Origin of the sequence: Pseudoprimorskyibacter insulae (assembly GCF_900302505.1) — a bacterium.
GTDB classification, from domain to species: domain Bacteria; phylum Pseudomonadota; class Alphaproteobacteria; order Rhodobacterales; family Rhodobacteraceae; genus Pseudoprimorskyibacter; species Pseudoprimorskyibacter insulae.
The window spans coordinates 512065-568820 of the sequence record NZ_OMOJ01000002.1; the positions used below are offsets into that span (position 1 = coordinate 512065).

The window sequence follows — 56756 nt, forward strand, 5'->3', positions numbered from 1 at the left end:
CTGCGCCTGACATGGGCCGGGCTTTGGGCCGAACGCATTGTGCGTGGGTTCTGGCCGCTGTGGTCGGTTGTGATGGCGGCTGTGGCGGCAGTGCTGCTTGGCCTGCACGATGTGGCGGGGCCTGCGGCGACCATGGCGATTGGCGCGGTTGCTGTGCTTGGCGCTGTGGCGGCGTTGATCTTTGGCCTGCGCCGTTTCGCGATCCCGCGCCGGGGCGATGCGCTGGCCCGGCTTGATGCGTCGATGCCGGGGCGGCCCATTCAGGCGGTTCTGGATCATCAGGCCATCGGGCAGGGCGATCCGGCCTCCGCCGCCGTTTGGCAGGCCCACCAACAACGGATGCAAGCGCGCCTGAATGATGCCCGCGCGGTCGAACCTGATTTGCGTGTGGCCAAGGCGGACCCCTTCGCGCTGCGCTATGTGGCGGCGCTGGTGCTGCTGGTGGCGCTGTTGTTCGGGTCGGTGCAGCGGGTGCAGACCCTTGGCACCGTGCCGACGGGATCGGCCGCGCTGGCCTCAGGGCCTGCATGGGAAGGCTGGATCGAACCGCCCGCCTATACGCGCTTGCCGTCGCTTTATTTGGCGGATTTGAATGGCGAGGTGCTGGAAATCCCCAAGGGCAGCCGCGTGACCCTGCGCCTTTATGGTGATCCGGGCGTTTTGACCGTGGATCAGTCGATTTCGCCGCCCACCCCCGAAGGCGCCGAACAAGCCACCGTCGCGTTTGAGGTGCAGCGGTCTGGAAAATTGGCGATCAATGGGCCGGGCGGGCGGTCTTGGGATGTGGCGATGTTGCCCGATGACGCGCCGATGGTGCGGCGCGATGGCGATATCGAAGTGACCTACGAAGGTCAGGCCTCTATCCCGTTTACCGCGTTGGATGATTTCGGCGTTGTGTCTGGCCGGGCGGTGATTGGCCTTGATCTGGCGGCGATTGATCGGCGCTACGGGCTGCGGCGCGATCCTGAACCGCGTGATGCGATCACCGTGCCACTGCCCATGCCGATTGCTGGGGATCGGTCTGAGTTTACCGAAAACCTGATTGAAGATTTCGCCCAACACGCATGGGCCAATCTGCCTGTGACGATTGAATATCAGGTCATGGATGCCGCAGGGCAAGACAGCGCGCCCTTTGTCGAAGCGCTTTCGCTTCCGGGGCGGAATTTCTTTGATCCGATGGCGGCCGCCGTGATCGAACAGCGTCAGGCGATCCTGTGGAACCGCGACAATGCCGCCGATACAGCGATGATCCTGCGGGCGGTGTCGAACCGGCCCGATGACATTTTCCGCGGGGCGGGCACCTATCTGCGGTTCAAGACCGTGCTGACCCGGTTGGAGGATCTGTCGTCTGACGGGCTGACGGATGAAGAACGCGATGAGATCGAAACCGCCATGTGGGATCTGGCGCTGGTTCTGGAAGAGGGCGATCTGAACGACGCGATCGAACGGCTGCAACGGGCGCAGGACCGCTTGGCCGAGGCAATGAAGAACGGCGCGTCCGATCAGGAAATCGCCGAGTTGATGCAGGAATTGCGTCAAGCCACAGATGATTACCTGCGCCACCTCAGTCGCCAAGCCCAGCAAGAGGCCGAGCGGAATCCGAACGATCAGATGGCGCAGCAGAACCAAAACAGCATGGAGATGAGCCAGGACGATCTTCAGCGCATGATGGACCGCATTCAGGAATTGATGGAGCAGGGCCGCATGGCCGAGGCGCAGGAAGCCTTGGATCAACTGCGCGAGATGATGGAAAACATGCAGGTCACAGAAGGCCAGCAGGGTCAGGGCCAGCCGTCGCCCGGTGAACAAGCGATGGAAGGCTTGGCCGATACGCTTCGTCAACAGCAGGGCCTGTCGGATGAGGCGTTCCGCGATCTGCAAGAACAGTTCAACCCGAATGCGCAGGCCGGGCAAGGCCAGCAGAATCAGGGCCGGAACGGGTCAGACGGGCAGGGCCAACAGCATGACGGTCAGGGGACCGAAGGCAGCCAATCCGGCGAATCGGGTCAGGGGCAAGAACAAAGCCTTGCCGAGCGGCAGCGGGCTTTGCGCGATGGGTTGAACCAACAGCGCCGCAACTTGCCGGGGTCCGATTCTGAGGCCGGGGACCGTGCCGAACAATCGCTGGAACGTGCCGAAGGGGCCATGGACCGGGCCGAGGATGCGTTGCGCGATGGTGATCTGGCGCAGGCATTGGACAATCAGGCGCAGGCCATGGAGGCCCTACGCGAAGGTTTGCGCGACCTGGGCGAGGCGATGGCCGAACAATCACAGCAGACGCAATCGCAACAGGGCATGGCGCAGGGCAACCAATCGGGCCAACAGCGCGATCCATTGGGCCGCAATTCCGGTGCGGAAGGGCAGGTTGGTTCGGATGACGGGCTTTTGCAGGGCGAAGACGTCTATCGCCGTGCCCGCGAATTGCTGGATGAGATTCGCCGCCGGACCGGCGAGGGCGACCGCCCAGAGGTCGAATTGGAGTATCTGGAACGTCTGTTGGATCGGTTCTGATCTCAACGCCTTCCCCAAAACGACAATGAGGCCGCCCCTCGGGGCGACCTCATTGAAACACGTGCCGAGGCGATCTTAGACGTAGAATACGTCGCGGAACACGTGGCGTGCGATGTCTTCGCGCTTGATGCCGCGAGCAGCCAGTTCAGCGTCGGACAGCGACGTCAGGTACTGGATTTTTTGCATGCGGTGGTTCGATTCCGCTGCGTGAACAAAGGCGCGGCCGATTGCTGCGAAGATATTCGAAAAGATGTTGCCGTGCGAAACGGCATGCGTGTCGGTAAGAGCCATTTGAGCTACCTCTATATATGCGTTTCTCCCTTGCAGACACAGATAACGCTAATGCTGCGGTGCAGCTAGAACCAAGTCCGAATACCGGCCTCCACAAAAATGCATGGCTTTCAATGCTTAACCAAAAAAGGCGACCCGAAGGCCGCCCGTTTGGTCATGAAATTTCTGATGAAAACCGCTAGGATAAAGTGCAGTCAGATTGGAATATCTGACGCCCGTATAGGCAATGCAGTTTACAGATTTGTGACGATCCGCAGATTGATTATTCGGCGGCCAAATGTTGAACCTTGATTGCCCGCTGAAACCGACGTTGGGCGATCCCGGTCAGATAGGTGAGCCGCCCACCGCAGATCGTGCCTTCGACTTGCAGGGACTCGGGGTTGACGATCACCAGATCGGCGCGTTTGCCATAGTCGATGGTGCCACGGTCGGCCATGCGCATGATCTCGGTTGGGCCAGTGGTCACCAATCCCCAGGCGCGCGGCAGATCCCATCTGGGCTGCGCTGCCAGTTGGTACAATGCCGAAACAAGCCCGCGCTGGCCCGCCACGCCCGAGGCGACCGCATCGGCCAGTTGCGGCGGCAGGGCCTCGCATCCGCCATGCGGGGCAATTTGATCGACAGTCAGCACAACAGGATCGCTGACCGCCCGGGCCAGTGCGGCCGCACTTCGGCGTTGCGGACGCTCACAGAGCTTGGCCCCGATCATCGAATAGGTTTCACGGGTTTCCCCGTCAGGGTCTGCTATGCTGCCATAGCTGACGCCCAGACCGTCAAAGGCTTCGGCCATACGGCACAGAAACCGGGGAACAGATTTGGTTCGCTGCGCCGCCTCGCTGGCCTTCAGGCGCAGAAGGTCTGGCGGCAGGCCGCATCCGGCGGGAACCATGCCGGGGTTTTTGACCGACCAAGCCACGGTATTGGCAAAGGTTACGGACTTGACCGAATGACGCTGGATCAGGGCCAGTAGGCGGTCGGCATAGTCCGACATATGCGTTTCGCACACGATCTTGGCCCGCAAATCGACCTGGTCCGCATGGCCATTCAGGGCCGGTGCGGTCAAGATCTGTTCGACCCATGCCGGGTCTTTTGCGCCGCCTTCCCAGCTCCAACCAATGGCCGCCCAGAGCGTTGTTACCCCATTGGCGGCTGCATTGGCCTGCAATTGCCGGACCGTTTCCTCAATCCTGTCAGGCTCGTTCGCCCGTAGCCTTTGGGTCAAAAGCGTCGTTTCGTGCAGATCCACGATACCCGGCAGAATATGTAGGCCGCGCAGGTCGACTTCTGGCAGGGGCCCACGGGTGATCCGGCCGGCCTCAATCGCAACAGACCGCTGCTGCATTGCGCCGTCGCGCAAAACGCTCGCTCCTGTTAGGCGAATGGAAAGTGGGCCGGGTGTCATGTTCTGCTCGGAATTGGTTTTGAAAACTCCTAAGCATTCAATGTATCGAACCCGTGACAAAATCTGCGATTCTTCTGAACAAATCCCGGATTTTTGCCCCAAATCGCCCCAGAAAAAGGGCGTCTTTGATGTCTATTTTGACCCTAGGTAATCCGTTAGCGCTTTGGGCGGATTTTGCATCAGGGTTTTGATGTTTTCGGGCGGCGATGCCACGCCGTCGGCCACCACAATCGCCTTGGTGGCAAAGCGTTCGGCCTCTGCCGGGTCATGGGTCACCAAGAGGGCAGTCGCCGCAACGCGGGTCGCAAGGTCGATCACCAGATCCTGCATTTCGGCCCGCATCGCCGGTCCCAGGGCTGAAAACGGCTCATCCAGTAGCAGGCAGGGCCGGTCTTGCAGAAGGGCGCGGGCCAAACCGGCGCGGCTTTGTTGCCCGCCGGACAGGGTGCCCGGCTTGCGGTCCTCATATCCGGCCAGCCCAACTTGCGCCAAGGCGTCGATCAATGCGCGGCGCTGGTCGGCTGTCAGGTGGCGACCATCTGGCCGCAGCGCCAAGGATAGGTTCTGGCGCAGGGTTAGGTGCGGGAACAGGTTGTTGTCCTGGAACAACAGAGCCACCGGGCGCGCGCCGGGGGCGTGGGCGGTAATGTCGGTCCCATTCCAAAGGATGTGGCCAGTGGTCGGGGCACGAAACCCGGCGATCAGATCCAGAAGCGTGCTTTTGCCCGCCCCGGACGGCCCGATAATGGCCACGCGGTCACCTGTCTGAACCGAGAAATCCGCCGATAGCGCGAAGCCCCCGGTGTCATAGGTCAACTTGTCAAAGATCAGCATTGACCCGGCCTCCTTTATCCAAGACCCAGAATAGCCCAAGGCTCAGGACCAAAAGCAACAGGGCGGCGGCGGCGGCTTGCTCTATCCGGTAGGCGCCCATCAATCGGTAAATCTGCAAGGGCAGGGTGGCCCGGTCTGGGTTGGCGAACAGCGCGATCACCCCCAGATCCCCCATCGATAGCGCCGCCGTCAGCCCGGCGGCAAAGCCTGCAGGGCGGCGCAGGCGCGGCAGATAGACGAACCGAACCCATGCAAGGCCGGTTAGGCCAAGGCTTGCGCTCAGCCGGTCATAGTCATGGCGGATCGCTTCGGCCTCGGGGCGAAGGATGCGCAGGGCAAAGGGCAGGGCGACCGCGGCGTTGACGATGGCGGTTACGGGCAAGGCCACCGAAAACGGGTTCACGAAAGGCCGCACGATCAGGAACAACCCGATCCCCAGCACCAAGGGCGACACGGCAATCGCCGCCAAAGACAGCCATTCGCCCCACCGATTGGCCAGCGCCAGCGCGAGGGTCATCGACAGCGCGGTCGAAGCTGCGGCGATCGTGATCGAATGCCAAGCCGCGCGCCAGACCCCGGCGTCCAGACTGGTCAGGTCAAACACCCCGCGCCATAGCACCATGGTCATCGGCGTCAGCAGAAACAGCGCGGCCAGCAGGATCGCGGCAGTGTCGGTCAGGCGCGGCGCAAGGCCAGAGGTGTCCCAGCGCTGCACCACGCGGTCCAGCCCGGTGCCAAGGCTGCGCGGCGCGGCCACCGCCAGCGCAAGCGCCCCGGCCCCCATGGCCAGCCCCAGTTGCAGCAGTGCCAAAGTGGCGGCATGGCCCACGTTGAAATCAAAGCGCAGCGCCTGATAGATCGCCAATTCCACCGTCGTTGCCTTCGGCCCGCCACCAAGCGTCAGGGCGATGGCGAAACTTGACAGGCAAATCACAAAGATCACCGCAAAGGCCCCCGGCGCGATACGTGTCAGCATGGGCAGATCCAGCGTGCGGAATACGCTTCTGGGGCCAAGGTTCAGCGTTGCCGCCAGCCGATACTGTTCTGCCGGGATCGACAGCCAACCCTGTAGAAACAGGCGGGTGGCCAGCGGCAGGTTAAAGAACACATGCGCAATGACGACCCCGTGAAAGCCGTAGATCGAAAAGCTGGGCAATCCGGCCCAAGCCAGCAGCGCATTGACCAGACCCTTTTGCCCAAAGACGGCGATCAGCCCCAAAGCCGCAACGATGGTCGGTAAAACAAAAGGCGCGCCGAGAAGCGTCACCAGAAGCGCCCGCCCCGGAAACTGCCGCCGGGCCAGCGCCCGTGCCACGGGGATAGCCAGCAAAGTGCTGAACAGCGCCGATAGGAAAGCCTGCGACACGGTGAACCGCAAGGCTTGCCAATCGGCGGCGGTCAGGCCGGGCAACCGGCCTGACAACAGCAACACGGCGATGATCGGGCCAAAGATCAGCCCGATCACCAGCGCGGCTGCGCTTATTGCGACAAGGCGCGACGCCATTCCTCGACCGCTTCATCCCGCAGGGCTGCGGCTTCGTCTTCGGAATAGTACAGCGCCTTTTCCGGCAGGTTCAGTTCCTTGAACCCTTCGGGCCATTTGCTGCTGTCCAGCTTGGCCGGGAAGGACCAGTTGCCGGTGGCGATCATGGTCTGGAACTCCTCGCTGAGGATATAGGCCATGAAAGCATCGGCCAGTTCCGGCTGATCGGTCCCGGCGATCTTGGCGGCCAGTTCGACCATGAAATAGTGACCTTCGGGGAAGATGGCCGCCTTCTTGGTGCGGTCTTCTTCGGCGATGATGTGATAGGCGGGTGAGGTGGTGTAGCTCAGGACCATGTCGGCCTCACCATCGGTGAACAGGCCATAGCTTTCCGACCAACCCTTGGTCACGGTCAGGATCTTCGGCGCCAGTTTGGTCCAGGCCTCTTCGGCCTTGTCGCCGTAAACGGCCTTTACCCACAGAACCAGCGCCAGACCCGAGATCGAGCTGCGCGGGTCTTGGATGACGATTTTCAGATCGTCCGGCGCGTTCAGCAGCGCGTCAAAGCTGGCAGGCGCGTCGGCCATGCGTTCGGTGTTGTAGATGAACGCCGTGTGGCCGTAGTTGAACGGCAGGAACACCTCATCCGTCCATGCGATGGGCAGGGTCAGATCGCTGGTGTCTTGACCATGCGGGGCAAACAGGCCGCTTTCGCGCGCTTGCTTGGTGACATCGGTGTTCAGGCCGATCACTGCGTCGGCATCGGTCTGCTGGCCTTCCAGCAGCAGGCGCGGCAGCAGATCGCCCGGCTTGAATTGCAGGTCGCAGCCGCACTGCGCCTCAAAGCCGGTTTCAATCGCGGGGCCGGGGCCCCATTCCGAGGTAAAATAGTCCGGTGCATAGACCGTCAGTACGGGCGTTTCGGCCAGCGCGGCGCTGGCTGTCATCAATCCCGCTGCAAATGCAAGAGCCTTCATGGCGTCCTCCAAAATTGCGGCGAGAGGGCAAGATCGGAGTCGCAATGCGCGTTGTCTCAACCTTCCCTCCGCCGGTGTTAACCGGTTCAGGTTCAACGGGTTCGCTTGCGCATCTCAGCCCAGTTACGGGCACCCCGAGGTGCGGCGGAAGCTAGTGCGACATTCGGTCAAAGGCAAGTGGTCCTGTCTTCTTCTCTTTCCCAAATACGCAAATGCACGGCCCGCCACGTGCAAAACGGCTTGAGGCAAGGCGCTGGCTGCCCTAATCACGGCCCAAAGGAGACATCTCATGAGCCTGAATACCTTCGGTCATCTGTTCCGCGTCACCACTTGGGGCGAAAGCCACGGGCCTGCATTGGGCGCGACGGTCGATGGATGCCCTCCGGGGGTTGAGATCAATGAGGCGATGATCCAGCAGTGGTTGGATAAGCGCAAACCGGGTCAGAACAAGTTCACCACCCAGCGCCGCGAACCCGATGAGGTGAAAATCCTGTCGGGTGTCTTCGAGGGCCAAACCACCGGAACCCCGGTGCAGCTGATGATCGAAAACACGGATCAGCGGTCGAAGGACTACGGCGATATCGTTGAAAAGTTTCGCCCCGGTCACGCCGATATCACCTATTGGCAGAAATACGGCATCCGCGATTATCGCGGTGGCGGGCGCTCGTCCGCGCGGGAAACGGCGGCGCGGGTTGCGGCGGGCGGTTTGGCCCGTGCGGCTTTGGGCGTGCTGGCCCCGCAGATCGAAATCAAAGGCTACATGACCCAGATGGGGCCGCGCGGCATTGATCGGGCCAATTTCGACTGGGATCAGATCGATCAGAACCCGTTCTGGACGCCCGATGCTGTCGCTGCCGACGATTGGGCCGAGTACCTGAACGGGCTGCGCAAGTCCGGCGACTCGGTCGGGGCGATCATCGAAGTTGTGGCGCGGGGCGTTCCGGCGGGTCTGGGGGCACCGGTATATGGCAAGCTGGACACTGACCTATCCGCCGCGATGATGAGCATCAACGCCGTGAAGGCGGTTGAGATTGGCGACGGTATGGCCGCCGCCATGCTGACCGGCACTGAAAACGCCGATGAGATTCGCATGGGGCCGAACGGGCCGGAATATACCTCGAACCACGCGGGCGGCATTCTGGGCGGGATTTCCACAGGGCAGGATGTGGTGGTGCGATTTGCGGTCAAGCCGACGTCGTCGATCCTGACGACGCGCAAGACGATCACCAAGTCGGGCGAAGATACCGAGATTATCACCAAAGGCCGCCACGACCCCTGCGTCGGCATTCGCGCCGTACCGGTGGGCGAGGCGATGATGGCTTGTGTGATCTTGGATCACCTGCTGTTGCATCGTGGTCAGATCGGTGAAAACCGGGGCAAGATCGGTTGATCGAAACGCTTCGCGCCGGGTTTCGCGCAGTGGCCGGGGCGGCCATGGCGCAGGACAGTGCGCATGATCTGGCGCATCTTGATCGGGTTTGGACCAGTTGCCAGACCATTGCGGCCCAAGATGGCGGGGATCTGCGCGTCCTTGTGGCTGCGGCCTACCTGCATGATCTGGTGAACCTGCCCAAAGACGCCCCGAACCGGGCCGAGGCGTCGCGGCTGGCGGCCCATCAGGCGCTGCCCTATCTAGCGCAGGCTGGGTATTCCGAGGCCGAACAGACCGCCACCGCCCACGCGATTGAGGCGCACAGTTTTTCCGCCGATATCACGTCCCAGACGCCCGAGGCGCGTATTCTGCGCGATGCGGACAGGTTGGATGCCATTGGCCCTATCGGGGTGGCGCGGGTTTTTGCGGTCTCGGGCGGGCTTGGGCGTGCGCTGTATCATCCCGATGATCCGTTCGCCCTGTGCCGGGATCTGGACGATACCCGCTATGCGATTGACCATTTCGCAGTCAAATTGCTGCGCCTTGAGGCCGATATGCTGACCGATACGGGCAAGCGATTGGCGCAGGACCGGACCGCGCATATGGTCGATTTCCTGAATTCACTGGCGATGGACATCGGCCATCCCGCACCAACCCATTGGCACCCTGAGGCATTGAATGCTTGATTTTCTGACGATCACCTTTCCGATTTTCGCGCTTGTGGTGCTTGGGTATGCCTCGATCAAAATGGGGCTGTTCAAAAGCTCGGACATGGGGGTTTTGGGCAAGTTTGTCCTGAACATCGCCCTGCCGGGGCTGCTGTTTAACGCCGTGTCGCAGCGCAGTCTGGCTGATGTGATCGTGCCTGCCTACCTGATGGTTTATCTGGCCGCGGGGATCGCGACGGGGGTCATCATCTATCTTGTGACCAGCGCGCAAGGCACTGGCCCTGCACGTAAGGCCATCGCGGTCATGGGCGCGACTTGCCCGAATTCAGGATATGTTGGCTATCCGATCATTCTGATGTTGTTCCCCGAACTGGCGACCAGCGTTCTGGCGATGAACATGGTGGTTGAGAACTTTATTTTTGTTCCGATCAGCTATGCCATGCTGGCCTTGTCCCGCCCGCGGGAGGGCGTGTCGTTCATCGGCAGCCTGTGGCACACGCTGGTGGATGTGTTGCGCCGCCCGATGATTGTCGCGCTTCTGGCCGGGATGGCGGTGTCTTTGCTGCAAATTCCGATGCCGCTGATTGTCACGCGGACAACCGGCCTGTTGGCCAGCGCCACCGCGCCGTTGGCGCTGGTGTTCATCGGTGGCATTCTGGCGGGCTTGCCCATGGCAGGGAACCGGCTTCTGGCGTCGCAGATCGTCTTTGCCAAGTTGATCCTGTCGCCCGCCTTGGCGGTTCTTGCGATCTTGGCCTTGCCGATGATCGGCTTGCCCACCCTGACCGGCGATTTGCGCACGGCGGCCATTTTGTCGACGGCCGTGCCGATGATGGGGATCTACGCGGTTCTGTCGGCGGAATACGGGCATGAGGGGCTGGCCTCGATCGCCTTGTTGGGCGCGACGATCGTGGCCTTTTTCACCCTGAACGGGCTGCTGTTCTATCTGGTTTAAGCTGCGTTCAGCGCCGTATCCATCAGGGCTTTGATCACCTTCGGGTCGGTCTGCGCGACGATGCGGCCCAGTTCCTTGTCGCCTTTCAGAACGACCAAGGTCGACCGGCGCGGGATCTTCAGGCCCTTGGTCAACGCGTCTGACCGGTATTCATCCCAATCGACGTTGATGAAGGTGATCTTGGATTCGTAAGCCGGGTTGTCGGCCTTCAGCTTGTTCAGCACGCGTTCCTGCGCGGCGCAGGTGCTGCACCAGCTGGCTTTGAAATCCAGAAACACGGTGTCGCCCTTGGCCAGATGGGTCTGAACCAATCCGGGCGTGTAGTCGATGGCAGCGGCCCAGACACGCAGGGGCAGGGCGGCGGCAAGGCCAGAGGCAAGGAACAGGCGACGGTGCATTGTGTTCTCCTTTACAGTTTGACGGACAGGTCAATCAGCCAAGCGGGCAGATGTTCGATCAGCCAGCCTTCGATGATGTGATGCCATTGGAACAAGATCCCCAGACCGACCAATAGGAAGGCCGCGCCCAGCAGCTTGCGCAACGGGCCAGAGGCCGCGCGCAGTTTGGCATTGTAGCGCCCCAGCGCGCCGCGCGTGCCATAGGCCAGCCCCAGGATCAGGGTGGACACGCCTAGCGCAAAGGCGGCCATGATCGCGGTGACGCGCAGCAGCCCTTCGCCCTGACTGGCCAGCGCAATCGCGCCTCCAAGCGTCGGGCCGATGCACGGGCTCCAAACCAGTCCGAGCAGAAGGCCGCCCGCGAATTGCCCGCCAAGATCGCGGCTCAGGCCGTTCATCCGGGCATCGGCGCGGAAGGACAGGCCCTCGGTCGCGCGGGACAAAAGCCGTGCGCCTTGCGGGATCAACAGCGCCGCGCCGAACAGCACCATCATGCCTGCGCCAATGCGGGACAGGGTATCGACATCCAGCCCGATCAGGTGGCCAAAGGCCGTGACGGTGACGCCCATGACGACAAAGCTCAGGCTCATCCCGGCGGCAAGGGCGATGGGGCCGCGCGGGCTGGCTTGTAGGGCGGTGGCCAAGACAATCGGCAACACCGGCACCACGCAGGGGTTGATGAGGGTCAGAAGCCCCGCGCCATATGCAAAGATCAGTTCCATATGCCAGATTTAGGCTGTTCGGGCATCCGCTGTCACCAAACGTTCTGGTGACGCCCCTTCACGAGCTTGTGGGTTTTGTGACGGCCGGTGCTGCGGGCTGTTTGGATAGCTGCACCGCCAGAATGCCCGCCGTGATGATGACCACGCCGATCACATCCGTCAGCCCCAGAGATTCGCGCAGGATGATTGCCGCGATGGCCACGCCGAAAAACGGGTTGAGGAAGTGGAAGGTGGCGGCCTTAACCGTGCCGATCCGGTCGACCAGCAGGAACCAGACAAAGGTTGCGGCCAATCCCGGCACCAGCGTGGTGTAGGCAAAGGCGATACCCAGCTTGACGGACCAGTCGATTGTCAGGGTCTCAAACGCCAGTGCCGGACCGGCCAGCGCCGCGCTGCCGACCAGCATTTGCAAGCCGACGATCATCATGAAATTCCCGCCCGAACTGGCCCCGCGCATCGACAGGGTCGCGATGGCCAGCGATATGACGCCCAGAATGCACAGGCCAATCCCGATCAGGTCGGCCCCGCCCTGAAGGCGCGCGCCCATAATCAGCGCAACGCCCGCCACCCCCGCCAGAAGCCCGGCAATGCCCAAGGGGCGGATTTTGTCGGAAAACACCAGCCAACCGGCCAGCGCAACGATCAGCGGCATGGTTGATGCGATGATGGCGGCCAAGGATGCCTCAACCCATTGCATGGCGACGAAGTTCAGACCGAGGTAGAGCGCGTTTTGGCAGATGCCGAAAATGATCGTTGCCCGCCATTGGGCGCGGGTCAGACGCCATGTCTGCCCCATGATCCGCGCCAACCCAACGGCCAGAAGCCCCGAGATCAGAAACCGCAGCGACAGGGCGCTGATGGGCGGCGCGGCCTCGACGATCACGCGGGCCGAGGTAAAGGCCGAAGACCACATCACCGCAAAGGCAAGGCCCATCAAGATCGCGCGGACATCCATGTATCGCTCCTTTCGGTCTGGTGGCGGCACCCTGTCACCCTTGGCGGCGCTTGAAAAGGGGGCGAAGCATCGGAAATCGCTCGACCTTGTGGCGGATGCGCGGCACGGTGGCCGAACCATCCATCAGGCGAGGGAGGCGCAGGATGACTCATCAGACAAATTCGCGGATCGAAGCGTTGCGCGACATGGCCCCAGAGGCGCGGCTTGATCGTGTGGCCGATGCGGCCGGGCTATCGCTTCATGACAAGCTGGCCTTGGCCGGGCAGGGGGCGCTGCCGCTGGATCTGGCCAATGGCATGATCGAAAACGTCGTGGGCCTGTTCGATATGCCGTTGGGCGTGGCCGCGAATTTTACGGTGAACGGCAAGGACTATCTTGTGCCTATGGCGGTTGAGGAACCGTCCGTTGTGGCGGCGGCATCCTACATGGCGCGGCTGGCGCGGCCCTACGGCGGCTTTCAGGCGTCTTCGACCCTGCCGCTGATGCGGGCGCAGGTGCAGGTGCTTGGCGTGGCCGATCCCGAAGGCGCGCGGCACCGGCTATTGGCCGCTGCGGATGAGTTGATGGCGCTGGCCAATTCCCGCGACAAGGTGCTGGTCGGGCTTGGGGGTGGCTGCAAAGACATCGAAGTGCACCTGTTCCGCGACACGCCCGTTGGGCCGATGGTGGTGCTACATCTGATCGTTGATGTGCGCGATGCCATGGGGGCGAACACCGTCAACACCATGGCCGAGTTGATCGCGCCCAAGGTGGAACAGATCGCGAGCGGAACGGTGCGGCTGCGCATTTTGTCAAACCTTGCGGATCGCCGCCTGACCCGTGCCCGCGTGGAACTGCCCGCCGAGGCGCTTAGCCTAGATGGGCTGAACGGCGCGGATGTGGCCCGCGGCGTGGTCGAGGCCTGCGCCTTGGCCATCGTGGACCCCTATCGCGCGGCGACCCATAACAAGGGCATCATGAACGGCATCGACCCCGTGGTGATCGCCACAGGCAACGACTGGCGCGCGATTGAGGCCGGGGCCCATGCCTTTGCCGCGCGCGATGGGCGCTATACCGCGCTGACGCGGTGGGAAATCGGCGCTGGCGGGGCCTTGGTCGGGACGATCGAACTGCCGCTGGCGCTCGGGCTGGTGGGGGGCGCGACCCGCACGCATCCGGCTGCGCAGGCGGCGCTAAAGCTGCTGAACGTCGAGACCGCGAATGAGCTTTGCCAAGTCGTGGCCTCGGTCGGGTTGGCACAAAACTTGGCCGCGCTTAGGGCTTTGGCGACGGATGGCATTCAGAAAGGCCATATGAAGTTGCACGCCCGCAATATCGCGATTTTGGCCGGGGCAACCGGGCCAGATATCGACCGCGTCGCCCGCGAAATCGTGGCGCAAGGTGATATCAGCGTCGATACTGCCAAGGCCGTCTTAAGCGGAGCTTAAACAAAATCGCTTGGTCAATCCGGCCATCGGGGTCTAGACTCGGGCCGGATTGATATTTGAGGCGGCTATGCTGCACGAATTTGCGCACGACATTTGGTTGGCCGACGGTCCTGAGATCATCGGCGCAGTTGGTTTTGCTTTTCCCACGCGAATGGCGGTTATTCGAACTGATCGCGGCCTGCTGATCTGGTCGCCCATCGCGCCGGATGATGCCCTGATGGCGCAGATCGCCGAACTGGGTGAGGTGGGTTTCCTGCTGGCGCCGAACACGCTTCACGTCACCTATCTGGCGCAATGGGCCGCCGCCTACCCCAAAGCGCAGATCGTCGGCGCGCCGGGTGTTGCCGCCAAATGCCCCGACCTGCCGGTTACCGAATTGTCTGGTGCCAGCTTTGGCGGATGGGGTCCGTGCCTGTCGCATCAATTGATCCACGGCAATGCCATTGTCCTGGAGGCGGTGCTGTTTCATCACGCCAGCGGCACGGTTATCTTTACCGATCTTCTGCAAAACATGCCAAAGGGGTGGTACAAAGGCTGGCGCGCGGTGGTGGCCCGGCTGGATAAAATGGTCGGGATGGAGCCGGCGGTGCCGCGCAAATTCCGCATGGCGTTCACGGATCGCAATGTCGCCCGCTGCGATATGTCTGCGGTTCTAAGTTGGCCCATTCAGCGCGTGGTGATGGCCCATGGCACCCCAGTCGAAGCGGATGGCGGCGCGTTTCTGAGGCGGGCCTTTTCTTGGTTGCTGCGATAAAAAAAGCCCCGCCAAAAAAGGCGGGGCCAGTCAGCGCCTGTGGGTCGGCCACAGGCACCGGCGGTACAACTGAATTTTGAAAGTACGAGGTGGGTCTTAGTTGTTTTCCATTTCGGCGCGGATCTGCTGACGCAGAACGTCGATCGGCACCTGTTTCCCGTCGCGCTTGAAGCACCAGTAGGTCCAGCCGTTGCAGCTGGGCGCGCCTTCCAGATGGGCACCAACCTGATGGATCGATCCTTTGATGTCATCGCCGATCAGCGTGCCATCGGCGCGAACCTTGGCCTTGTGACGGCCATTCATGCTCCAAAGCTCTTCGCCCGGGCGCAGCATGCCGCGTTCGACCACTTGGCCGAAGGGAACACGCGGCTGGGCGCGTTTCGAGGTGGACACCTCTAGCGCCGATTTGTCGAACTTGCGAACGGCGTCGATGCGCTTTTGGGCAACCTTGCGGTAGGCCTCTTCGCGTTCGATGCCGATCCAGTCGCGGCCCAGCATCTTGGCCACAGCGCCGGTGGTGCCCGTGCCAAAGAATGGGTCGAGTACAACATCGCCGGGCTTGGTCGCGCCAACCAGCACGCGATGCAGCAGCGATTCAGGCTTTTGCGTCGGATGGGCCTTGTCGCCGTTTTCATCCTTCAGGCGTTCATGGCCGTTGCAGATAGGCAGAACCCAGTCCGAGCGCATCTGAATGCCTTCGTTCAGCGCCTTCAGCGCCTCATAGTTGAAGGTGTATTTCGCGCCTTCTGACTTCGACGCCCAGATCATCGTCTCATGGGCGTTGGTCAGGCGTTTGCCGCGGAAGTTCGGCATCGGGTTGGACTTGCGCCACACCACGTCGTTCAGAATCCAATAGCCTTCGTTCTGAAGCGTTGCGCCAACGCGGAAGATGTTGTGGTACGAGCCGATGACCCAAATCGCGCCATTCGGTTTCAACAGGCGCTTGGCCGCTTTCAGCCAGTCCTGCGTGAACTTGTCATAGACGGCGAAGCTGGAAAACTGATCCCAATGGTCATCGACCGCATCCACCTTGCTGTTGTCGGGGCGATGCAGGTCGCCGCGCAGCTGTAGATTATAGGGGGGGTCGGCAAAAATCAGGTCGACCGACTCCGCCGGCAGACTGTTCATCTGCTCGATGCAGTCCCCTGCTAGAATCGTGTTTAAAGGAAGCGCGTCTGCGCTTTTGATCTTGGTCATCTTTGTCATGCTCTGCCTCTGTCCCCGGCGCTTTTGCGCTCTGTGGTTGGGGATAAGCATGAGTCAAAGCTGATTCGGCGTCAATTTCTTTTTTGAATCAAAGTGTTATGATTTACTCTTGATACAAGATATTGTGGACAGGTTTGAACGAACGTCTATGGTGTGGGGTGACCCCCAAATCTATCAGCGCCTGTTTGTGTCTTTTCGACGGGTAGCCCGCGTTGGTTTCCCAGCCATATCCGGGAAACTGTTGCGCCAAATCCCACATCAGCTGATCACGCGCTATTTTGGCAACAATCGACGCAGCGGCAATGGACACTGATTTGGTATCGCCCTTCACGATTGTCTGGTGCGGCAGGTTCAGCCCGCGCGGCACACGGTTGCCGTCGATCAGCACATAGTCGGGGCGTTCGGGCAGCGCCTCGATCGCACGCATCATTGCGATGTGGCTGGCTTGCAAGATGTTGTGTTCGTCGATCTCTTCGACCGAGGCAGATCCGATCCCGATCTGCGCACAGTCCTGCAAAATCTCGGCAAGGGCCACACGGCGCTTGTGGCTGAGTTGTTTTGAATCGTTCAAGCCGGGGGGAATTCGGGACGGGTCCAGAATCACTGCGGCGGCCATCACCGGGCCTGCCAGCGGGCCGCGCCCGACCTCATCGACGCCCGCAATGCGCAGGGCTCCGGCGGCGCGGGCGGCTTGTTCGAATGTATCGTCTGGGGTGCTCATGCGCCCTTTCAAACCGAAGCCGCCGGGGCGGGGCAAGCAAAATACGCACGCAGGCCATGTCCAGTAACCTGCGTGCGCCGGTCGGAAGCGGCTCATGGGGATAAGGCCCGCTTCGCTGCTCGACATTAGTTAAACGTTAGCGACGTGCCATTTGGTCGGTGCGATAGCCCTTTTGTTTGAGGCAGGTCAGACCGTAGGCCGGGCGCATGCCGCCGCGATTGCCTTCAACCCATGTCTTGCACGATTGGGGCAGGGGGCGGGCGCTTTGGTAGTTGCGGCTGAGGCAGCGTTCGCTGAGCGTATAGCGTTCATTCCCACCATAGCTGCGCTGGATACAGGCCGACGGCAGGGGTGCGTTGCCACGGTTTCCGTTCGGGCGGTCCCAGTGGTCTTTGTTGCCCCACTTGGGTTTATCGTGTCCTTGGTATTTCTGCTGCGGTTTGCCGTGATCCTTGGGCTGTTTGTAGCCTTGCGCCGGGGCATGGGCCTTTTGCTGTGGCTTGTCATTATGCGCCTCAATCGCCTTGCCAATGATAAATAGCGCGGCGGCGGCGCCAAGGAAGGTGGCGATATCGTCATTCTGATCTGCCCGGACCGGGGCGCCGATGGCGGTGATCGCAAGCGAGCTGGCAAGAACGAGGCCGATGAATTTGCGAGACATGGTGTTTCCTCCGATTGGATGCGGTGTGCTGCGGGCAGTGCCGCGGTGGTAGGAGGACGATGGGGGCGGCCGTTCGAGACAGGCAATAACGCCCCCCTGTTATCGGATATCAGCGCCGCGAAACGCCTGTTGTTATTGAATATCCGCACGGGCTGGCGCATCGTTCGGGCCATGAAACATCTCATCGTGATCCTGGCGCTTTTGGCGCCGATGGCGGCCAACGCCGCCTGTTACGCCGACTACAAGGCCAAGCAGGATGACCCGCTTCGGCTGCATTACGGCGTGGCTGAACTTGGCGCGGGCTGTACGCTTGATGCGGCCCGCGACGAACTGAACGCGCGGCTGGCCGAAAAGGGCTGGACCTTGCTGACCGTGGTTTCGGTTTTTGACGACGCAGGCCTTGTAGCACGGGGGTCGGATGCAGACTTCACGCTCCTCGGTCGCTGAGAGCCGCCTGACCGGCACCCGCGTCGTCGGGCTGGGAATTGCCGCGATTGTTGGCATTCTTGGCTTGGCGGCGGCGGTGTTGTTTCTGACCTTGCCCGATGCCAACGCGTTCAATGCGCGGGTCGAACGGCTGTTTATCGAAAACAACGATCTGACCAGTCAGGCCGAAATCAAATTGCTTGAGATTCTGGCCCAATCAGGCACTGCCTTTTCCGACACGCTGGCCAGCTATCGGACAATCATCTTTGTGCTGCTGGTCTTTGCGGCGGCGATGCTGATCGCAGCGCTGGTGTTTCTGGTGATGCTGGTGGTTCTGAACCGCCGCATGGCCCATATCGAACGGTCCGGTATTCAGGTCAGTTCGCTGATCATCAGCCGTGAAGAAAAGACCGTTTACCTGAACACCATGGGCTTCAAGCTGACCGATGCGGCGATTGAAACGCTATCCGTTCTGGCCGAGGCGCGGCTGGATGACGATATCCTGACCGGCGCGCAGATTGAGGCGGTGATCTCAGGCCGGGTCGAATCCGACTGCGAAGAGGCGGCGGGCGCCACCCGGATCAAGCGGCTGCGCGACGCCCTTGGCAATCAGTTGGTGTCGGAACTTCTGGTCAAGAACATCGCCCGCAAGGGCTATGTCCTGTCGATCGACAAGGATGTGATTGAAATGGTCTGAGGCGCGGTGTGCCCCGAATCACATCATCAGATCGAACTTTTCAGCCCCGGAGGTGACGATCAATTGTTCGTTCACCGCCCCATCAACCAGCGCCCATAACAGGTTGCCGGTTGGAATATGGGTGATGAAAAGCTCTGGCACATCCGGGCTTCCGGCGAAGGGGGTGAAGGCTTTTTGCACAAGGAAATCCTTGCCCGAGGCTTTGCCGCCATACATCAGAATGTCTTCGGCCCCGTTGAAGTCCTGAATCCAGTCTGACCCGTGTCCGGCATTGCCAAGGTGATAGAACTTATCCGCCCCGCCGCCGCCGTTGACCCGATCATAGCCAAAGCCGCCGTTGATGAAGTCCGACCCGTCACCGCCGAAGAGCACATCGCCAAAGGCCGCGCCGGTCAGAACGTCGTCGCCTTTGCCGCCCAACACCGTGTCAGCCCCAAAGCCGCCCGCCAGATTGTCGTTGCCGTCATCGCCGCGCAATTCGTCATTGCCGTAGCCGCCGTCAATCGTGTCGTCACCGTCGCCGCCGTAGATCACATCACGCAGGTCAAACCCGTCCGCGCCGCCGGTGATGCTATCGTTGCCGCCGCCGCCGATGATTGTGTCTTTGCCGTTGCCGCCAATGATCGTGTCATTGCCCAGACCGCCGTTCAGCAGATCGTCGCCTGCAAGGCCGTCAATCGAATCGTGGCCCGCGCTGCCCGTCAGCGTATCGGCTGCCGCCGTGCCGATCAGGGTCAGAGCATCGGTGACGACCGGGTCCGTCGGTTGGCTGCTGGCGGTTTGGGGCTGGCCTGCTGCGTTGGAAAAGCCGACCGTAACGCTGATGGTGTGGCCCAGATCGTCTTGGCCCAGTTGGTAGCTGGGGGTGGTTGACCCGATCACCGGCGACCCATCACGCATCCACTGATACCCAAACGGACCTTTGCCGCCTGCCGCTTCGATGCTGTCGACGTTGATCGTCAGAACCTCGCCCGCTTTGGCCGTGCCCAGGATCTTGGGCGCGATGGTGTTGCCCATGCCAAGGGCATCGCTGTAGGCCAGTGTCTGATCCGAGAATTGGAGGAATTCGATATCATCCTCGACGATGTTCGTATGTCCGCCGAAATTCACCGCCAACTGCCCGCTGCGCATGAAGATCAGCACATCGTTCAAGGCGCTGTCAAATTGGGCTGTGTCGCTGCCAAGCCCGCCGATCAGCGTGTCATTGCCCGCCTTGCCGTTCAGAATGTCATCGCCCAAGGCACCGTTCAGCACGTTGCTTTGTTCGTCGCCGGTGATCGTGTCATTGCCGAGCGAGCCTGTGACGTTTTCGACCTGTTCAATCGTGCCAATCTCAAAGGTGATGGGCACGCCGCCAACCGCGCCGACCCGATGCATGGATTGACTGCTAAGGTTGATTTTATGCGCGCTGAAGGATTGCGAGAAGGTGGCAAGGTCGATCCCGCCACCACCGTTGATCGCCTCGCCAATGCCGCCGCCGCCGATTGACAGGGTGTCATCGCCGCCACCGCCGAACAGCTGGTCCACGCCATCCACGCCAAGGATCATGTCATTGCCCAGCCCGCCGTAGATCGTGTCGTTCCCGTCACGCCCGATCAGGGTGTCGTTGCCATCGCCGCCGCTAAGGCGCGATCCGTTGACCGCTGCCATCAGGCTGTCATCGTTGGCGGTGCCTTCGACAGCTTCGATGCTGAAGAACTTTTCAATTAGCGAGAAACCGAATGAATTCGGCCCCGTGGTCAGCGTTTGGGCATCCAGATCGACGGTCAAATTGGTGAAGGTTAGGTCCGACAGATCGAGCATATCCGTCCCATCGCCGCCGTCGATGGCCTTGGTGGTCAGCGCACCTGTGCCGCGCATGATGCGGTCGTCGCCCGCCCCGCCCAGCAGCGTGTCGCGCCCTGCGCCGCCAATCAGTGTATCGGCCCCGTCGCCGCCCAGCAGGCTGTCGTTGCCGTCGCCGCCGTCGATCTTGTCATTGCCGCCCAGCCCGTCGATGCGGTCGGCCATACTGGTGCCTGTGATCGTTTCGCGCGATGCGTTGCCGATGACGACCACCTTGTCGGTGCCGTCTTCCCAATTGTCGAAGGTCAGGGCGCTTAGATCGACGGCATTGCGGTTCATGTAGATGGTCAGCGTGTCAATCGCATTGCCAAAGGCCCCGCGGATCTGAACGCCGTTGGCAAAGGCAAAGTCCAAAAGCAGGCCAGTGCCGCTAAAGGCCTCAGAGTCGAACTTGGCGTTGGTGCCTGCGCGGTTGGTGAATTCCAGCACCTCAATCTCAGACACAAAGGCCCCGCGCATGTCCATTGTGCCGTAATTGACGCCGCCGGTCAGGCGCAGCGTGTCCACACCGTCGCCGCCAAAGAAGAAATCGCCGTCCCAAGTGCCTTCGGACAACAGCGCGGTCAGCACATCGTCACCGTCTTCGCCGGACACGACGTCAACGCCTTTACCGCCGTTCAAAGTGTCATTGCCCGCGCCGCCGGCAACCACGTCGTCGCCGTCGCCCCCGGCCAGATTGTCGTCACCGTCGCCGCCGTTAACGATGTCCTGCCCGCTGCCAGTTGCGACCAAGTCATTGTCCGCGCCGCCATCGACCACATCATCACCGTTGCCCGTCATGATGAAGTCTTTGCCCGTGCCGCCGATGACAAAATCGTCGCCATCGCCGCTATCGACGCTGTCATCACCATCATTCATCGTGAGGCTGTCGTTGCCGTCACTGCCGTGGACCAAATCACCCGAGTACGAGCCGACGACCTCAATGACTTCGCCTTGGTTGCCCCAGTCGATCAGCGTCCAGTCCGACATGATCAGGCGGTTGGCGGTATAGCCGAGGGTGATTTTTAGATGCTCCACAAGGCCCGGCGTATTTCGCCCAATCAAGGTGTCGACATCGGCCAAGCCTTCGTTGTGCAACGCCAGCGAAACCGTGCCCGTCCCGGTGCCGCCAAAACGGATGGCTTCAATGCTGTTGAGTCGGGCCAAATACAGGTTGATGTCGGTGGGTGTTGACCAATCGCCCAGAACCTCCAGCACGTCGGACCCATCGCCGCCGTCCAGATCGCTGCCGCCCGAGGTGCCGCTGTTGTAAAGCGAGATCGTGTCGTCGCCCTCTTCGCCGAACAACATGTCGACGCCGTCAATCGCATCGACGAGGATCAAATCATTGCCGGTGCCGCCATAGGCGCGGTCATTGCCTTCGCCGATGATCAGCTTGTCGTTGCCGTCGTGACCGTTCAACGTGTCGCTGTCGTTGCCACCGTTTAGCGTGTCATCGCCGTCATTGCCGTTCAGCAGGTCTGCGCCGCTATCGCCTGCGATGCTGTCGTTGCCACTGCCGCCATGGATCGTGTCAGCGCCGTCATCGCCGTGGATGGTGTCATTATGGGAGCCGCCATTGATACTATCGCGGCCCGCGCCGCCGCTGATCTGGTCTGCGCCTTCCTGCCCGCTGATCGAATCCTCGCCCTCGCCGCCGAACAGGTAGTCTTGTCCGAACCCACCATACAATGTGTCGTCGCCCGCATCGCCGCCCAGCCAATTGCCATTCGAGCCGCTGGCATAGAGCTTGTCATTGCCGGTGCCGCCTTCCAGCTGATCGTTTGCACCGACGGCATGGATCGTATCGTCGCCCGCCCCGCCAATTAGGGCGTTTCGGGCATCATTGCCGGTGATGACATCGTTGCCACTGCCGCCGGTGGCGTTTTCGATCACCGTGCCGCTGGCGATATAAAGGTTGCTTTTGCCACCCTGGATCGATGAGGCCGAAAGCTCGCTCAGATTGATCACCTGATCGGCGCTGAAGCCTGACATATCCAGGGTATCAATCCCGCCGCGATCATAGAGCGTCAGGGCTACGGGCCGTGTCCAAAGCGTGGTGTCATAGACCGTGCCGGGCAGCGTGGTGTTGAACCCGTATGTGTCATTGCCGGTGCGCGTGGTTGTGTTGACGCCGTATTTTTCCTGAACCGCTGCGATGTCGGCCAGCATCGGGGTAAGGACGGTATAGGAAAAAACGCCGCCGATCCTTGAGTTCGGGGACAGGTTCAAACTCGTGTTCTCGCTCGGGTCCATATAGGACATGATCGTGTTGAGTCTGATATCATTGCGGTGATTGTTGTTCACGCCGTATAGCGCGGCACCATCATAAGGGCCGGCGTGCCCAAGGCCCAATAGATGCCCAAATTCATGCACATAGGTTCCGCTAAGCGTATTGCCCGCACCCCCGACGACTTGGATAATATAGCCTGTTCTGACGTTCATTACGCCGGATTCGATAATCTCATCCGCTTGGAAATTGGACGGTGCCAATTTTGTTTCGGCCTGCGCATTTGCGCTATCTCCTGTTTCGTGCGTCAAGGTGATGTCGCCGCTGTTGCTGACTTCGGTCAGGGTCAGGTTGCCCATGACATCGTTCCACAACGCCATAGCGCGTCGTGCATCGTCGACGATTGCGATGACGTTGCCGGTCGCATCGGAGGTGTTCACCATGGCGCTGGTGTCTACCGTCACGACCGTCTGGTTCCACGACCGTTCTTCGCGCTCTGACTCCTGCCAATATCCGCGCTGCAAATAGTCCGAAATTTGCGCCGTGGTCCAAACGGGCAGGGCGATGCCATTGCTAAGCGTGATCGAGTAGTCTCGGCTGGTCGCGTCGGTCGTGCGGCCTTCATCTGTGACGCGCAAATAGAACGTGCCCGGATCGTCGAACGTGACAGTAAAGCTATTGGTGCCGCCTGGAATGGCATTGCCTTTGCTGTCTGTGTTGAAGGGCGTGCGGGTTGGCCACAAATTTCCGTCTACCAGTCTGGCGGTGCTAATAAGGCCAGGACTGTTGGTGAAGGTCACCGTGATGGTCTGGCCGGCGCTGGCGGTGAAAGAGATAAAATCGACATCAAAACTGCCATCCAAAGCGCGCTGATTCAGCGTGCCGTTGAACGTGTCGCCAACCGACATGGAATGTGTGGTCGACGCTGACCCAAGCGCGTCGCCGTTTTCATTGATCTGGGCGTGGTCACCCAAGCTGGCAGACAGCAGGGCAACCGCCGCGGGGTCGGTTTCAACCGGGCAAAAGGACGGAACAATCTGATCGCAGCAGACAAAGCACATTGGAAAATTTCCTCGTAGAATGGCCTTAGAGGAAAAAATCTTAGCAATCACGTCAAGTAAGGAATGCCGGAAAATATGGTGAAATCAACGACCCGGCCCCAGTATCGCCAAGTTTGGCCCGGCTATTCGTAGGTCGGGTGGGCTAGGTATTTCTGTGCGCCGTTCTTGCCGATATTTCGGTTGCGCCAGACCCGGAAGAACAGGCCTTTGCCCGCGCTGTCGGCCCAAGTTTTTCCCCGGCTTTGCCAGTCAAAGGGCGATGGCGTGCCCAGCCCCGCCAACCGGCGCAGCATATGGGCGGCCAGAACGCAAAACCCCGAACGGCGCCCGGTTTGCGTGTCGACCATGAACAGACGTTCCGAAAATGCCAGCGAATAAAGATCGGTCAGCATGTCCAGATTGGCGGCCTCGATCCCTTCGGTGCGCCCCAGATGCAAGGGCGAGCCGTCGGTTGATCGGGCCGACCCGGACAGATGGACCTTACAGTGATCGGAATAAGCGGCGCTGAAATACTGGGCGACCGCCTCATCGTCCGAACAGAGCAAAACAGTCTTGCCCTTCAGATAGGGGCGCAGACGGGCCAAAGCCGTTTGATAATCGGTGGCCATATCGGTGTTGCGGATGTGAACCGACAGGTAGCCGCGTTCGTTGATCGGCAAATGGGTCAAGATATGGTCCTGCACCGCGGGCTTGGGATGCATATGCGCCAGTGCTTTGATCCCGTCATCGCCCCCGCCATAGGCAAAATGCGTGATAATGGTCGCTTCACCCGGTGCGTCGATCTGATCTTTGATCTGGTGTGTGGCGTCCAAGGGCAGGGCCAAGATTTCGCGCCCGGTCACATATAGAACGCCGTCACGCAGGTCGGCCTCGATCCCGTGTTGCGCGGGATGCGCAGTTTCGCAGGCAAAGGATGTGTCGAAATAATCGAACAGATTGGCCGACAATCCTGAATACCGGGTGTCTAGCAGCAGCGTTCGCCCGGTCTTGCGCGCGCATTCCGCAGCGCGCCAAATCTGGCAAAGCGTGTCATTGAACCCACCTTGGGGCAGGCAAAGAACGTATTTTGTCTCAGGTCTCATGGGGTTGGCCGCAAAGGTCCGAATGGCAAAGCATATAATCTGGGTCTGGTATACCCAGCACCCGCCGCCGCCACTAGAAGGAATCGCGTGTGTTGATGCGGGCGCGCGGACGCACCGACTGCAATTGCCGATCATTCGATCGGCATTTCGGATCACTTTCGCGATTTGGATGCAGTGGTGAGCCGTGCAGGATTCGAACCTGCGACCCACTGATTAAAAGTCAGTTGCTCTACCAACTGAGCTAACGGCCCACTGTGTGTGCGGGCTTCTAGTGGTGTGGGGCGGGGGGGTCAAGCCAATAATGTCACAAAAATCGTAAAATATCTAAAAATGCGAAAAATCAGTGTGTTACTTGGGAAAATCGGCTGCGCGGCTGGAACAGGCCTGTTTGGTCCGGGCGTGCCCGGCGGCCAAGACGCGATGGATCGGGGGCAGAGAATCTGAATTGCGAGGTTTCGGCCACCCGCCGCCGAACCGCGCACTCCGGCCACTGTCGGCCTGGGCAGGCCACCCAGACGGGCAGGGTAGGCTGGCTCTGGAAAAGGGGGGCGAAGGGGCGTATATCGGCGCGATGGAAAACCGCATTCCCTTCATGAAGATGCACGGCCTCGGCAATGATTTTGTCGTGGTTGATGCGCGTGCCCAAGCTGTTCCTTTGTCGCCTGCGTTGATCGTGGCGATTGCCGACCGGCATATGGGCGTTGGCTATGACCAGCTTGCCGTGATCGAACGCGGCAAGGGCGATGCGCATTTGGAGTTCTATAATGCGGATGGGTCGACCTCGGCGGCCTGCGGGAATGCGACGCGCTGCATCGCGCGGCATCTGATGGATGAAACCGGCCTGACCGAACTGCACCTGACAACGGATCGCGGCGACCTGTTCGCGCGGGATGCGGGGGATGGGCTGACCTCGGTTAATATGGGCCAACCGCAGCTGCGCTGGGATGAGATTCCGCTGGCGCATGAGATGGACACGCTGGAACTGCCGATGGACGGTGCACCCACCGCGACCGGTATGGGCAATCCGCATTGCACCTTCTTTGTCGATGACGCCGATGCGGTTGATCTGGAAGGGCGCGGGGCAGCGGTTGAGCATCATCCGCTATATCCGCAGCGCACCAATGTGCAGTTCGCATCGGTCATCGGGCCGGACCATCTGCGCATGCGTGTGTGGGAACGGGGTGTGGGTGTGACCATGGCGTCTGGTTCGTCGTCTTGTGCGACGGCGGTGGCGGCGGCGCGGCGCGGGCTGACCGGGCGAAAGGTGCGCATTGATCTGGACGGCGGCACGCTGCATATCGACTGGCGCGACGATGGCGTCTGGATGACCGGGCCGACAATGCATGTCTTTACTGCCGAACTGACCCGCGCATTCATCGAGGCGGCGCAATGACCACGCCGCCCAAGTTTACCACGCTTGGTTGCCGCCTGAACGCCTATGAGACCGAGGCGATGAAGGATCTGGCCCAGCGGGCCGGTGTCGATAACGCGGTGATCGTGAACACCTGCGCTGTGACTGCCGAAGCAGTGCGCAAGGCGCGTCAGGAAATCCGCAAGCTGCGCCGCGAAAACCCGGATGCGAAGCTGATCGTGACGGGCTGCGCCGCACAGATCGAACCCGAACGCTTTGCCGCGATGGACGAGGTGGATATCGTCATCGGCAATACCGAAAAGATGAAGCCGGAAACCTGGGCCTCGATGGGGCCGAATTTCATTGGCCAGACTGAGGCGGTGCAGGTGGATGACATCATGTCTGTCACCGAAACGGCGGGCCATTTGATTGATGGGTTCGGCACGCGCAGCCGCGCCTATGTGCAGGTGCAAAACGGCTGCGACCATCGCTGTACCTTCTGCATTATCCCCTATGGCAGGGGCAATTCGCGGTCCGTTCCGGCGGGTGTGGTCGTGGACCAGATCAAGCGCTTGGTGGACAAGGGCTATAACGAGGTCGTTCTGACCGGCGTTGATCTGACGTCTTGGGGGGCGGACCTGCCCGCAGCGCCCAAGCTGGGCGATCTGGTGATGCGTATTCTCAAACTGGTGCCGGATCTGCCGCGCCTGCGTATTTCGTCCATCGACTCGATTGAGGTGGATGAAAACCTAATGCAGGCCATCGCGACCGAACCGCGATTGATGCCGCATTTGCACCTGAGCCTTCAGCACGGCGACGATCTGATCCTGAAGCGGATGAAGCGCCGCCATCTGCGGGACGACGCCATTCGGTTCGCCGAAGAGGCACGGAAACTGCGCCCTGATATGACCTTTGGCGCCGATATCATCGCCGGGTTCCCGACCGAGACTGAGGAGCATTTCCTCAACTCGATGAAGCTGGTGGAAGAGTGTGATCTGACATGGCTGCACGTCTTCCCGTACTCCAAGCGTGAAGGCACGCCTGCGGCCAAGATCCCGAACCAAGTCAATGGCTCGGTCATCAAGGAACGCGCCGCGCGGCTGCGGGCCGTGGGGGATGCGCAGGTGCTGCGCCATCTGGCGGCGCAGGTTGGCAAGACCCATCACATCTTGATGGAGAACCCGACGATGGGCCGGACCGAACAGTTTACCGAAGTGCTGTTCGACGCTCCCCAAACCGAAGGGGCGATTGTCGCCGCCACCATTTCAGGCGTTCGGGGCACGCAACTGGTCGTTTAGTGCCACGGTTGGCGCGGGGCAGGCGGTGCGGCGGTCGGCTTTTGCGCCTTGGGCGTGGTGATCGATACGATTCCCGCGCCAACGATCAAAGCCATGCCGACCAAGCTCATCCAATCGGGCAATAGGCCGAACAGGATCACGTCAAAGCCCAAGGCCCAGATCATGCCGGTGTAGTCAAATGGCGCCAGTTGCGACACGGGCACCCGCGCGGCGGCTTCGGTCGCCAGAATTTGGCCAACCCCGCCCAGAAGGCCCGCAAAGATCAAGATGCCAAGCGTGCTGTTCGTTAGTGGCACCCAGCCCAGATAGATGCTGGCCGCGCCGAATATGGTGCAGGTGACCGAGAAATAGAGCGAGATCGTCGCCGCGCTTTCGGTGCGGGTCAGATCGCGGATTTGCACCCGGACAAAGCCCATGGTTGCCGCAAAGCCAAGCCCGGCGGCAATGCCGATCAACTGCTTTGGATCGCCGCTTGGGTGGACCAAGGTGCCTGCAAGCATCGCAAGCACACCGCCAAACCCGATCAGCGCGGCCATCGCAATACGCCGGGTGATCTGTTCTTTCAGCATGACGCCCGCAACGGGCAGCGAAATCAGCGGCCCCAGAAACGCCAACGCGGTGGCATTGGCCACGGGCAGATAGGCCAGCGACAGAAAGGACATGGTCATCGAGGCACAGCCAAACAGGCCCCGCACCAGATGCCCCCAAGGGCGCGATGTGCGCAAAGCGGCAGGGAACTTGCCTTGGATCAGCATGTAGATCAGCACGGGGATCAACGCGACGGCAGAGCGCCAAAAGATGATCTGCCCGGTCGGCACCGTCGCCGAAAGCTGATGCACTGTCGCCGACATGGATGCGAAACAGCCGACTGAGGCCAAGCGCAGCATGACGCCGTTCAGCATGTTGAATATCCTTCTGAAAGTCCCGTGCACCTTGCGCGGGTTTGCGCAAACAGGCAAGCGCGTTGACCTATCTTGTCATTGCCCTTGTCCCAAGATGCGGCGCGTCTTAATCGACAGATTGCCCTGTGTGGCTGTTTCGTGCATGAGTGAGCCATGACTATCAAACACCGCGCGTTATTCGTTCATCTGCTGACCGGAACAGGGGCCGTATTTGCCATGCTGGCGCTTTTGGCGGCGGTGCAGGGCAATTGGTCGATCATGACCCTTTGGCTGGTTGTGGCCTTTGCCGTGGACGGGGTCGATGGGCCGCTTGCGCGCAAATATGATGTCAAAACCAATGCGCCGCGATTTGACGGGGCGCTTCTGGATCTGATCATCGACTATCTGACCTATGTGTTCATTCCCGCCTATGCGCTATTCGCGTCGCATCTGTTGCCGGGCTGGACGGGGTGGTTTGCGATCCTGATCATCACCTATGCGTCGGGGCTGTATTTTGCCGACACGCGGATGAAGACCGCCGACAATTCCTTTCACGGGTTTCCGGGCTGTTGGAATATGGTGGTGTTCGTCTTTCTGGCCGCGCCGCCGCCGGTTTGGATGATCCTTGTGATCGTCGTTGTGCTGTCGGTGGCGATGTTCTTGCCGCTGAAATTCATCCACCCCGTACGCACCGCGCGTTGGCGCAAAGTGTCTTTGCCGATGGCATTTATCTGGACCGGCCTTGCAGGGGTTGCCGCCTGGCACAACTTTGTTCTTCCCGGATGGGTCGAGGCATTGTTTTACTTGGTATCGCTCTATTTGCTGTTCGCTGGCATTGCCCAGCAGGTTATCGCGCCGCGCAAATAAGCGCTGGCGCCTAGGGGGTTAGATGCGTTCGCATGTTATGCCGAACCCGCCACGGGCTGCGGGGCTGACGTTATTGGCTTCGGCCTTTGTGGCCGGGACAACGCTGTTGGCGAAGTCGCTGGGCACCGATGCGCTGGGCGATCCGCTGCACCCCCTTCAGATCAGCAACGGGCGGTTCATTTTTGCCTTTATCGCCATTTCATCCGTGGTTCTGGCCCGGCGCGTGCGGTTTGAAAACCCAGACCTGAAAACCCATGTCAAACGGTCTGCCTTTGGCTGGCTGGGGGTGTCGCTGATGTTTGCGGCGGCGGCGTTTATCCCGCTGTCCGACGCGACAGCGATCAGCTTTCTGAACCCGGTCTTTGCGATGATGCTGGCCATTCCGCTGCTGGGTGAAAAGGTCGGCCCCATTCGTTGGAGCGCGGCCATCATCGCCCTGATCGGCGCGGTGATCTTGCTTCGCCCTTCGCCCGATAGCTTTCAGCCCGCCGCGCTATTGGCGTTGGCGGCGGCGCTTGCGCTTGGGACTGAGGTGATTTTCATCAAGCGCCTGTCGGGGCGCGAGGCACCGCTGCAGATCTTGTGGTTCAACAACCTGTTCGGTCTGGGCATCAGCACGCTGGCCATGTTGGCCTTTTGGCAGCCCCCCACCGGGGCGCAGTGGCTGGCCTTGGCGGCCTTGGGCGGGCTGATGGCCTTGGCGCAGACCTGTTTCATCAACGCGATTTCCCGCGCCGATGCGTCTTTCGTGTCGCCATTTTGGTATGCGACCCTGATCTTCGCCGCCTTCTATGACTTCAACGTCTATGGCGTCGTGCCGGATTGGGTGTCTGTCGTTGGGGCGCTGGTGATCCTGTCAGGCGCCGCGCTTTTGGCATGGCGCGAGGCACGGCTTAAGCCTTCAGGCGATACCCCTGTTTGAACAGCACCCAAGCGGCGAAAGCGACTGCCGACACGGCCAGTGCCGACACCCCAAGGCCCAGCAAGGGCGCGCTGTCTGACACGCCGATCACGCCATAGCGCACGCCGTCGATCAGGTAGAACACCGGGTTGATATGGGTGATTTCATACAGAACGGGCGGCAAAGCCTCGACCGAATAGAAGGTGCCCGACAAAAAGGCCAAGGGGGTCACGATAAAGTTGGTGATCGCGGCCATCTGGTCGAACTTCTGGGCGTAGACCCCTGCGATGATCCCCAGCCCCGACAAAAAGGCCGAGCCGAGAATCACAAAGCACAGCAGCAACAACGGATGTTGCGGCACCAGACCCAGCGTCAGCATCAGCGCGACCGAAATCGCAACCGCCACCAAAAGGCCCCGCGCGATGCCACCAGCGAAATAGCCCACGACCAATTCCCCGGCAGACAGGGGCGGCATCAGCGTATCAACGATATTGCCCTGCACCTTGGAAATCATGATCGAGGACGAGGTATTGGCAAAAGCGTTCTGAATAACCGTCATCATCAGGATGCCCGGCGCGATGAAATGCGTGAAGGGAACGCCCATCACATCGCCCCGGCGGGGGCCAATCGCGATGGAAAAGATCAGCAGGAACAACCCCGCCGTGACCAAGGGCGCCAGCAAGGTCTGCGTCCAGACCACGACAAAGCGCATGACCTCGCGCATGGCCAAGGTATAGAGGCCAAGCCAGTTTACACGCCCAAATCGGCGTGTGCCTTGCGAATATCGTGTCTCTGCGCTCATTTAGATGCTCCCCGTGTCGGTGTGCCGCTTGTAACTCAGGCTTCAGTGATTAGAATAGGGGGCCACGAGAGATTTTCAGGCGGCCCCGCGCGTGTGGCCGCTTTTTGCGTAAAGGAATCCGCATGTCCTGGACCGACGAGCGCGTTGAACTGCTGAAGAAGATGTGGGGCGAAGGCCAATCCGCAAGCCAGATCGCCAAGGAACTGGGCGGGGTGACCCGCAACGCCGTGATCGGCAAGGTGCACCGCCTTGGCCTGTCGAACCGTACCACTGCGTCCAGCGCCAAGCCCGAAGCCAAGCCTGCCCCTGCGGCCGCGGCCCCCGCGCCGAAACCGGCAGAGCCTAAGGCCCGGCCTGAACCCAAAACCGAACCTGCGCGCGAAGCCATCAAGGAAGAGCCGGCCGCCGAGGCCAAGCCGATTCCGGCGCGCAAGCAGATTATCCCGGCGGGCCAACCCCTGCCGCCGCAGCCATCTGCCAATGAAATCAGCCCCGAAGCGTTGGCCAAGGTCAATGAGATCGAAAAGAAGGCCAAAAAGCTGACGCTGATGGAACTGACAGAACGCACCTGCAAATGGCCGGTCGGCGATCCGGCGACCCCGGATTTCTGGTTCTGCGGTCTGCCCGTCCAGCAGGGCAAACCCTATTGCGAGGCGCATGTCGGCGTGGCGTTCCAGCCGATGTCATCGCGCCGCGACCGCCGCCGCTAAGGCCGGTTCCCAGACAAACAAAAGGCGGGCATCTGGCCCGCCTTTTTCATTTTCAGATCAGCGTTTCAGAAGTTCGAAGATCTTCTTGGTCGCCTCTTCTTCCAGTTTTTGTTTCAGAACGTCTTCGGGCTTTTGGCCCTCTTCGACCCGAATGCCCAAGGTTTCCTGCAATTTGTCGTTCACCTTGTCGCGGACTTCCGATTCGATCTTCTTTTTCTCTTCCTGGAAGTTCTGGTTGATCAGCTCTCCGGCGTCGGCGCGGATGGTGGGGCCAGACCACGGGCCCTTGATCCGCAGCGGGATGGCAAAGCCGCGCCCGTCGCGGGCTTGTGGGTCCATCGCGGTGAACAGATAGTCCAGCCGCCGGTTGCCCAGATCGATCACCCCTTCGCCCTTGGCTTTGATCCGGGGCAGGGACATGGCCAGATCCGAATTGCGGGCCACGCCGCCCGACATGGTCAAGCTGGCGTTCAGCGTGTCGAATACGGTTGTTCCACCACTGCCTGTGCCACCGCTGAACAGCTGGTCAAGATCAATGCCCGAGATCACGCCCGGACCGGCCAGAATGGTCGCATCGCCCGACAGCGACCGCATGATCGCATCGACGGATTGGCCGACGCCAAGGAACTTCAGCCGCAGATTGCCCATGCCCGAAAACCGGCTGACATCCAGCGTTTCGGTCAGCAGGGGGCGCAGCGCGACCTCGGCCACGGTCAGATCTCCGCCCACAGACAGCCCGTTGCGATTGTTGGCCACGAACTGGCCGGTGATCTTGCCTTGATAGGCTTGCATGTCCTCAATCGTGAAGACCGCACGGGATTGGTCAATGCTGAGGACGGTCTTGGTGGCCCCAAGCGACATGCCCGGAAGTTTCAGCGCCGAGGCAGCCAGCGATAGGGTGCCGTCAATCAGCCCCAGGGCTGAGGCATCAATGGGTGCACGCGACCAACCGTCCTGCGATGCGCCGCCCGCTGCGGCCCCGCCGCTGCCCGCATCGCCGCCCAGCAGGGTGGACAGGTCCAGCGTGCCCGCGGTGATCTTGGCGGTGACATGTGGTTTGGCGGCCAGTTTGACATCGGCGTCCACTTGCAACGCGTTGGCATCCACCGTCAGGGCCACGCCGCGCAGCGCTGCCTCGCCGGTTTTGGTCAGCGTCGCATTGCCCTTGGCAGTGATCTTGCGGCCTGCGCCTTGCGGCAGGTCCAGCCCTTCGACGCCAAGTGCGGCGGCAAAGGCGGAGGTGTCGGACAGGTTCAGATCAAAGGCCCCCGCCAATTCGGGGGCGGTGCCAGCCCGGCCTTGGAACGAAGCTTTGCCGCCGCTGGTGGCCAGCGACAGAGTTACGGGGCTGACGTCGCTAGCGGCCAGCGCCAGCGGGTCTGAGATATTGGCGTCAAAGGTGATCGGCCCGGTGTAGGGGGTCAGCTTGCCTTCGATCTGGGCTGGGCCTTGCGGATCGGGCCAGTCCAGCCGCAGATCAACGGCCCGCAGCAGGATCGGTTTTTCGCCGGGCTGTTCATAGCGAATCTGGGCATCCTTCACCGCCAGCCGTTCCAGCGTGATTGCGCCGATTGAGCCTGAGGCGGCAGGGCTGTCGCTTGGTGCGCTCTGGCTGGCCTCCGCCTCGCCAAATTGCCAGTTCGCGCGACCGTCTGCCTTGGCCTCAAGCAGGATATGCGGCGCGTCGATTTCGATCGCGCGGATCAGGATTTCCTTTTGCAGCGCGGCCATCAGATCGACCTGAACCAAGGCGCGGTCGGCCTCTAGCATGGGGCCTTTGTCCGACCAATCGGCATTGGCGATTTTCAGGTTGCGCACCTCAACCCCCGGAGCGGGCAGGATCGAAAGCGACACCTCGCCCAAGGCGACATCACGGCCCAATTGCCGGGTCAGTTGCGACGAGATGACAGCGCCCAGCCGGTCGGCGGGCAACATCAGAATGCCAATCACCACCAGAATTGATGTGACGATCAGAACGCCAAACAGCTTAAACAAGAATTTCATGTGTCGCCTCCACCAAGGATACCTTGTTTTACGGTGCATTCGGGCGGGTTGGAACGCTCACTTGGGCATTTATCTGTGATCCGGCAAAGTATATGAAGCGCCATGACCCAGAATCCGCCAAACCTCCGCCCTGACCTTGCCCCACGCGCCCGGATTTCCGAGACGCCCCGTTCCGGGCAGCCCACCATCGGCATGGTATCCCTTGGATGCCCCAAAGCTCTTGTCGATAGTGAACGCATCCTGACGCGGCTGCGGGCCGAAGGCTATGGGATTTCGGCCGACTACTCGGGTGCGGATGCGGTGATCGTGAACACCTGCGGGTTTCTGGATTCGGCCAAGGCCGAAAGCCTTGAGGCGATTGGCGAAGCGCTGGCTGAAAATGGCCGGGTGATCGTGACCGGCTGTCTGGGGGCCGAGCCTGAATATATCACAGGCGCGCACCCCAAGGTTCTGGCCGTGACTGGCCCGCATCAATACGAACAGGTGCTGGACGCGGTGCATCTGGCCGTGCCGCCCGATCCCGATCCGTTCGTGGATCTGCTGCCTGCCGCCGGGATCAAGCTGACGCCGCGCCATTTCAGCTATCTGAAGATCTCGGAAGGCTGCAATCACAAGTGTAAGTTCTGCATCATCCCCGATATGCGTGGCCGTCTGGCCTCGCGCCCGGCGCATGCGATCGTGCGCGAGGCGGAAAAGCTGGTGGAAAGCGGTGTCAAAGAACTGTTGGTCATCAGTCAGGACACCTCGGCCTATGGGGTTGACCTGAAACATGCCGAAGATCGCGGGCATCGCGCCCATATCACCGATTTGGCACGTGATCTTGGCTCGCTCGGGGCGTGGGTGCGGTTGCACTACGTCTACCCCTATCCGCATGTGCGCCAGTTGATCCCGCTGATGGCGGATGGGTTGATCCTGCCATATTTGGATATCCCGTTCCAGCACGCCCACCCCGATACGCTCAAACGCATGGCCCGCCCGGCGGCAGCGGCCAAAACGCTGGATGAAATCGCGGCATGGCGTGCTGCCTGCCCGGACATCACCCTGCGGTCGACCTTCATCGTTGGCTACCCCGGAGAGACCGAGGCTGAGTTCCAGACATTGCTTGACTGGATGGACGAAGCGCAGCTCGATCGGGTGGGTTGTTTTCAATATGAGAATGTTGAGGGGGCCCGGTCCAATGACCTGCCCGATCACGTCCCCGCAGAGGTCAAGCAAGAGCGTTGGGACCGCTTCATGGAAAAGGCTCAGGCGATCTCTGAGGCGAAGCTGGAAGCCAAGGTCGGTAAGCGCTTGGAGGTGATCGTAGATCTGGTTGAAGACGATGCCGCCACGTGCCGGACCATGGCGGATGCGCCGGAAATCGACGGTAACCTGTTTATCGACGAAGGGCATGAAGGCCTAAAGGCCGGCGATATCGTGACAGTCGAGGTGGATGAGGCCGGGGAATATGACCTTTGGGGGCGTTTGGTCTGATTCGATTGAGTCGTCACGCCGCATCTCTGTAAAATCAAAGGATAATGCCGGAACCTGTAAGTATTAACAGGGTGTATGCATTGGGCTGGCATTATTTACATGGCAGATTCACCGAATCTATACTTTTGATAGTGTTTACCCTTTGGCGACCTAGGGTAAACTAAAGCCATCTGCTCGGTATGCTTTTTAAGGCGCTCATCCGACAGTGTTTATCGGGGGCTGGGGTGATCTGCCTGTCTCGCTCTGTCTGGCCCCTAATTTCAGTATGTGGTGTTCGTCTGTCGCGACGGTCGCTGTTTTATAAATAATTTTAGTCTCTCGGGTGTCCTGTTCGCAGGGCACCCTTTTCCTTTTGGGGCGTCATTCTTCTGGAATGTCCGCCTCAACCAATGTTTCCGACGGCGCATCCGGGCGGTGGAACGGATCTGGCAGAATGCCAATCGACATGGCCAATGCCGCCAATTCGGCCCGCGATTGCAGACCAGTGTTTTGAAACAAGGCGTTCATGCGTTGGCGGATGGCGGACACCGATACGCCCAATCGGTCGGCAATGGCCTTGTCCTGCAGGCCCAACCCGATCAGCTCAATCAGTTCTTTTTGCTTGTCGGTGATGTGGTTGCGTTCGGTGAATTCGCGGTTGAACAGTTGGACATACCGCTGATGCGCCATAAGCGCGGCCACGTTTAGCGTCCAGCCATGTTGGTCCAGAATGGCCTGCATCCCTGCTTTGTCGTGATTGCCGATAAATGAAAGCAGCGCGGCCTGTGGCGGTGCATTCTGCCGCAATGGAAACGAAATGCCCGCCCGCATCCCGCGATCGGCGGCCATCTTCAAAACCTCGATCCGCCGCTGCGGAAGGTGCCGGTATTCATCGGCATATTCCAGCCCGACCATCAGCGGGGTCAGGTAGTGCATGGCATGGCTGCGGAAATAGGACCACCGCGACACATCCGGGTCGGCGTTTTGGACTTGTAGCCAGTCGGATTGATAGCTGGTGCGGATGAACAGGGTCTTCCGCCAATCCTTAAAGCTGCTGGCGGAAATGAAGTCGATGTAGGGAAGGCCGACTTCGCGCCCCAATCCGACGATCAGGGCCCAAACTTCGCGCGAATGGGTGGCGTTTTCCAGTCCGATGATAACCCGGCGCAGCAGCGCTGGCGTGTAAGTCTCGGCGGTAACGAGATCCGCCATGCCCGAACGCGGTGGGTTAGACGGTTTCATCCTCTAGGTGCAGTTTCATGTCGATCAGCACTTGTTGCAGCGCGACGGTTTCCTTGAGCAGGCGCTTGGCCTCATTCGCGGTGATGATGCCGTCTTCTATGGATTGCTGATATTCGGCCATCAATATGGCGAACCGCTGGCTTAGGGCGATCACATCGGCATTCACTCCGCCCGAAGGCTTGGAGTTGCGGCGTTCACGGTCGAAAGACAGGGTGATGCCCTTCAGTTCGGCCAGTGCAGCGGTGACATGCGGGTAAGACGAGGCCTCTTCCAGACGGGCGACGGAATCGATCGGCATAAAGCGATCCGCATGTTCGTCATGATCCGAATAATAGCGGCCCAAGGTCGCCTTGGACTTACCTGTCAGTTCACACGCTGGCTCAATCCCTACGTCCTTGACGAGAGCCTCAGTGTGCTTTTTCAGATAACTACCAATCGTTGCCATAACCGTCCTTGCTCAACTTAAAGCGCAATGGGAAATCTAGACCCTACTTCCCATTACTGAATTTCCGTGCACAGTCATAGCGAATCCAGTTACCTGTTGCGAAGAAATCTCAAATTTAAAGGCGCTACTGCGCTATTTTTGCCGCGAAATTGCATGCCCCAACGGAAATAATGTTTGAATGCGCGGGCGCGAATTTGGCTTGAAACCGGGCGCGAAGCTGCGGCATAGGGCGGATATGGCCAAGCTGTATTTCCAGTATTCCACAATGAACGCGGGCAAATCGACCCTGCTGTTGCAGGCGTCGTATAACTACCGCGAACGTGGCATGAACACCTATCTGATGACCGCCAATCTTGATGATCGAGCGGGCAAAGGGCGAATTGGGTCGCGCATCGGCATTGAAGCCGAGGCGACGGGGTTTGACGATAGCACTGACCTGTTTGAGCATCTGTCAGATGTGAACGACAAAGGGCCGTTGCATTGCATCTTTATCGACGAGGCACAGTTTCTGACCAAAGATCAGGTCTGGCAACTGGCCCGCGTGGTCGATGATCTGCGCATTCCGGTCATGTGTTATGGGTTGCGCGTTGATTTCCGGGGCGACCTGTTTCCCGGCTCGGCGGCGCTGCTGGCCTTGGCCGATGAGATGCGCGAAGTGCGCACCATCTGCCATTGCGGCAAAAAGGCCACCATGGTTGTGCGCCAAGGCCCCGAAGGCAAAGCCCTGACCGAAGGCGCGCAGGTGCAGATCGGCGGGAATGAGACCTACGTCAGCCTCTGCCGCCGCCATTGGCGCGAAGCCGTCGGTCAGTAGACATGGGCGGCATTCAGGCGCTGGCCACGGGCATCGTTGTTGCCATCGTCGGCTTCTTTTCCTCTTTCCCGATCTTTCTGGCCGGGGTCGAGGCGATGGGCGCAACCGAGGCGCAGGCCGCATCGGCCTTGATGGCGGGGGCCATTGCCATGGGTGTTGCGGGCATTGGTCTGGCGCTGTGGCGCAAGATCCCCGCAAGCTGCGCCTGGTCCACGCCGGGGGCGGCGCTGTTGGCAGCCTCGGTGCCGGATCAGCACGGGTTCGCCGGGGCGGTTGGCGCCTTTCTGGTCGCGGGCGCTTTGGTGGTGCTGTCCGGGCTGTGGCGGCCCTTGGTGCGGCTGGCCCAAGCGGTGCCCGGCCCGATCACCCAAGCCATGTTGGCCGGTGTTCTGCTGCCCATCTGTTTGGCCCCGTTCAGGTTTTTGCCGGAAACGCCCGTTGTGGCTTTGGTCATTCTGCTCACGTGGTTCATCGTTGGCCGCTTTTCACGCCTGTTTGCCGTGCCTGCCGCTGTGCTGGCGACGCTGGCCCTGACATATCTTGAGCTTGGCCACATCCCCGTGCCGGATCACGCGTTGACGGCCCCTGTATGGGTCACGCCTGCGATCTCGCTTTCCGGCCTGATTTCACTCGCACTGCCGCTGTTCATCGTGACGATGGCCACCCAGAACATGCCCGGAATTTCGGTGCTGAAGTCCAACGGCTATGCGCCATCGACTGGGCCGTTCTTTGTCACCGTTGGCGCGATCTCGATCCTGTCGGCCCCGTTTGGCGCGATCCAAACGAATCTTGCCGCGATCACCGCCGCGATGTGTGCGGGTGACAGCGCCCATCCCGACAAGGCGCAGCGCTATTGGGCCGCTGTGTGGGCGGGCATCCTTTATGTGCTGTTCGGCATCTTTGCCGCTGTGGTGACCTATGTCGCCTCGCAAGCGCCGCTGCACGCGATGGAGATCCTTGCAGGCGTTGCCCTGATTGGCGTCTTCACCAATTCGGCGGCGGCGGCATGGAAAGAGGACGCTACGCGCGAAGCGGCGGCGCTGACCTTTGTCATCACCGCCTCTGGCCTGACGCTTTGGGGGATTGGCGGTGCGGTTTGGGGCCTGTTGGCCGGTTGCCTGATGGCGGCGCTGCGCCGTTAAGCGCGCTCTACCAGAACCGAACCCACCGAGTAGCCCGCGCCGAAGGAACAGATGATCCCTTTGTCGCCGCTCTTCATATCCTCAGAATATTTGGCAAAGGCGATGATCGACCCGGCAGAGGACGTGTTGGCGTAGTCCTGAAGGATGTTCGGCTGCTCGCCCTCCTCAGGTACGCGGCCCAGAACCTTGCGGCCAATGAAATCATTCATCGCCTTGTTGGCCTGATGAAGCCACAGGCGCTTCAGATCATCAGCCTGCCAGCCTTCGACCTCCATATGTCCGGCGATATGCGCCGAGACCAGCGGCAGCACCTCTTTGAACACCTTCCGACCGTTTTGCATGAACTGCATATCGCGGCGGTCGTTCATCGCGTCGCGCGTGCGGCGCAGGAAGCCGTTGTTGTTGCGGATGTTGTTCGAAAACTGCGTCGCGCAGCGGGTTGAGCGGATCAGGAAATGCGGCCCTTTCGCCTCTTCCGCGCGTTCGATCACCACGGCGGTGCAGACGTCGCCAAAGATGAAGTGGCAATCGCGGTCGCGCCATTCCAGATGGCCCGAAGTAATTTCAGGGCAAACCACCAGCGCGCGGCGGCTGGACCCGGCCCGCACCATATCGGCGGCGGCCTGAATGCCAAAGGTGGCCGAACTACAGGCCACGTTCATGTCAAAGGCAAACCCGCCCGCACCCAGCAGGTTCTGGATTTCGATCGCAATGGCGGGATAGGCGCGTTCGTGGTTTGAGGCGGCGCAGATCACCAGATCAATATCGGCCCCTGTCAGGCCAGCGGCTGCCAGCGCCTTGGTGCAGGCATCAAGCGCGATCTCGGCCATGATGCCCGGTTCGTCATCGCTGCGTTCGCGCAGGCGGGGGTACATGCGGGCTGGATCAAGAACGCCGTCCTTCTCCATCACATAGCGCTGCTCGATCCCCGAGGCGCTGAAGATGAACTCGGAACTGGAATGCGCCTTGGCCTCAACCTCGCCCGCTGCAATCGCTTCGGCGTTCTGTTCGTTGAACAGATCGGCATGGGCGTTGAAGGCGGCAACCAACTCGTCATTGGTGATGACAAGCTCGGGCGTGAATACGCCGGTTCCTGTGATGGCGGGCTGGTGCATGGCGTCCTCCGGGGTTTTCCCTAGCAAAGCATGGCACGAGCGTAGGTCAAGTGCGCAGGCGATCCCAGAAAGCACTCATCCGCGCATCAAGAAAGCCTGACGTGGCGTGAGCCAGCGTCAATCCGCTTAGTGCATCCGTGCGCCGTTGGGCACGGCGTAATCCGGTCCTGCCAGAACAATCGCGCCGTTTTCATCAGCAAAGCCAAGGGTCAGCACCTCGGACATGAACTTGCCAATCTGGCGCGGCGGGAAGTTGACCACGGCCATCACCTGTTTGCCGACGATGGTTTCGGGATCGTAATGCACGGTGATCTGCGCCGAGGTGCGTTTTTCGCCAATCTCGGGCCCGAAATCGATCCAGAGCTTCAGCGCGGGTTTGCGGGCCTCGGGGTAGGGTTCGGCGCGGATGACGGTGCCCACGCGGATATCGACGGCCAGAAAATCGTCAAACGTGATCTCAGCCATTGGCCAGCTCCTTGGATCGGTCGGTTGCGGCCTTCACGGTTGCAGCGATCAGCGGCGGCAGGCCCGTGCCAGCATCCATCAATACCTCAAGCCCGGCTTGGGTGGTGCCGTTGGGGCTGGTGACGTTCTTGCGCAATTGGGCGGGGTCTTCGGCGGCGGCTTCGGCCAGTGCGCCCGCACCAGCCACGGTGGCCTTGGCCAGTTGCATCGCCAGATCCGGGGCCAAGCCCTGTGCCTCGCCGGCGGCGGCTAGGCATTCGATCATGTGGAACACGTAGGCGGGGCCCGATCCGCTGAGGCCCGTCACCGCGTCCATCTGGCCTTCATTCTCAAGACGCACGGTCTGACCAACTGCGCCAAGCAGCGCCTCGGCCATGGTCAATGCGTTTTCGCCAACGCGGGCGTTGCCGATCAGCGCTGTGATGCCCTTGCCGATGGCGGCGGGGGTGTTGGGCATGGCACGCACGATTGGGGTGTCGCCGCCCAGCATCGCCTCATAATTGGAGATGGTCACGCCTGCAGCGACCGACAGGAACACCGTCGACCCATTGCCATAGGTTTTCAGGGTGGGCAGCGCCTCGGCCATCATCTGCGGTTTGACAGCAACCAGCACAATCGCAGGCGAGACGGGCAGGGTAGCGTTCAGGTTGACGCCCTGCGCCTTCAGCCAATCGGACGGGAAGGGGTCATTGACCCAGACTTTATCGGCGGGCAAACCGCCCTTCAGCCAGCCTTCCAGCATGGCCGACCCCATCTTGCCGCATCCCAGTAGAACCAGTCCGCGTTCTGCGATGGTTGAATAGCTCATGGTCTCCCCCGTCTCAAATTCTGAACCGGGGGAAAGTGTTACGCGCGGCCGTAGGCCTCTGCAATGGCGACTTGCAGCGCGTCTTTGGGTGTGCGGTCGCCCCATGCGATCAACTGGAACGCCGGGTAGTAGCGTTCAGCCGACAAAACCGCGACGCGGATCATGGTGTCGATCTGGTCCGGGCTGGCAATCTGGCCGCCGGTCAGAACAAGGCCATAGCGGTACACCATCAGCTTTTCCTGTTCCCAGTACGAAAACGCACCGGCCCAGCACTGTTCATTCACCGCGTTCAGGCCTTCATACACCGCAGGCAGACGCCCGGCTGGGGGCTCCATCTCAAAGGTGCAGATCAGGCGCAGGGTTTCGTCATATCCAGACCACGCCAGCGTGATCGAGTAGGTCCGCCACTGGCCTTCGACCGCCATTGCAATCTGGTCATCGGCGATACGATCGAAATCCCAGTCGTGATGGGCTGCGATGTTTTCGACGATGTCGATCGGATGGATATCCTCTTCGAGGAACTGTTCGGACAAGGCCATTGCGCCACCTCATTTTGTTGTAGCGAAGACCCGTAAAAACGACCCAATCGCTAGGTGCCTGCTCTAGGGTCAGGGGCGGGTCCCTCTGACCTTACTAGATATCGTGCCTGCGAGGAGGGGCATGTGTAAAGCGATATTTTGGGGATAAACCCAAGAACTTGTGGACGGTTCGAAAACTTGTGCAGATCTTGATCGTAATGTCATGTGGATGAAATCTGATGAGTGTAGGCGCAGCGGGTAGAAGTGGCGCAACACTGTCTTTCGTGATCGCGCGGTCTTGAGTGTCAGACTTGCGCTCATGGCTGATCGCTATTAGCCCGTTCCATGGCAGGCGTGACACGGTGATATACTCCCGGCCGTAGCACGACCTTCGGGTCGGAGCGCCATGCGGGGTTGCCGGATATCCGGGGGGAGGCCCCGCCGCCTGCCATCCAGACTTGAAATCGTGGGCGATCCTGTTTAGCGCTTTCCTTGGCAGGCGCGACGCGGTGATATTCTCGCGGCCGTAGCACGACCTTCGGGTCGGAGCGCCATGCGGGGTTGCCGGGCAACCGGGTGCGAGGCCCCGCCGCCTGCCAGTTCACTCAGACTGGAAATCTTGGGGATTCAGGTTTAGCCTGCCTGATGTGACGGTCACATCGGAAATCGGCTTCCGGGACGCTTACCTTTGGGTACCGCGAATAGGGGATATGCCGGCCCCTGACCGTCGCAACCCCCAAGCTTATCCGACCTGCCTGTTTGGCGCGGGATCGGTCATGCAAGCGATGAAATTTTGGGCGAGCGTTGAAATATTCGGCGCCGCGCCCCTGCCAAGCATTTACAATCGCTGCGGAACGGCGCCTTTGCATGGGATATGAAAGACCCCATTTCGATCATCATTGTTGAGCAAGACCGCGACCGCGCCTTGCTGATTGTGGACAGCCTGCGTGCGGCTGGTGACTTCCAGATCCATATGATCTCGGAGCAGTCCGGCCTATCGCGCAAGATCAAGGAGCTCGCGCCCGATGTGGTGTTGATCGACATCACCAACCCTTCGCGCGATGTGCTGGAAGAGCTGGCCATGGCCTCTGGCCCGATGGAGCGGCCCGTGGCGATGTTCGTCGATAAATCCGACGATGGCCTGACCCGCGCCGCGATTGAGGCGGGGGTGTCTGCCTATGTGGTCGATGGGATGAAGCCGGATCGCGTCAAGCCGATCCTTGATGCCGCGGTCGCTCGGTTCAACATGTTTCAACGCATGCGCACCGAACTGGCCGAAACCAAACGGGCGTTAGAGGAGCGGAAGGTCATCGACCGCGCCAAGGGTCTGTTGATGAAGGCGCGGGGCATTGAAGAAGACGCCGCCTACGCGTTATTGCGCAAAACCGCCATGGATCAGGGCAAGCGCGTCGCCGATGTGGCGCAGGCCTTGGTGACCGCAGCGGGGTTGTTGGGATGAAGACAACAATCCTTGCCGTCGCTTATATGCCGCTTATCGACGCCGCCCCGTTGATTGCTGCGCAGGAGATGGGATTTGCCGCCGAAGAAGGCATTGCGCTGGATCTGCGGCGCGCGCCGTCGTGGTCATCGGTGCGCGATATGCTGTCCTTTGGGCAGGTGGATGCCGCGCATATGTTGTCGCCAGTGCCTGTTGCCACGGCGCTTGGGCTGGGCGGCGGGGCGGCCCCGCTTGAGGCGGTGTCGGTCCTGTCGGTCAATGGCAATGTGATTGGTGTCAGCCGCGCACTTGAGGAACGGTTGCGCGGCATTGGCCATGATTTCGCGTTCAATGATGCCTACAAAGCCGGGGCAGCGCTGATTGAGGCATCGACCCGGCCCTTGCGCATTGGCGTGCCCTTCCCGTTCTCGATGCATGCCGAATTGCTGTATTATTGGCTGACCGCCTTGGGTCTGCCCGCCCCGCAGGGGGTGACGATCAAAACTGTGCCGCCGCCGCTGATGGCCGATGCGATTGAGGCGGGCGAGATTGACGCGTTCTGTGTGGGCGAGCCTTGGGGCTCTATCGCTGTGGAGAACGGCGTCGGGGCGTTGTTGCTGCCGGGCAAATCCATTTGGGCCTTCGCGCCGGAAAAGGTGCTGGCCACCCGCGCAGGCTGGGCCGAACAGGAACCCGCGCTGGCGGGTCGCCTGATCCGCGCGGTTTGGCGGGCGGGGCGATGGTTGTCTGATCCGGCCTCGCGCGTTGTCGCCGCTGAAATTCTAAGCCGTCCGCAATACCTCAACCTGCCTGTCGACATTCTGGACCGGGCGCTGCTGGGTGACTTCCAGGTGTCGCGCCAAGGCGATCACCGCACGGTTGAGGGCTTTGTTGAGTTTCACAAAGGTCTGGCCACCTTCCCTTGGCGGTCGCAGGCGGAATGGATGGGCTATCGGCTTGCCACCCGCACCGGGCTGGACCGGCCCGAGGCAATGCTGCGGGCCAAAAGCGTGTTCCGCACCGATCTGCACCGGTCGGCACTGAACGGAACCGAGGCGGATTTGCCGGGCGCGTCGTCCAAGCTGGAAGGCTCTGTCGATACGGAAATGACTGTGGCGACGGAATCAGGCCGCGCATTTCTGACCCATGACCGGTTCTTTGATTGCCGCGTTTTTGACCCTGCCAGACCAGAGTGATTAATTCTTAGGCGCTGCGCTGCAGAAAATGCGGCAATGCGGCATGAAACCGGCAGGTTTAAGGATTCTCCGTTGCATCAATAGCCCGATTCCAGCGATGAAAGATCAAGGAAGCAACGATGCTACCTGATCGAATTCCTCCCGGTGATCGGGAAATTTAGTGAGCAAGGTCGCTCGATTTACCGTGGTCCTCCCCCATGGTTTATCGGCGGCCTTTTTTGTTTGCCCGGACTGCTCCGGGCCTTGGACAAAGGGACAGATCCATGAAGAAACTCCTCCTTTCACTGGCGGCCACCACTTCGATGGTTGCCCCGGCATTCGCAGAAATGCTGGAGCTTGAGAAAGACGTTCTGACCTTCGGCTTTATCAAGCTGACCGACATGGCGCCGCTGGCCGTCGCTTATGAACAAGGCTTCTTCGATGACGAAGGCCTGTTCGTCACGCTCGAGGCACAGGCAAACTGGAAGGTTCTTCTGGACGGCGTCATCGACGGCACGCTGGACGGTGCGCACATGCTGGCCGGTCAGCCGCTGGCTGCGACCATCGGTTTCGGCACCGAAGCGCATATCATCACGCCCTTCTCGATGGATCTGAACGGCAACGGCATCACCGTGTCGAACGAGGTTTGGGAAGAAATGCTGCCCTACGTCGACAAGATGGAAGATGGCCGCCCGCAGCACCCGATCAGCGCATCGGCTCTGGCACCGGTTGTTGAAAAGTACAAAGGCGAAGGCAAGCCTTTCAACATGGGCATGGTGTTCCCGGTTTCGACCCATAACTACGAACTGCGCTACTGGCTGGCCGCTGGCGGCCTGCACCCCGGCTATTATTCGCCTGAAAACATCACCGGCCAAATCGGCGCCGATGTGTTCCTGAGCGTGACCCCCCCGCCGCAGATGCCCGCCACGCTGGAAGCTGGCACCATCTATGGCTACTGCGTGGGCGAGCCGTGGAACCAGCAGGCTGTGTTCAAAGGCATCGGCGTTCCGGTCATCACCGACTATGAGCTGTGGAAGAACAACCCCGAGAAGGTCTTCGGCATCAACGCCGAGTTCGCAGAACAGTACCCCAACACCACGTTGGCCGTCACCAAGGCGCTGATCCGCGCCGCGATGTGGCTGGATGAGAACGACAACGCCAACCGTCCTGCGGCCGTGGAAATCCTGAGCCGCCCGGAATACGTGGGCGCGGATTACGAAGTGATCGCGAACTCGATGACCGGCACCTTCGAATACGAAAAGGGTGACAAGCGCGAAGTTCCCGACTTCAACGTGTTCTTCCGCTACAACGCGACCTACCCGTTCTATTCGGACGCTGTGTGGTATCTGACCCAGATGCGCCGTTGGGGCCAAATCTCGGAACCGAAGCCGGATAGCTGGTACGACGAAGTGGCCAAGTCGGTCTACAAGCCGGAAATCTATCTCGAAGCGGCCAAGCTGCTGGTCGAAGAAGGTCTGGCGAATGAGGCGGACTTCCCCTGGGATAGCGATGGGTACAAAGCCCCGACCCCGTCCGAAGATATTATCGACGGCATCGCCTATGACGGCAAAGCGCCGAACGCCTACCTGGAAAGCCTGCCGATCGGCCTGAAAGGCAACCAAGTGGTTGTTGGCACCGAAGTCAAAGGCTGATCCCAGCCTTGCGGGGTGCGCGCGCTGCGCACCCCACTCCCCCATCTCCCCTGACGATTGGGTGCGGAGCGGCGCCCATCCTACCAACACCTTGCACCTGAGGGTTTTGTTATGACCACCGTCGATCCCGAATTCGCAGCAGCAGAGGCACGAGAGGCCCGCCGCGCACGTCTGTTCACCCGCATCAATAAGGCTGACGCCTATTTCAAAGTTCTGGGCCTTGCCTGGATCACCCCAATTCTGAAAGCCGCCGCTGGCGATAACCCCAAGGCCCAAGTCAAAGAGATCTGGCGCCTGTTGGCGGTTCCCATGCTGGCGATTGTCGGCTTTCTGGTTATGTGGGGCACGCTGGCCCCGACCGTTCAAACCTCGCTTGGCGCAGTGCCGGGCCCGGTTCAGGTCTATGACGAAGCCGTCCTGCTGCACAAAGACGCCGTCGCGAAGGCAGAAAAAGAAGCGCAGTTCTATGAGCGTATCGAGGCCCGCAACGAACGCCTGATCGCACAAGGCAAGGCAGACCAGATCAAGGACATCCCCTATACCGGCGCGCCCAGCTATTACGCGCAGATCTGGACTTCGATCAAAACCGTGTTCTTCGGCTTCCTGATCGCCTCGGCCGTGGCCATTCCGCTGGGCATCATGGCGGGGCTTTCGGCCACCGCGAATGCCGCGATCAACCCGATCATTCAGATCTTCAAGCCGGTGTCGCCGCTGGCATGGCTGCCGATTGTGACCATGGTCGTGTCTGCCGTCTACACCACCAATGACGGCCTGTTCGCCAAGTCCTTCCTTGTGTCCGCCATCACCGTGACACTGTGTTCGCTGTGGCCGACGCTGATCAACACCGCGCTGGGTGTGGCCTCGATTGACAAAGACCTGATCTCGGTGTCGAAGGTTTTGAAAATGGGCACCTGGACCAAGATCACCAAGCTGGTTCTGCCCTCGGCCCTGCCGCTGATCTTCACCGGCCTGCGTCTGTCGCTTGGTGTGGGCTGGATGGTGCTGATCGCCGCTGAAATGCTGGCGCAGAACCCCGGTCTTGGCAAATTCGTCTGGGACGAATTCCAGAACGGCTCGTCCTCCTCGCTCGCGAAAATCATGGTGGCCGTTTTGACCATCGGTGTGATCGGCTTCCTGCTTGACCGCCTGATGTACGCCATCCAGTCGCTGTTCACCTTCTCGAACAACCGGTGATCGCCATGCTAGAGTTCAAGAACGTCTCAAAAAGTTACGGAGTGGGCACCGCCGAAACCCCGGTGCTCCAGAACATCAACCTCAAGGTCGAAGACGGCGAATTTCTGGTGCTGCTGGGCTTTTCCGGCACGGGAAAGACCACGCTGATCAACCTGATGGCCGGCCTTGATATGCCGACCAAGGGCGAAGTCACCTACAAGGGCAAGCCGGTCACCGGCCCCGGCCCGGAACGCGGCGTGATCTTCCAGAACTATTCGCTGATGCCTTGGCTGACGGTTGCTGGCAATGTGCGCCTTGCCGTGGACACGATTTTCCCAAATCTGCCCAAGGCCGAGAAGGAAGCCAAGGTTGACCATTACATCAAGATGGTTGGCTTGGGCCACGCAACGGCCCGCCGCCCTGCCGAACTTTCGGGCGGGATGCGCCAGCGGGTGAACGTGGCCCGCGCCTTGGCGATGAACCCCGAGGTTTTGCTGCTGGATGAGCCGCTGTCGGCGCTGGACGCGCTGACCCGTGGCAATCTGGCCGAAGAGATCGAAAAGATCTGGGAAGACGAACGTCAGACCTGTGTTCTGATCACCAATGATGTGGACGAAGCCATTCTTCTGGCCGACCGCATCATCGCGCTGAACCCTGACGGCACTTTGGGCGAGGAGTTCAAGGTCGGGCTGGAACGTCCGCGTGATCGGTCCGCCATGAACACCGACGAGACGTTCAAGGCCCTGCGCGCCAAGGTGACGACCTACTTGATGGATGTGGGCATCGCGGCCAAGGCCGAAGGCACCAAGATCCTGCCGGACGTAACCCCGATTCACGGTGTCGCGGGCGATATCCCCGCCGCTGTGGCCGAGGCGCAAAAAGGCCTGATCGACGAACGGTTCCTGGACTTTTCGCAGTTGCACAAAATCTATCCGACGCCCAAAGGTCCGCTGACCGTGGTTGAGGATTTCAACCTCAAGATCGACCGGGGCGAGTTCATTTCGCTGATCGGCCATTCGGGCTGTGGCAAGTCGACGGTTCTGACCATGGCCGCGGGTTTGAATGACATCTCGAAAGGCGCGATCAAACTGGACGGCCGCCACGTCGAAGGGGCGGACCCGGAACGTGCCGTTGTGTTCCAGTCGCCCAACCTGTTCCCTTGGCTGAGTGCCAAGGAAAACGTCTCGATCGGGGTGAACAAGGTCTATCCCCGCGCCAGCCAGGCCGAGCGTCAGGACGTGGTCGAATATTATCTGGAACGCGTGGGCCTGACCGATGCGATGGACCGCCCCGCGCATTCCATGTCGAACGGCATGAAACAGCGTGTCGGTATCGCCCGCGCCTTTGCCCTGTCGCCCAAGCTGCTGCTGCTGGATGAACCCTTTGGGATGCTTGACAGTCTGACCCGTTGGGAGCTGCAAGAGGTGTTGATGGAAGTGTGGTCGCGCACCAAGGTGACGGCCATCTGCGTGACCCATGACGTGGACGAAGCCATCCTTCTGGCCGACCGCGTGGTCATGATGACCAACGGCCCGCAGGCCACCATCGGCAAGATCACCGATGTGAAGCTGCCGCGCCCGCGCACCCGCAAAGCGCTGCTCGAACACCCCGATTACTACCACTACCGGCAGGAAGTGCTCGATTTCTTGGAAGAGTACGAACACGGCGCCAAGCCGAAATCCAAACCTGCCCCCAAACCTATCGCTGCGGAGTGATGCCATGACCCAAAAACTCGTTGTCATTGGCGCCGGTATGGCCTCGGGCCGTGCGCTGGAGCATCTGTTTGATGCGTCTCCAGATGCCTATGACGTGACCCTGTTCAACGCCGAACCGCGCGGGAACTACAACCGCCTGATGTTGTCGCCGGTTCTGGCGGGCGACAAAACCTACGAAGAAATCGTCACCCATGACGATGCTTGGTATGCCGATAACGGTGTGACCTGCCGCTTTGGCGAAAAGGTCATCAACATCGACCGCGCCCGCAAGGTGGTGATCGGTGAAAACGGCGAAGTGCCCTATGACAAGCTGGTGCTTGGCACCGGGTCAAACCCGTTCATGATCCCGCTGCCGGGCCACGACCTGAAAGGCGTGATCCCCTACCGCGATCTGGAAGACACCGAAACCATGATGAACCTTGGCAAAACGCCGGGGTCCAAAGCGGTGGTGATCGGCGGGGGCCTTCTGGGGCTGGAAGCCGCCGCGGGCATGGCCGCGCAGGGGGTGGACGTCACGGTTGTGCACATCATGGGCCACCTGATGGAGCGCCAGCTTGACGAGGCCGCAGGCTATCTGCTGCGCAAATCGCTGAGCGAAAAGGGCATCAAGGTTCTGTGCAAGGCCAACTCCAAGCAGATCCTTGGTGATGAAGCGGGCCATGTCCGTGCCCTGCAATTGGACGATGGCACCGAACTGCCATGCGATCTGTTGGTGATGGCCGTAGGCATCCGCCCGAACACGGCGCTGGCCAAGGCGGTTGACCTTGAGGTCAATCGCGGCGTGATCGTCAACGATCAGATGGTCACATCTGACCCGGACATTCTGGCGTTGGGCGAATGCGTGGAACACAACGGCGCGATCTTCGGGCTTGTGGCACCGCTTTATGACCAAGCCAAGGTCGTGGCGAAAACCCTGCTGGGCCAGGACGCGACCTTTGTGAACAAGGAAGTCTCGACCAAGCTGAAAGTCACGGGCTGTGATCTGTTCAGCGCGGGCGATTTTGCCGATGGCGACGACCGCGAAGACATCGTCTTCCGCGACCCGGCGCGCGGTGTGTACAAACGCCTGATCCTGAAGGGCAACCGCATTATCGGTGCGGTGATGTATGGCGATACCGGAGATGGCGCGTGGTTCTACAACCACATCAAAGACGCCACCGACGTTGCCGACATGCGCGAGACGTTGATCTTTGGCCCGGCTTTCCAGGGGGGTGCCTCAGCGGACCCTTTGGCAGCCGTTGCAGCCTTGCCGGATGATGCGGAAATCTGTGGCTGTAACGGCGTTTGCAAAGGAACCATTGTAACCGCGATCCAAGGCGGTGCGACCGATCTGGGCGCAGTGCGGGCCACCACCAAAGCCAGCAATTCCTGTGGCACCTGTACGGGGCTTGTGGAGCAGCTTTTGGCGGCGACGCTGGGCGATGATTTCGTTATGCCGACCGCGCAGTGCATCTGCGGCTGTACCGACCTGAGCCACGAAGACGTGCGCCGGCTTATCAAATCGCAAGAGCTGAAAAGCCAAGAGGCCGTCTGGCAGGAACTGGGTTGGAAAACGCGCAACGGCTGCCATGTGTGCCGCCCTGCGATCAACTACTACCTGCTGGCCGATTGGCCGCTGGAGTATCAGGACGACCCGCAGTCGCGCTTTGTGAACGAACGCAACCACGCCAACATCCAAAAGGATGGCACGTTCAGCGTCGTGCCGCGCATGTGGGGCGGTCTGACCACCCCAGATGAGCTGCGCGCCATCGCCGACGCCGCCGAAAAGTACAACGTGCCGACCGTCAAAGTGACGGGCGGTCAGCGGATCGACCTTCTGGGCGTCAAGAAAGAGGATCTGCCGGGCATCTGGTACGATCTGAACCAAGCGGGGCTTGTGTCGGGCCACGCCTATTCCAAGGGTCTGCGCACGGTGAAAACCTGCGTCGGCAAGGATCACTGCCGCTTTGGCACGCAGGATTCCACCGGCCTTGGTGTGAAGCTTGAGAAACTTCTGTGGGGGTCGTGGACCCCGCACAAGGTCAAGCTGGGCATTTCCGGCTGTCCGCGCAACTGCGCCGAAGCGACCTGTAAGGACGTGGGCATTGTCTGCGTCGACTCGGGCTATGAGGTCTCGGTCGCAGGTGCTGCCGGTATGGACGTCAAGGAAACCGAACTGCTGGCCAAAGTCGCAACTGAGGCCGAGGCGATCGAGGTGACCACCGCCTTTATCCAGATCTACCGCGAAAACGCCAAATACTTGGATCGCGGTTATAAATGGGTGGCGAAGGTTGGCCTTGATTGGGTCAAGCAGCAGGTCGTCGACGATCTGGAAAACCGCAAAGCCTTGGTGGACCGGTTCGAGATCTCGCAATCCATCTATCGCAAAGATCCTTGGGCCGAACACGCCAAGGAACCGGCGAAATATGCGCCGCTTGCCAACCTGACACTGGAGGCCGCCGAATGAGTTGGATCGACATCGGACATATCGAAGATATCCCGCTTCGCGGTGCGCGGATCATCAAAACGCCGGTTGGTTGCGTTGCAATCTTCCGCACGGATGAGGCCGAGGTCTTCGCAGCATCCGACACTTGCCCGCACAAAGGCGGGCCGTTGTCAGACGGAATCGTGCATGGAAAGTCAGTGACTTGCCCGCTGCACAACTGGGTCTTCAGTCTGGAAACAGGTGAAGCGCAAGGGGCGGACGAGGGACAGATCGCCACCTATCCGGTGCGACTGGAAAACCAGCGCATCCTGATTGACGGCGATGCCGTCGGCAAAAGGACAGCCGCATGAAAGACGGGGCAGGGATTTTCGAAAAACGGTCAACCTGCCCCTATTGCGGCGTAGGCTGCGGGGTTGTGCTTCGGCCTGATGGGTCGGGGGGCATCGACGTTCGCGGGGATCAGGTGCACCCCGCGAATTTTGGGCGGTTGTGCTCCAAAGGGTCGGCTTTGGCCGAAACCGTTTGGTTGCACGACCGCCTTCTTTCGCCACGTGTGAACGGGGATGAGACGGACTGGGACAGTGCCCTTTCGCTGGTGGCTCAGAAATTCTCGGACACGATAGCACAGCACGGCCCCGACAGCGTTGCATTTTATGTTTCAGGTCAGTTGCTGACCGAAGATTACTATGTGGCCAACAAGCTGATGAAAGGCTTCATCGGGTCGGCCAATATCGACACCAATTCGCGCCTGTGTATGGCGTCGTCGGTGGCGGGGCATAAGCGGGCCTTTGGCACCGACACCGTGCCCGGCACCTATGAAGATCTGGAAGAGGCCGATCTGATCGTGCTGGTCGGGTCGAACATGGCGTGGTGTCATCCGGTTCTTTATCAGCGTGTTCTGGCCGCCAAAAAGGCGCGGCCCGGTCTGAAGGTGGTCGTGGTCGATCCGCGCCGCACCGCCAGTTGCGATGCCGCTGATCTGCATCTGCCGCTCAAGCCCGGCACCGACGTGGCCCTGTTCAACGGGCTGCTGACCGCCCTTTACGAAGGCGGTGCGCTTGATGCGGCCTATCTGCGCAATATTGCCGGGTTTGACGAAGCCCTGCACGCCGCGATGGCCGATGATCCGGCGGCAACCGGGCTGGAGGCTTCGGACATTCGCAAATTCTATCGGATGTGGATGGGCAAGGAAAAGGTCGTCACGGTCTATAGTCAGGGCGTGAACCAATCCTCCTCTGGGTCGGACAAGGTAAACTCCATCCTGAACTGTCACCTTGCGACAGGCCGTATCGGCAAGCCCGGCATGGGCCCGCTGAGCGTGACGGGCCAGCCCAACGCCATGGGCGGGCGCGAGGTTGGCGGGCTGGCCAATATGCTGGCCTGTCACCTGGACATCGAAAACGCAGATCATCGGCAGGCGGTACGGGACTTCTGGGATGCGCCGCACATGCCGACGGCGGCGGGGCTGAAGGCGGTGGACATGTTCCGCGCCGTTGGTGAGGGCAAGATCAAGGCCCTTTGGATCATCCACACCAACCCCGCCGTTTCGATGCCCGACGTCGACGCCGTGCGCGCGGCAATCAAAGGCTGCGACTTTACCGTCGTGTCTGACATCACCGCCAACACTGACACCGCGCGCTTGGCGGATGTTCTGTTGCCCGCCTCGGCTTGGGCTGAAAAAGACGGCACGGTCACCAATTCAGATCGCACCATCAGCCGACAGCGCAGCGTTCTGCCCGCCCCCGGTCAGGCCCGCGCCGACTGGGCGATCCTGGCCGATGTGGCCCGCCGCATGGGCTTTGAGGCGGCGTTCGACTATGAATCCCCGGCCGAGATTTTCCGCGAATATGCGGCGCTTTCGGGCGTTGCGGGGATGCTGGGCAAGGATTTTGACATTTCGGGCTGGTCCGATCTGGATGACCACGGCTATGAGGCGTTAGAGCCGACCCGCTGGCCGGTGACCAAGACCCGTCAGGGTGGCCGGTTCTTTGCCGATGGGCGGTTCTTTACGCCTGATGGCAAGGGGCGGATGTTGGCCGTGCGGATGCGCGAACCGGTGGCCCGCACCGCGCCGCGTTTCCCGTTCCGTCTGAACACCGGGCGCATCCGCGACCAGTGGCATACCATGACGCGCACCGCCAAATCGCCGCGATTGTCGGCCCATTTGGCCGAACCCTTCCTTGAGGTGAACCCCGAAGACGCGCAAACCCTTGGCATTCAGCCCGCCGCCCTTGTGCGGGTGACCAGCCCGATTGGGTCGTGCATCCTGCGGGCGCTGATCACGGATGCCGTGCGCCCCGGTCAGGTCTTTGCGCCGATCCACTGGACAGGCGAAACGGCCCCGTCGGCGCGGATTGATGTGCTGGTGCCGAGCGTGGTTGATCCGGTGTCGGGCCAGCCCGAAAGCAAGGCCGCCGTGGTGGCCGTGGCCGAGTTTAAGCCAGAATGGTACGGCTTTGGTGTGTCCCGCAATGATCTGACCTGCGACGCCGCCTATTGGGCCCGCGCCCGCACCAACGCCGGGTGGCGTGTGGAAATGGCAGGCGAAACGGTGCCGTTGGATTGGCAGGCCTATGCCGCCAAGATGCTGGGCGTTGAAGGGGCGGATTGCCAGTCTGTCAGCGATCCGGCCTCGGGCGTGCACCGCTTTGCCTTCTATCGCGACGGCGTACTTGAGGCCGCGTTCTTTGCCAGCCCGAAGCCCGTTGCGGTCATGCGTGACTATCTGGCAGCGCTTCCGGGGCAGGCAGCGGATCATGCTGTCACGGGTATGGCCCCCGCCGATCAGCCCGATCCGGGGCCGGTGGTCTGTTCTTGTTTCTCGGTCGGGGTGAACACCATCCTTGCTGCGATCGAAGGGCAGGGTCTGGCGACGGTCGATCAGATCGGCGCGGCGCTGCAAGCCGGGACCAATTGTGGCTCGTGCAGGCCTGAACTAGAGGCACTGTTGTCCAAAGCAACAGTCCTGGAGGCCGCTGAATGAGTCTATCCGAACACGTCCGTATCCTTGGCCGGGGGCCGGGCCGATCCCGGTCCTTGTCGCTGGAGGAGGCGCGGGACGCGATGCGGCTGATCCTGACCGATCAAGCCGCGCCCGAGGCTGTGGGTGCCTTGCTGATGCTGCTGCGGATGAAGGGCGAAACGCCGGATGAAATCGCCGGGTTCGCAATGGGTGCGCGGCAGGATCTGACCGGGCGTCTGCCGGTGGATCTGGATTGGCCAAGCTATGCCGCCGGTCGCACGCGGGGTCTGCCATGGTTCCTGCTGTCGGCGCGGGTCGTGGCCATGGCCGGGTACAAAGTGCTGCTGCACGGTTGGAATTCGCATCAGGCCAGCCACGCATCGGTGCGCGATGCGCTGCCTTTGACGGGCGTTCCGATTGCAAGGGATCTGACCGGGGCCGAGGCGGCCTTGGCTGCGCAAAACATTTGCTATCTGCCGCTCGAATCTTTCGCGCCGCGCTTGCACGATCTGCTGCTGTTGCGCGATACGCTGGGCCTGCGGTCCTGCATCAACACGGTGGTTCGGGTGCTGAACCCGTTTGACGCGCCCGCCGGGGTTCAGGGCGTGTTTCATCCGCCCTACCGCGCCTTGCAGCAAGAGGCGTCGCTGGCATTGGGGCAACCGGCCCTGAGCGTGATCAAAGGCGGCGGCGGCGAATTTGAGCGCAACCCCGGCAAGCAGATCGAAGTCTTTGGCCTGCGCAGCGGTGCATTGTGGGAGGCCCCGGCCGCCCCTGTGCTGGATGCCGCGCGCCGGATGGGTGATGGGCCGACCGATCCGGGCTGCCTTGCCGCGCTTTGGTCGGGCGATTGGCACGATGCCTATTGCGAAGAAATCGTCTTGGGCACGGCGGCGCTGGCGCTGGATACGCTTGGGGCCTCTGACCCGGATCGCCTTGCACGACAGATTTGGACATCCCGTTTATCGGCCCGTGCGGCCTAAGGAGCTTTCGATGAAACAGTTCCCTCTTTTCGTCAAAACCACGGGCCGCACCGTATTGATCCTTGGCGGCGGCGAAGAGGCAGCACAGCGCGCGCGGCTGTTTGGGCGAACGGACGCGACGGTGCTGGTCAGCGCCAAGACGCTGGATTGGGAACTTGAGGCGCTGCGCGAGGCAGGGCAGATCACGCTGGTTGCCGTGCCTGATTTTGCCAGTGCCGATGTGGTCTTTGTCACGCGCGACGCGGACTTGGATGCAGCGCAGGCGGCGTCCAAGGCCGGGCGCATGGTGCACGTGTCGGGACGTCCCGATCTGTCGGATTTCGCGTTGCCGACCTTGGTAGACCGCGACCCGGTGGTTGTGGCCATTGCGACCGAAGGCACCGCGCCCAGCCTTGCCCGCCAGATCAAGGCCGATGTCGAAACCATGCTTGATCCGGCATTGGGCCGGTTCGCGGCGCTTGCAGGCACGTTGCGCCGTGCCGCCGATCAAGCGCTTGATGCCCCCGCCCGCAACCGGCTGTGGCGTTGGGCCTTTTCCGATGCGCCGTGGCAGATGTTCCGCAAGGGGCAAGAGCGTGAGGCGCTGAAGCTGCTGAAAAGCGCTGTGCAAGATGGGCAGGGCGCGGCCAAAGGCCATATCAGCCTTGTCGGCGCTGGCCCCGGTGCCAAGGATCTGCTGACCATGCGCGCGGTCAATCGCCTGCAAGCCGCCGATGTGATCTTTTACGACCGTTTGGTCGACCCCGAGGTGCTGGATTATGCCCGCCCCGATGCGCGGCGGGTCTATGTTGGCAAGGTCGTGGGGGCCTGTGCTTGGCCGCAAGACCGGATCTGCGAAGTTATCACCGCCGAGGCCCGCAAAGGGCTGAATGTGGTGCGGTTGAAATCCGGTGATCCCGGCATTTTTGGCCGCGCAACAGAAGAGCTTGAGGCCGCCCGCGCCGAAGGGATCGAGACCGAGATCGTGCCGGGCGTCACCGCCGCTATGGGCGCTGCTGCTGCGGCGGGCCGGTCGCTGACCGAACGCGGTGTGTCTGATACGCTGGTCTTTGCGACAGGCATGGTCCGCCCCGGAGACGCGGCCCCCGATTGGGCGCGTCATGCCCATCCGGGCACGGCCATGGCGTTCTATATGTCGGTCGGAAACGCGCCGCAGATCGTGGATAGCCTGCGCGCCGCCGGGATGCCCGCCGATGCGCCCGTCAGCGTTGGGGTTGAGGTGTCAAAACCCGGTCAGCATTTGTTTGACACGGTGCTGGCGGACCTGCCGCAGGCGCTGCGGGACCATGCGGTATCGGGCTGCGCGACCATTCTGGCCACTTGGCCCAAGGACATGGCCCAAGCCTGCACCGTCGTTCCGCTGGCCCGCGCCTAAATCGACAAAAGCCGGTCCAGGATTCCGCGCACCAGTGCGATGTCGGATGGCCGCGACATGGTGGGCGCGTGGCCGCAATCGTCAAACACGCTCAGCGCCGGTCTTGGGCCGGTCTGCGTCATCCGTAGCGCGGTCGCATCAGGCAGAATGTCGGATGTTTTGCCTTGGATCAGGTGCGTCGGCAGGGTGATCCTGTCCCACCTGTCCCATGTGTGCAATTCATGTGCGGAGGCGGAAAACAGCGTGATGATCTGCGGGTCGTAATGCAGCGTCAGGCGACCATCGTCTTTGCGGCGGATTGATGTGCGGACCATGCGCGTCCAGAAGGCCTCATCCGCCGGGCCGAAGGGGGCGTAGACCTGCCGCAACCACTGTTCGGCCTCAGA

Annotated in this window: 49 protein-coding genes, 1 tRNA gene and 1 riboswitch (2 of these 51 only partly in view); of the genes, 26 read left to right on the forward strand and 24 right to left on the reverse strand. The window is 61.0% G+C overall.

Translation table 11 applies throughout. The features are described 5' to 3' along the window. A protein-coding gene (locus PRI8871_RS07955) for a TIGR02302 family protein (protein WP_108885646.1) crosses the window boundary here: on the forward strand, window positions 1-2511 show its 3' portion. 51 nt of this gene lie to the left of the window's left edge; the window shows 2511 of its 2562 coding nt (coding positions 52-2562); the start codon falls outside the window, past its left edge; it ends in the stop codon at window positions 2509-2511. A 75-nt stretch (window positions 2512-2586) separates the two neighbouring features. Here the strand turns inward: PRI8871_RS07955 and PRI8871_RS07960 are convergent, their stop codons facing one another. From PRI8871_RS07960 to PRI8871_RS07980, 5 genes are all read right to left on the reverse strand, one after another. Next, window positions 2587-2802 carry a DUF1127 domain-containing protein gene (locus tag PRI8871_RS07960; protein ID WP_108885647.1) on the reverse strand — a complete coding sequence of 72 codons (216 nt, stop codon included), beginning with the start codon at window positions 2800-2802 and terminating at the stop codon, window positions 2587-2589. A 262-nt stretch (window positions 2803-3064) separates the two neighbouring features. Next, window positions 3065-4159 (reverse strand): amidohydrolase family protein, encoded by a 1095-nt coding sequence (locus tag PRI8871_RS07965; protein WP_245897802.1) that lies wholly within the window; start codon window positions 4157-4159, stop codon window positions 3065-3067. Window positions 4160-4336: 177 nt separating this feature from the next. Beyond that, window positions 4337-5038 (reverse strand): thiamine ABC transporter ATP-binding protein, encoded by a 702-nt coding sequence (locus PRI8871_RS07970; protein ID WP_108885649.1) that lies wholly within the window; start codon window positions 5036-5038, stop codon window positions 4337-4339. Continuing rightward, window positions 5025-6542, reverse strand: a complete 1518-nt coding sequence (locus PRI8871_RS07975) for a thiamine/thiamine pyrophosphate ABC transporter permease ThiP (RefSeq protein WP_108885650.1) — start codon at window positions 6540-6542, stop codon at window positions 5025-5027. The genes PRI8871_RS07970 and PRI8871_RS07975 overlap by 14 nt, the downstream gene beginning before the upstream one ends. After that, window positions 6518-7498, reverse strand: coding sequence for a thiamine ABC transporter substrate-binding protein (locus tag PRI8871_RS07980; protein ID WP_108885651.1), 981 nt, complete (start codon window positions 7496-7498; stop codon window positions 6518-6520). Before PRI8871_RS07980 ends, PRI8871_RS07975 begins: the two co-directional genes overlap by 25 nt. Window positions 7499-7544: 46 nt before the next feature. After that, window positions 7545-7645, reverse strand: a riboswitch (TPP riboswitch). Between the two features lie 142 nt (window positions 7646-7787). On the opposite strand from PRI8871_RS07980, the gene aroC reads away from it, so the two are divergent. The 3 genes from aroC to PRI8871_RS07995 are packed head-to-tail and all read left to right on the forward strand — an operon-like array spanning window position 7788 to window position 10493. Continuing rightward, window positions 7788-8888 carry a chorismate synthase gene (aroC, locus tag PRI8871_RS07985; RefSeq protein WP_108885652.1) on the forward strand — a complete coding sequence of 367 codons (1101 nt, stop codon included), beginning with the start codon at window positions 7788-7790 and terminating at the stop codon, window positions 8886-8888. Further along, window positions 8885-9556, forward strand: coding sequence for an HD domain-containing protein (locus PRI8871_RS07990; protein ID WP_245897803.1), 672 nt, complete (start codon window positions 8885-8887; stop codon window positions 9554-9556). The genes aroC and PRI8871_RS07990 overlap by 4 nt, the downstream gene beginning before the upstream one ends. Then, a complete protein-coding gene (locus PRI8871_RS07995) occupies window positions 9549-10493 on the forward strand; it encodes an AEC family transporter (RefSeq protein WP_108885653.1) in 945 nt (314 codons plus the stop codon). The genes PRI8871_RS07990 and PRI8871_RS07995 overlap by 8 nt, the downstream gene beginning before the upstream one ends. On the opposite strand, the gene PRI8871_RS08000 is transcribed toward PRI8871_RS07995, so the two are convergent. The 3 genes from PRI8871_RS08000 to PRI8871_RS08010 are packed head-to-tail and all read right to left on the reverse strand — an operon-like array spanning window position 10490 to window position 12568. After that, complete coding sequence (locus PRI8871_RS08000) at window positions 10490-10891, reverse strand: thioredoxin family protein (RefSeq protein ID WP_108885654.1); 402 nt, start codon at window positions 10889-10891, stop codon at window positions 10490-10492. The two genes, PRI8871_RS07995 and PRI8871_RS08000, sit on opposite strands and share 4 nt — an antisense overlap. 11 nt (window positions 10892-10902) lie before the next feature. After that, entirely contained in the window at window positions 10903-11613 is a 711-nt protein-coding gene (locus PRI8871_RS08005; RefSeq protein ID WP_108885655.1) for a cytochrome c biogenesis CcdA family protein, read from the reverse strand. 58 nt (window positions 11614-11671) lie between these two features. Further along, on the reverse strand, window positions 11672-12568 hold the full coding sequence (locus tag PRI8871_RS08010) for a DMT family transporter (protein WP_108885656.1): 897 nt from the start codon (window positions 12566-12568) through the stop codon (window positions 11672-11674). Window positions 12569-12711: 143 nt separating this feature from the next. Between PRI8871_RS08010 and PRI8871_RS08015 the strand changes: the two genes are divergently transcribed. Together PRI8871_RS08015 and PRI8871_RS08020 are read left to right on the forward strand one after the other, a co-directional pair. Next, window positions 12712-13995 carry a hydroxymethylglutaryl-CoA reductase, degradative gene (locus PRI8871_RS08015; protein ID WP_108885657.1) on the forward strand — a complete coding sequence of 428 codons (1284 nt, stop codon included), beginning with the start codon at window positions 12712-12714 and terminating at the stop codon, window positions 13993-13995. Window positions 13996-14062: 67 nt separating this feature from the next. Next, window positions 14063-14749 carry a DUF4336 domain-containing protein gene (locus PRI8871_RS08020; RefSeq protein ID WP_108885658.1) on the forward strand — a complete coding sequence of 229 codons (687 nt, stop codon included), beginning with the start codon at window positions 14063-14065 and terminating at the stop codon, window positions 14747-14749. Window positions 14750-14845: 96 nt separating this feature from the next. On the opposite strand, the gene PRI8871_RS08025 is transcribed toward PRI8871_RS08020, so the two are convergent. The 3 genes from PRI8871_RS08025 to PRI8871_RS08035 form a co-directional block, all read right to left on the reverse strand. Further along, window positions 14846-15955, reverse strand: coding sequence for a site-specific DNA-methyltransferase (locus PRI8871_RS08025; RefSeq protein WP_108885659.1), 1110 nt, complete (start codon window positions 15953-15955; stop codon window positions 14846-14848). A gap of 103 nt (window positions 15956-16058) precedes the next feature. After that, the gene (gene rnhB / locus PRI8871_RS08030) at window positions 16059-16676 is read right to left on the reverse strand and encodes a ribonuclease HII (protein WP_108885660.1); all 618 of its coding nucleotides are present in this window, start codon (window positions 16674-16676) and stop codon (window positions 16059-16061) included. 136 nt (window positions 16677-16812) lie between these two features. Beyond that, the gene (locus tag PRI8871_RS08035; protein ID WP_108885661.1) at window positions 16813-17337 is read right to left on the reverse strand and encodes a hypothetical protein; all 525 of its coding nucleotides are present in this window, start codon (window positions 17335-17337) and stop codon (window positions 16813-16815) included. A 171-nt stretch (window positions 17338-17508) separates the two neighbouring features. Between PRI8871_RS08035 and PRI8871_RS08040 the strand changes: the two genes are divergently transcribed. Further along, window positions 17509-17784: a hypothetical protein gene (locus PRI8871_RS08040; protein ID WP_108885908.1), complete on the forward strand. Its 276-nt coding sequence runs from the start codon at window positions 17509-17511 to the stop codon at window positions 17782-17784. Next, on the forward strand, window positions 17756-18460 hold the full coding sequence (locus PRI8871_RS08045; RefSeq protein WP_108885662.1) for a winged helix-turn-helix domain-containing protein: 705 nt from the start codon (window positions 17756-17758) through the stop codon (window positions 18458-18460). The genes PRI8871_RS08040 and PRI8871_RS08045 overlap by 29 nt, the downstream gene beginning before the upstream one ends. A gap of 18 nt (window positions 18461-18478) precedes the next feature. Here the strand turns inward: PRI8871_RS08045 and PRI8871_RS08050 are convergent, their stop codons facing one another. The 3 genes from PRI8871_RS08050 to PRI8871_RS08060 form a co-directional block, all read right to left on the reverse strand. Continuing rightward, a complete protein-coding gene (locus PRI8871_RS08050; protein ID WP_108885663.1) occupies window positions 18479-23575 on the reverse strand; it encodes a M10 family metallopeptidase C-terminal domain-containing protein in 5097 nt (1698 codons plus the stop codon). Between the two features lie 122 nt (window positions 23576-23697). Next, window positions 23698-24657 carry an O-fucosyltransferase family protein gene (locus tag PRI8871_RS08055; RefSeq protein WP_108885664.1) on the reverse strand — a complete coding sequence of 320 codons (960 nt, stop codon included), beginning with the start codon at window positions 24655-24657 and terminating at the stop codon, window positions 23698-23700. 175 nt (window positions 24658-24832) lie between these two features. Next, a tRNA-Lys gene (locus PRI8871_RS08060) sits at window positions 24833-24908 on the reverse strand. A 320-nt stretch (window positions 24909-25228) separates the two neighbouring features. Here PRI8871_RS08060 and dapF point away from each other — a divergent pair. Both dapF and mtaB read left to right on the forward strand, forming a co-directional pair. Then, the gene (gene dapF / locus PRI8871_RS08065) at window positions 25229-26050 is read left to right on the forward strand and encodes a diaminopimelate epimerase (RefSeq protein ID WP_108885665.1); all 822 of its coding nucleotides are present in this window, start codon (window positions 25229-25231) and stop codon (window positions 26048-26050) included. Beyond that, complete coding sequence (gene mtaB, locus PRI8871_RS08070; protein ID WP_108885666.1) at window positions 26047-27306, forward strand: tRNA (N(6)-L-threonylcarbamoyladenosine(37)-C(2))-methylthiotransferase MtaB; 1260 nt, start codon at window positions 26047-26049, stop codon at window positions 27304-27306. The genes dapF and mtaB overlap by 4 nt, the downstream gene beginning before the upstream one ends. Here mtaB and PRI8871_RS08075 read toward each other — a convergent pair. Continuing rightward, complete coding sequence (locus PRI8871_RS08075; RefSeq protein ID WP_108885667.1) at window positions 27303-28208, reverse strand: DMT family transporter; 906 nt, start codon at window positions 28206-28208, stop codon at window positions 27303-27305. The genes mtaB and PRI8871_RS08075 overlap by 4 nt on opposite strands. A 153-nt stretch (window positions 28209-28361) precedes the next feature. Between PRI8871_RS08075 and PRI8871_RS08080 the strand changes: the two genes are divergently transcribed. After that, window positions 28362-29054 (forward strand): CDP-alcohol phosphatidyltransferase family protein, encoded by a 693-nt coding sequence (locus tag PRI8871_RS08080; RefSeq protein ID WP_108885668.1) that lies wholly within the window; start codon window positions 28362-28364, stop codon window positions 29052-29054. A 22-nt stretch (window positions 29055-29076) separates the two neighbouring features. Continuing rightward, complete coding sequence (locus PRI8871_RS08085) at window positions 29077-29976, forward strand: DMT family transporter (RefSeq protein ID WP_108885669.1); 900 nt, start codon at window positions 29077-29079, stop codon at window positions 29974-29976. Here PRI8871_RS08085 and PRI8871_RS08090 read toward each other — a convergent pair. Continuing rightward, on the reverse strand, window positions 29948-30757 hold the full coding sequence (locus PRI8871_RS08090; RefSeq protein ID WP_108885670.1) for an ABC transporter permease: 810 nt from the start codon (window positions 30755-30757) through the stop codon (window positions 29948-29950). The genes PRI8871_RS08085 and PRI8871_RS08090 overlap by 29 nt on opposite strands. A 122-nt stretch (window positions 30758-30879) precedes the next feature. Here PRI8871_RS08090 and PRI8871_RS08095 point away from each other — a divergent pair, with 122 nt between their 5' ends. Continuing rightward, the gene (locus PRI8871_RS08095) at window positions 30880-31467 is read left to right on the forward strand and encodes a GcrA family cell cycle regulator (RefSeq protein ID WP_108885671.1); all 588 of its coding nucleotides are present in this window, start codon (window positions 30880-30882) and stop codon (window positions 31465-31467) included. Window positions 31468-31524: 57 nt separating this feature from the next. On the opposite strand, the gene PRI8871_RS08100 is transcribed toward PRI8871_RS08095, so the two are convergent. After that, a complete protein-coding gene (locus tag PRI8871_RS08100) occupies window positions 31525-33510 on the reverse strand; it encodes an AsmA family protein (protein WP_108885672.1) in 1986 nt (661 codons plus the stop codon). Window positions 33511-33573: 63 nt separating this feature from the next. Here PRI8871_RS08100 and rimO point away from each other — a divergent pair, with 63 nt between their 5' ends. Further along, complete coding sequence (gene rimO / locus PRI8871_RS08105) at window positions 33574-34944, forward strand: 30S ribosomal protein S12 methylthiotransferase RimO (RefSeq protein WP_108885673.1); 1371 nt, start codon at window positions 33574-33576, stop codon at window positions 34942-34944. A gap of 360 nt (window positions 34945-35304) precedes the next feature. On the opposite strand, the gene PRI8871_RS08110 is transcribed toward rimO, so the two are convergent. Both PRI8871_RS08110 and PRI8871_RS08115 read right to left on the reverse strand, forming a co-directional pair. Then, the gene (locus PRI8871_RS08110; RefSeq protein WP_181389409.1) at window positions 35305-36135 is read right to left on the reverse strand and encodes a helix-turn-helix transcriptional regulator; all 831 of its coding nucleotides are present in this window, start codon (window positions 36133-36135) and stop codon (window positions 35305-35307) included. 16 nt (window positions 36136-36151) lie between these two features. Beyond that, window positions 36152-36610, reverse strand: a complete 459-nt coding sequence (locus PRI8871_RS08115; protein ID WP_108885675.1) for a hypothetical protein — start codon at window positions 36608-36610, stop codon at window positions 36152-36154. Between the two features lie 235 nt (window positions 36611-36845). Between PRI8871_RS08115 and PRI8871_RS08120 the strand changes: the two genes are divergently transcribed. Both PRI8871_RS08120 and PRI8871_RS08125 read left to right on the forward strand, forming a co-directional pair. Further along, window positions 36846-37424 (forward strand): thymidine kinase, encoded by a 579-nt coding sequence (locus tag PRI8871_RS08120; protein ID WP_108885909.1) that lies wholly within the window; start codon window positions 36846-36848, stop codon window positions 37422-37424. Between the two features lie 2 nt (window positions 37425-37426). Continuing rightward, window positions 37427-38566, forward strand: a complete 1140-nt coding sequence (locus PRI8871_RS08125) for a benzoate/H(+) symporter BenE family transporter (RefSeq protein WP_108885676.1) — start codon at window positions 37427-37429, stop codon at window positions 38564-38566. Here PRI8871_RS08125 and PRI8871_RS08130 read toward each other — a convergent pair. The 4 genes from PRI8871_RS08130 to PRI8871_RS08145 all read right to left on the reverse strand — a co-directional run bounded on the left by PRI8871_RS08130 (window position 38563) and on the right by PRI8871_RS08145 (window position 41493). Continuing rightward, window positions 38563-39681, reverse strand: coding sequence for a beta-ketoacyl-ACP synthase III (locus PRI8871_RS08130; protein ID WP_108885677.1), 1119 nt, complete (start codon window positions 39679-39681; stop codon window positions 38563-38565). The genes PRI8871_RS08125 and PRI8871_RS08130 overlap by 4 nt on opposite strands. A 126-nt stretch (window positions 39682-39807) precedes the next feature. After that, the gene (locus tag PRI8871_RS08135) at window positions 39808-40146 is read right to left on the reverse strand and encodes a tRNA-binding protein (protein WP_108885678.1); all 339 of its coding nucleotides are present in this window, start codon (window positions 40144-40146) and stop codon (window positions 39808-39810) included. Further along, window positions 40139-40954: a pyrroline-5-carboxylate reductase gene (gene proC / locus PRI8871_RS08140; RefSeq protein ID WP_108885679.1), complete on the reverse strand. Its 816-nt coding sequence runs from the start codon at window positions 40952-40954 to the stop codon at window positions 40139-40141. Before proC ends, PRI8871_RS08135 begins: the two co-directional genes overlap by 8 nt. A 38-nt stretch (window positions 40955-40992) precedes the next feature. Further along, window positions 40993-41493: a type III secretion system chaperone family protein gene (locus PRI8871_RS08145; protein WP_108885680.1), complete on the reverse strand. Its 501-nt coding sequence runs from the start codon at window positions 41491-41493 to the stop codon at window positions 40993-40995. A gap of 853 nt (window positions 41494-42346) precedes the next feature. Between PRI8871_RS08145 and PRI8871_RS08150 the strand changes: the two genes are divergently transcribed. From PRI8871_RS08150 to cysG, 10 genes are all read left to right on the forward strand, one after another. Further along, the gene (locus PRI8871_RS08150) at window positions 42347-42931 is read left to right on the forward strand and encodes an ANTAR domain-containing response regulator (protein WP_108885681.1); all 585 of its coding nucleotides are present in this window, start codon (window positions 42347-42349) and stop codon (window positions 42929-42931) included. Beyond that, window positions 42928-44106, forward strand: a complete 1179-nt coding sequence (locus PRI8871_RS08155) for a CmpA/NrtA family ABC transporter substrate-binding protein (protein WP_108885682.1) — start codon at window positions 42928-42930, stop codon at window positions 44104-44106. The genes PRI8871_RS08150 and PRI8871_RS08155 overlap by 4 nt, the downstream gene beginning before the upstream one ends. A gap of 263 nt (window positions 44107-44369) precedes the next feature. Then, window positions 44370-45737, forward strand: coding sequence for a CmpA/NrtA family ABC transporter substrate-binding protein (locus PRI8871_RS08160; protein ID WP_108885683.1), 1368 nt, complete (start codon window positions 44370-44372; stop codon window positions 45735-45737). Between the two features lie 111 nt (window positions 45738-45848). After that, window positions 45849-46931 carry an ABC transporter permease gene (locus PRI8871_RS08165; RefSeq protein WP_108885684.1) on the forward strand — a complete coding sequence of 361 codons (1083 nt, stop codon included), beginning with the start codon at window positions 45849-45851 and terminating at the stop codon, window positions 46929-46931. 5 nt (window positions 46932-46936) lie between these two features. After that, window positions 46937-48625, forward strand: a complete 1689-nt coding sequence (locus PRI8871_RS08170; RefSeq protein WP_370741921.1) for an ABC transporter ATP-binding protein — start codon at window positions 46937-46939, stop codon at window positions 48623-48625. Between the two features lie 4 nt (window positions 48626-48629). After that, complete coding sequence (nirB, locus tag PRI8871_RS08175) at window positions 48630-51071, forward strand: nitrite reductase large subunit NirB (protein WP_108885685.1); 2442 nt, start codon at window positions 48630-48632, stop codon at window positions 51069-51071. Then, window positions 51068-51400: a nitrite reductase small subunit NirD gene (gene nirD, locus PRI8871_RS08180; protein ID WP_108885686.1), complete on the forward strand. Its 333-nt coding sequence runs from the start codon at window positions 51068-51070 to the stop codon at window positions 51398-51400. The genes nirB and nirD overlap by 4 nt, the downstream gene beginning before the upstream one ends. After that, the gene (locus PRI8871_RS08185) at window positions 51397-54033 is read left to right on the forward strand and encodes a nitrate reductase (protein WP_108885687.1); all 2637 of its coding nucleotides are present in this window, start codon (window positions 51397-51399) and stop codon (window positions 54031-54033) included. The genes nirD and PRI8871_RS08185 overlap by 4 nt, the downstream gene beginning before the upstream one ends. Further along, window positions 54030-54995: a glycosyl transferase family protein gene (locus PRI8871_RS08190; protein WP_108885688.1), complete on the forward strand. Its 966-nt coding sequence runs from the start codon at window positions 54030-54032 to the stop codon at window positions 54993-54995. The genes PRI8871_RS08185 and PRI8871_RS08190 overlap by 4 nt, the downstream gene beginning before the upstream one ends. A 10-nt stretch (window positions 54996-55005) precedes the next feature. Next, the gene (gene cysG / locus PRI8871_RS08195; protein WP_108885689.1) at window positions 55006-56370 is read left to right on the forward strand and encodes a siroheme synthase CysG; all 1365 of its coding nucleotides are present in this window, start codon (window positions 55006-55008) and stop codon (window positions 56368-56370) included. Here cysG and PRI8871_RS08200 read toward each other — a convergent pair. Beyond that, window positions 56367-56756: the 3' portion of an alpha/beta fold hydrolase gene (locus PRI8871_RS08200; RefSeq protein WP_108885690.1), read on the reverse strand. 459 nt of this gene lie beyond the right edge of the window; only the last 390 of its 849 coding nucleotides appear in the window; its start codon lies beyond the right edge, outside the window; the stop codon is at window positions 56367-56369. The genes cysG and PRI8871_RS08200 overlap by 4 nt on opposite strands.

Bases quoted from the DNA above. Each gene is read 5' to 3' on its own strand.
- PRI8871_RS08185 (WP_108885687.1), top strand. From the start codon at position 51,397: ATGAAAGACGGGGCAGGGATTTTCGAAAAACGGTCAACCTGCCCCTAT.
- PRI8871_RS07960 (WP_108885647.1), bottom strand. From the start codon at position 2,802: ATGGCTCTTACCGACACGCATGCCGTTTCGCACGGCAACATCTTTTCG.
- proC (WP_108885679.1), bottom strand. From the start codon at position 40,954: ATGAGCTATTCAACCATCGCAGAACGCGGACTGGTTCTACTGGGATGC.
- PRI8871_RS08055 (WP_108885664.1), bottom strand. From the start codon at position 24,657: ATGAGACCTGAGACAAAATACGTTCTTTGCCTGCCCCAAGGTGGGTTC.
- PRI8871_RS08125 (WP_108885676.1), top strand. From the start codon at position 37,427: ATGGGCGGCATTCAGGCGCTGGCCACGGGCATCGTTGTTGCCATCGTC.
- PRI8871_RS08115 (WP_108885675.1), bottom strand. From the start codon at position 36,610: ATGGCAACGATTGGTAGTTATCTGAAAAAGCACACTGAGGCTCTCGTC.
- PRI8871_RS08145 (WP_108885680.1), bottom strand. From the start codon at position 41,493: ATGGCCTTGTCCGAACAGTTCCTCGAAGAGGATATCCATCCGATCGAC.
- nirB (WP_108885685.1), top strand. From the start codon at position 48,630: ATGACCCAAAAACTCGTTGTCATTGGCGCCGGTATGGCCTCGGGCCGT.
- PRI8871_RS08000 (WP_108885654.1), bottom strand. From the start codon at position 10,891: ATGCACCGTCGCCTGTTCCTTGCCTCTGGCCTTGCCGCCGCCCTGCCC.
- PRI8871_RS08010 (WP_108885656.1), bottom strand. From the start codon at position 12,568: ATGGATGTCCGCGCGATCTTGATGGGCCTTGCCTTTGCGGTGATGTGG.
- PRI8871_RS08150 (WP_108885681.1), top strand. From the start codon at position 42,347: ATGAAAGACCCCATTTCGATCATCATTGTTGAGCAAGACCGCGACCGC.
- PRI8871_RS08095 (WP_108885671.1), top strand. From the start codon at position 30,880: ATGTCCTGGACCGACGAGCGCGTTGAACTGCTGAAGAAGATGTGGGGC.
- PRI8871_RS08015 (WP_108885657.1), top strand. From the start codon at position 12,712: ATGACTCATCAGACAAATTCGCGGATCGAAGCGTTGCGCGACATGGCC.
- PRI8871_RS08075 (WP_108885667.1), bottom strand. From the start codon at position 28,208: ATGCTGAACGGCGTCATGCTGCGCTTGGCCTCAGTCGGCTGTTTCGCA.
- PRI8871_RS08025 (WP_108885659.1), bottom strand. From the start codon at position 15,955: ATGACAAAGATGACCAAGATCAAAAGCGCAGACGCGCTTCCTTTAAAC.
- PRI8871_RS08190 (WP_108885688.1), top strand. From the start codon at position 54,030: ATGAGTCTATCCGAACACGTCCGTATCCTTGGCCGGGGGCCGGGCCGA.
- PRI8871_RS08045 (WP_108885662.1), top strand. From the start codon at position 17,756: ATGCAGACTTCACGCTCCTCGGTCGCTGAGAGCCGCCTGACCGGCACC.
- cysG (WP_108885689.1), top strand. From the start codon at position 55,006: ATGAAACAGTTCCCTCTTTTCGTCAAAACCACGGGCCGCACCGTATTG.
- PRI8871_RS08050 (WP_108885663.1), bottom strand. From the start codon at position 23,575: ATGTGCTTTGTCTGCTGCGATCAGATTGTTCCGTCCTTTTGCCCGGTT.
- PRI8871_RS08005 (WP_108885655.1), bottom strand. From the start codon at position 11,613: ATGGAACTGATCTTTGCATATGGCGCGGGGCTTCTGACCCTCATCAAC.
- PRI8871_RS08160 (WP_108885683.1), top strand. From the start codon at position 44,370: ATGAAGAAACTCCTCCTTTCACTGGCGGCCACCACTTCGATGGTTGCC.
- PRI8871_RS08035 (WP_108885661.1), bottom strand. From the start codon at position 17,337: ATGTCTCGCAAATTCATCGGCCTCGTTCTTGCCAGCTCGCTTGCGATC.
- PRI8871_RS08130 (WP_108885677.1), bottom strand. From the start codon at position 39,681: ATGCACCAGCCCGCCATCACAGGAACCGGCGTATTCACGCCCGAGCTT.
- PRI8871_RS08040 (WP_108885908.1), top strand. From the start codon at position 17,509: ATGAAACATCTCATCGTGATCCTGGCGCTTTTGGCGCCGATGGCGGCC.
- PRI8871_RS08135 (WP_108885678.1), bottom strand. From the start codon at position 40,146: ATGGCTGAGATCACGTTTGACGATTTTCTGGCCGTCGATATCCGCGTG.
- PRI8871_RS08110 (WP_181389409.1), bottom strand. From the start codon at position 36,135: ATGGCGGATCTCGTTACCGCCGAGACTTACACGCCAGCGCTGCTGCGC.
- aroC (WP_108885652.1), top strand. From the start codon at position 7,788: ATGAGCCTGAATACCTTCGGTCATCTGTTCCGCGTCACCACTTGGGGC.
- PRI8871_RS08020 (WP_108885658.1), top strand. From the start codon at position 14,063: ATGCTGCACGAATTTGCGCACGACATTTGGTTGGCCGACGGTCCTGAG.
- PRI8871_RS08090 (WP_108885670.1), bottom strand. From the start codon at position 30,757: ATGAGCGCAGAGACACGATATTCGCAAGGCACACGCCGATTTGGGCGT.
- nirD (WP_108885686.1), top strand. From the start codon at position 51,068: ATGAGTTGGATCGACATCGGACATATCGAAGATATCCCGCTTCGCGGT.
- PRI8871_RS08170 (WP_370741921.1), top strand. From the start codon at position 46,937: ATGCTAGAGTTCAAGAACGTCTCAAAAAGTTACGGAGTGGGCACCGCC.
- PRI8871_RS08085 (WP_108885669.1), top strand. From the start codon at position 29,077: ATGCGTTCGCATGTTATGCCGAACCCGCCACGGGCTGCGGGGCTGACG.
- PRI8871_RS08120 (WP_108885909.1), top strand. From the start codon at position 36,846: ATGGCCAAGCTGTATTTCCAGTATTCCACAATGAACGCGGGCAAATCG.
- PRI8871_RS08165 (WP_108885684.1), top strand. From the start codon at position 45,849: ATGACCACCGTCGATCCCGAATTCGCAGCAGCAGAGGCACGAGAGGCC.
- dapF (WP_108885665.1), top strand. From the start codon at position 25,229: ATGGAAAACCGCATTCCCTTCATGAAGATGCACGGCCTCGGCAATGAT.
- mtaB (WP_108885666.1), top strand. From the start codon at position 26,047: ATGACCACGCCGCCCAAGTTTACCACGCTTGGTTGCCGCCTGAACGCC.
- PRI8871_RS07995 (WP_108885653.1), top strand. From the start codon at position 9,549: ATGCTTGATTTTCTGACGATCACCTTTCCGATTTTCGCGCTTGTGGTG.
- rimO (WP_108885673.1), top strand. From the start codon at position 33,574: ATGACCCAGAATCCGCCAAACCTCCGCCCTGACCTTGCCCCACGCGCC.
- PRI8871_RS07970 (WP_108885649.1), bottom strand. From the start codon at position 5,038: ATGCTGATCTTTGACAAGTTGACCTATGACACCGGGGGCTTCGCGCTA.
- PRI8871_RS07980 (WP_108885651.1), bottom strand. From the start codon at position 7,498: ATGAAGGCTCTTGCATTTGCAGCGGGATTGATGACAGCCAGCGCCGCG.
- PRI8871_RS08100 (WP_108885672.1), bottom strand. From the start codon at position 33,510: ATGCACCGTAAAACAAGGTATCCTTGGTGGAGGCGACACATGAAATTC.
- PRI8871_RS08155 (WP_108885682.1), top strand. From the start codon at position 42,928: ATGAAGACAACAATCCTTGCCGTCGCTTATATGCCGCTTATCGACGCC.
- PRI8871_RS08080 (WP_108885668.1), top strand. From the start codon at position 28,362: ATGACTATCAAACACCGCGCGTTATTCGTTCATCTGCTGACCGGAACA.
- PRI8871_RS07975 (WP_108885650.1), bottom strand. From the start codon at position 6,542: ATGGCGTCGCGCCTTGTCGCAATAAGCGCAGCCGCGCTGGTGATCGGG.
- rnhB (WP_108885660.1), bottom strand. From the start codon at position 16,676: ATGAGCACCCCAGACGATACATTCGAACAAGCCGCCCGCGCCGCCGGA.